46 protein-coding genes and 1 tRNA gene (2 of these 47 only partly in view) are annotated in these 57,671 nt (G+C 68.2%); 22 read left to right on the forward strand and 25 right to left on the reverse strand.

Annotated elements, in window-relative coordinates; genetic code table 11:
• A protein-coding gene (locus J7643_12265; protein ID MBO9541355.1) for a hypothetical protein crosses the window boundary here: on the reverse strand, positions 1 to 481 show its 5' portion. The gene continues 173 nt to the left of window position 1, outside the view; 481 of the gene's 654 nt are visible here — the first part of the coding sequence; its start codon is at positions 479 to 481; the stop codon falls past the left edge of the window.
• Positions 482 to 713: 232 nt separating this feature from the next.
• Here J7643_12265 and J7643_12270 point away from each other — a divergent pair, with 232 nt between their 5' ends.
• Positions 714 to 1,091, forward strand: a complete 378-nt coding sequence (locus J7643_12270; protein MBO9541356.1) for a PH domain-containing protein — start codon at positions 714 to 716, stop codon at positions 1,089 to 1,091.
• Between the two features lie 59 nt (positions 1,092 to 1,150).
• Here the strand turns inward: J7643_12270 and J7643_12275 are convergent, their stop codons facing one another.
• Positions 1,151 to 2,725 (reverse strand): peptide chain release factor 3, encoded by a 1,575-nt coding sequence (locus J7643_12275; GenBank protein ID MBO9541357.1) that lies wholly within the window; start codon positions 2,723 to 2,725, stop codon positions 1,151 to 1,153.
• Positions 2,726 to 2,911: 186 nt separating this feature from the next.
• Between J7643_12275 and J7643_12280 the strand changes: the two genes are divergently transcribed.
• Positions 2,912 to 4,990: a HAMP domain-containing protein gene (locus J7643_12280; GenBank protein ID MBO9541358.1), complete on the forward strand. Its 2,079-nt coding sequence runs from the start codon at positions 2,912 to 2,914 to the stop codon at positions 4,988 to 4,990.
• A gap of 60 nt (positions 4,991 to 5,050) precedes the next feature.
• Here the strand turns inward: J7643_12280 and J7643_12285 are convergent, their stop codons facing one another.
• Positions 5,051 to 6,538: a bifunctional diguanylate cyclase/phosphodiesterase gene (locus J7643_12285; protein ID MBO9541359.1), complete on the reverse strand. Its 1,488-nt coding sequence runs from the start codon at positions 6,536 to 6,538 to the stop codon at positions 5,051 to 5,053.
• A gap of 130 nt (positions 6,539 to 6,668) precedes the next feature.
• Positions 6,669 to 7,664, reverse strand: coding sequence for an asparaginase (locus J7643_12290; protein MBO9541360.1), 996 nt, complete (start codon positions 7,662 to 7,664; stop codon positions 6,669 to 6,671).
• Between the two features lie 187 nt (positions 7,665 to 7,851).
• On the opposite strand from J7643_12290, the gene J7643_12295 reads away from it, so the two are divergent.
• The gene (locus J7643_12295) at positions 7,852 to 8,214 is read left to right on the forward strand and encodes an FKBP-type peptidyl-prolyl cis-trans isomerase (protein ID MBO9541361.1); all 363 of its coding nucleotides are present in this window, start codon (positions 7,852 to 7,854) and stop codon (positions 8,212 to 8,214) included.
• Between the two features lie 58 nt (positions 8,215 to 8,272).
• Here the strand turns inward: J7643_12295 and J7643_12300 are convergent, their stop codons facing one another.
• The 3 genes from J7643_12300 to J7643_12310 form a co-directional block, all read right to left on the reverse strand.
• Entirely contained in the window at positions 8,273 to 9,583 is a 1,311-nt protein-coding gene (locus J7643_12300; GenBank protein MBO9541362.1) for an acetyl-CoA hydrolase/transferase family protein, read from the reverse strand.
• Positions 9,584 to 9,651: 68 nt separating this feature from the next.
• Positions 9,652 to 10,434 (reverse strand): amino acid ABC transporter ATP-binding protein, encoded by a 783-nt coding sequence (locus J7643_12305; protein ID MBO9541363.1) that lies wholly within the window; start codon positions 10,432 to 10,434, stop codon positions 9,652 to 9,654.
• A 16-nt stretch (positions 10,435 to 10,450) separates the two neighbouring features.
• The gene (locus J7643_12310; protein MBO9541364.1) at positions 10,451 to 11,899 is read right to left on the reverse strand and encodes an ABC transporter permease subunit; all 1,449 of its coding nucleotides are present in this window, start codon (positions 11,897 to 11,899) and stop codon (positions 10,451 to 10,453) included.
• A gap of 231 nt (positions 11,900 to 12,130) precedes the next feature.
• Here J7643_12310 and J7643_12315 point away from each other — a divergent pair, with 231 nt between their 5' ends.
• Together J7643_12315 and J7643_12320 are read left to right on the forward strand one after the other, a co-directional pair.
• Positions 12,131 to 12,466, forward strand: coding sequence for a hypothetical protein (locus tag J7643_12315; protein MBO9541365.1), 336 nt, complete (start codon positions 12,131 to 12,133; stop codon positions 12,464 to 12,466).
• A gap of 53 nt (positions 12,467 to 12,519) precedes the next feature.
• A complete protein-coding gene (locus J7643_12320; protein MBO9541366.1) occupies positions 12,520 to 13,740 on the forward strand; it encodes an MFS transporter in 1,221 nt (406 codons plus the stop codon).
• Between the two features lie 52 nt (positions 13,741 to 13,792).
• Here J7643_12320 and J7643_12325 read toward each other — a convergent pair whose 3' ends face one another.
• On the reverse strand, positions 13,793 to 14,128 hold the full coding sequence (locus tag J7643_12325; protein MBO9541367.1) for a hypothetical protein: 336 nt from the start codon (positions 14,126 to 14,128) through the stop codon (positions 13,793 to 13,795).
• 325 nt (positions 14,129 to 14,453) lie between these two features.
• Here J7643_12325 and J7643_12330 point away from each other — a divergent pair, with 325 nt between their 5' ends.
• From J7643_12330 to J7643_12345, 4 genes are read left to right on the forward strand one after another with little or no spacing between them, the layout of a single operon-like run.
• Positions 14,454 to 15,167, forward strand: coding sequence for a class I SAM-dependent methyltransferase (locus J7643_12330; GenBank protein MBO9541368.1), 714 nt, complete (start codon positions 14,454 to 14,456; stop codon positions 15,165 to 15,167).
• A complete protein-coding gene (locus J7643_12335; protein ID MBO9541369.1) occupies positions 15,148 to 17,004 on the forward strand; it encodes a polysaccharide biosynthesis protein in 1,857 nt (618 codons plus the stop codon). Before J7643_12330 ends, J7643_12335 begins: the two co-directional genes overlap by 20 nt.
• Positions 17,001 to 18,179 carry a DegT/DnrJ/EryC1/StrS family aminotransferase gene (locus tag J7643_12340; GenBank protein ID MBO9541370.1) on the forward strand — a complete coding sequence of 393 codons (1,179 nt, stop codon included), beginning with the start codon at positions 17,001 to 17,003 and terminating at the stop codon, positions 18,177 to 18,179. The genes J7643_12335 and J7643_12340 overlap by 4 nt, the downstream gene beginning before the upstream one ends.
• Before the next feature lie 3 nt (positions 18,180 to 18,182).
• On the forward strand, positions 18,183 to 18,752 hold the full coding sequence (locus J7643_12345; protein MBO9541371.1) for a sugar transferase: 570 nt from the start codon (positions 18,183 to 18,185) through the stop codon (positions 18,750 to 18,752).
• 6 nt (positions 18,753 to 18,758) lie between these two features.
• Here J7643_12345 and J7643_12350 read toward each other — a convergent pair whose 3' ends face one another.
• Genes J7643_12350 through J7643_12370 form a run of 5 tightly spaced genes read right to left on the reverse strand, consistent with a single transcriptional unit; the run spans position 18,759 to position 24,927 of the window.
• A complete protein-coding gene (locus J7643_12350) occupies positions 18,759 to 20,279 on the reverse strand; it encodes an oligosaccharide flippase family protein (GenBank protein MBO9541372.1) in 1,521 nt (506 codons plus the stop codon).
• Positions 20,263 to 20,877 (reverse strand): acyltransferase, encoded by a 615-nt coding sequence (locus J7643_12355; protein ID MBO9541373.1) that lies wholly within the window; start codon positions 20,875 to 20,877, stop codon positions 20,263 to 20,265. The genes J7643_12350 and J7643_12355 overlap by 17 nt, the downstream gene beginning before the upstream one ends.
• Entirely contained in the window at positions 20,874 to 22,091 is a 1,218-nt protein-coding gene (locus tag J7643_12360; GenBank protein MBO9541374.1) for a glycosyltransferase family 4 protein, read from the reverse strand. Before J7643_12360 ends, J7643_12355 begins: the two co-directional genes overlap by 4 nt.
• The gene (locus tag J7643_12365; GenBank protein ID MBO9541375.1) at positions 22,091 to 23,581 is read right to left on the reverse strand and encodes a radical SAM protein; all 1,491 of its coding nucleotides are present in this window, start codon (positions 23,579 to 23,581) and stop codon (positions 22,091 to 22,093) included. Before J7643_12365 ends, J7643_12360 begins: the two co-directional genes overlap by 1 nt.
• Before the next feature lie 29 nt (positions 23,582 to 23,610).
• Positions 23,611 to 24,927 (reverse strand): UDP-glucose/GDP-mannose dehydrogenase family protein, encoded by a 1,317-nt coding sequence (locus J7643_12370; protein MBO9541376.1) that lies wholly within the window; start codon positions 24,925 to 24,927, stop codon positions 23,611 to 23,613.
• A 120-nt stretch (positions 24,928 to 25,047) separates the two neighbouring features.
• On the opposite strand from J7643_12370, the gene J7643_12375 reads away from it, so the two are divergent.
• Both J7643_12375 and J7643_12380 read left to right on the forward strand, forming a co-directional pair.
• Entirely contained in the window at positions 25,048 to 25,962 is a 915-nt protein-coding gene (locus J7643_12375) for a homoserine kinase (GenBank protein MBO9541377.1), read from the forward strand.
• A 25-nt stretch (positions 25,963 to 25,987) separates the two neighbouring features.
• A complete protein-coding gene (locus J7643_12380; protein MBO9541378.1) occupies positions 25,988 to 27,238 on the forward strand; it encodes an aspartate kinase in 1,251 nt (416 codons plus the stop codon).
• A gap of 94 nt (positions 27,239 to 27,332) precedes the next feature.
• Here J7643_12380 and J7643_12385 read toward each other — a convergent pair.
• Positions 27,333 to 27,415, reverse strand: a tRNA-Leu gene (locus J7643_12385).
• 103 nt (positions 27,416 to 27,518) lie between these two features.
• Here J7643_12385 and J7643_12390 point away from each other — a divergent pair.
• Entirely contained in the window at positions 27,519 to 28,193 is a 675-nt protein-coding gene (locus J7643_12390) for a response regulator transcription factor (GenBank protein MBO9541379.1), read from the forward strand.
• A 2-nt stretch (positions 28,194 to 28,195) separates the two neighbouring features.
• On the opposite strand, the gene J7643_12395 is transcribed toward J7643_12390, so the two are convergent.
• Positions 28,196 to 29,287 carry a hypothetical protein gene (locus J7643_12395; protein MBO9541380.1) on the reverse strand — a complete coding sequence of 364 codons (1,092 nt, stop codon included), beginning with the start codon at positions 29,285 to 29,287 and terminating at the stop codon, positions 28,196 to 28,198.
• Positions 29,284 to 30,465 carry a hypothetical protein gene (locus J7643_12400; protein MBO9541381.1) on the reverse strand — a complete coding sequence of 394 codons (1,182 nt, stop codon included), beginning with the start codon at positions 30,463 to 30,465 and terminating at the stop codon, positions 29,284 to 29,286. The genes J7643_12395 and J7643_12400 overlap by 4 nt, the downstream gene beginning before the upstream one ends.
• 156 nt (positions 30,466 to 30,621) lie before the next feature.
• On the opposite strand from J7643_12400, the gene J7643_12405 reads away from it, so the two are divergent.
• From J7643_12405 to J7643_12420, 4 genes are read left to right on the forward strand one after another with little or no spacing between them, the layout of a single operon-like run.
• Complete coding sequence (locus J7643_12405; protein ID MBO9541382.1) at positions 30,622 to 31,224, forward strand: hypothetical protein; 603 nt, start codon at positions 30,622 to 30,624, stop codon at positions 31,222 to 31,224.
• A 37-nt stretch (positions 31,225 to 31,261) separates the two neighbouring features.
• Complete coding sequence (locus J7643_12410; protein ID MBO9541383.1) at positions 31,262 to 31,834, forward strand: hypothetical protein; 573 nt, start codon at positions 31,262 to 31,264, stop codon at positions 31,832 to 31,834.
• 18 nt (positions 31,835 to 31,852) lie between these two features.
• Positions 31,853 to 33,373, forward strand: a complete 1,521-nt coding sequence (locus tag J7643_12415) for a hypothetical protein (GenBank protein MBO9541384.1) — start codon at positions 31,853 to 31,855, stop codon at positions 33,371 to 33,373.
• Between the two features lie 30 nt (positions 33,374 to 33,403).
• The gene (locus J7643_12420; GenBank protein ID MBO9541385.1) at positions 33,404 to 35,278 is read left to right on the forward strand and encodes a hypothetical protein; all 1,875 of its coding nucleotides are present in this window, start codon (positions 33,404 to 33,406) and stop codon (positions 35,276 to 35,278) included.
• 259 nt (positions 35,279 to 35,537) lie between these two features.
• On the opposite strand, the gene J7643_12425 is transcribed toward J7643_12420, so the two are convergent.
• From J7643_12425 to J7643_12440, 4 genes are all read right to left on the reverse strand, one after another.
• Positions 35,538 to 36,386, reverse strand: a complete 849-nt coding sequence (locus tag J7643_12425; GenBank protein MBO9541386.1) for a prolipoprotein diacylglyceryl transferase — start codon at positions 36,384 to 36,386, stop codon at positions 35,538 to 35,540.
• Between the two features lie 7 nt (positions 36,387 to 36,393).
• Positions 36,394 to 38,529 (reverse strand): DUF1926 domain-containing protein, encoded by a 2,136-nt coding sequence (locus J7643_12430; protein MBO9541387.1) that lies wholly within the window; start codon positions 38,527 to 38,529, stop codon positions 36,394 to 36,396.
• A gap of 160 nt (positions 38,530 to 38,689) precedes the next feature.
• The gene (locus tag J7643_12435; protein MBO9541388.1) at positions 38,690 to 39,577 is read right to left on the reverse strand and encodes a M28 family peptidase; all 888 of its coding nucleotides are present in this window, start codon (positions 39,575 to 39,577) and stop codon (positions 38,690 to 38,692) included.
• 13 nt (positions 39,578 to 39,590) lie between these two features.
• The gene (locus J7643_12440) at positions 39,591 to 42,164 is read right to left on the reverse strand and encodes a hypothetical protein (protein MBO9541389.1); all 2,574 of its coding nucleotides are present in this window, start codon (positions 42,162 to 42,164) and stop codon (positions 39,591 to 39,593) included.
• A 315-nt stretch (positions 42,165 to 42,479) separates the two neighbouring features.
• Here J7643_12440 and J7643_12445 point away from each other — a divergent pair, with 315 nt between their 5' ends.
• Positions 42,480 to 42,881 (forward strand): hypothetical protein, encoded by a 402-nt coding sequence (locus tag J7643_12445; GenBank protein ID MBO9541390.1) that lies wholly within the window; start codon positions 42,480 to 42,482, stop codon positions 42,879 to 42,881.
• A gap of 6 nt (positions 42,882 to 42,887) precedes the next feature.
• On the opposite strand, the gene J7643_12450 is transcribed toward J7643_12445, so the two are convergent.
• The 3 genes from J7643_12450 to J7643_12460 form a co-directional block, all read right to left on the reverse strand.
• Positions 42,888 to 44,696 carry a long-chain fatty acid--CoA ligase gene (locus J7643_12450; GenBank protein ID MBO9541391.1) on the reverse strand — a complete coding sequence of 603 codons (1,809 nt, stop codon included), beginning with the start codon at positions 44,694 to 44,696 and terminating at the stop codon, positions 42,888 to 42,890.
• A 166-nt stretch (positions 44,697 to 44,862) separates the two neighbouring features.
• The gene (locus J7643_12455) at positions 44,863 to 45,357 is read right to left on the reverse strand and encodes a hypothetical protein (GenBank protein MBO9541392.1); all 495 of its coding nucleotides are present in this window, start codon (positions 45,355 to 45,357) and stop codon (positions 44,863 to 44,865) included.
• Positions 45,358 to 45,463: 106 nt separating this feature from the next.
• Positions 45,464 to 46,285, reverse strand: a complete 822-nt coding sequence (locus J7643_12460) for a carbohydrate ABC transporter permease (GenBank protein ID MBO9541393.1) — start codon at positions 46,283 to 46,285, stop codon at positions 45,464 to 45,466.
• A gap of 140 nt (positions 46,286 to 46,425) precedes the next feature.
• On the opposite strand from J7643_12460, the gene J7643_12465 reads away from it, so the two are divergent.
• Both J7643_12465 and J7643_12470 read left to right on the forward strand, forming a co-directional pair.
• Positions 46,426 to 46,611 carry a hypothetical protein gene (locus tag J7643_12465; protein ID MBO9541394.1) on the forward strand — a complete coding sequence of 62 codons (186 nt, stop codon included), beginning with the start codon at positions 46,426 to 46,428 and terminating at the stop codon, positions 46,609 to 46,611.
• Positions 46,612 to 46,777: 166 nt separating this feature from the next.
• On the forward strand, positions 46,778 to 48,688 hold the full coding sequence (locus J7643_12470) for an O-antigen ligase family protein (protein MBO9541395.1): 1,911 nt from the start codon (positions 46,778 to 46,780) through the stop codon (positions 48,686 to 48,688).
• Between the two features lie 134 nt (positions 48,689 to 48,822).
• Here J7643_12470 and J7643_12475 read toward each other — a convergent pair whose 3' ends face one another.
• A complete protein-coding gene (locus J7643_12475) occupies positions 48,823 to 49,431 on the reverse strand; it encodes an alpha/beta fold hydrolase (protein ID MBO9541396.1) in 609 nt (202 codons plus the stop codon).
• 36 nt (positions 49,432 to 49,467) lie between these two features.
• Positions 49,468 to 51,000 (reverse strand): YifB family Mg chelatase-like AAA ATPase, encoded by a 1,533-nt coding sequence (locus J7643_12480; protein MBO9541397.1) that lies wholly within the window; start codon positions 50,998 to 51,000, stop codon positions 49,468 to 49,470.
• A gap of 181 nt (positions 51,001 to 51,181) precedes the next feature.
• Between J7643_12480 and J7643_12485 the strand changes: the two genes are divergently transcribed.
• The 3 genes from J7643_12485 to J7643_12495 all read left to right on the forward strand — a co-directional run.
• Positions 51,182 to 54,103, forward strand: a complete 2,922-nt coding sequence (locus J7643_12485; GenBank protein ID MBO9541398.1) for an AAA family ATPase — start codon at positions 51,182 to 51,184, stop codon at positions 54,101 to 54,103.
• Between the two features lie 231 nt (positions 54,104 to 54,334).
• Positions 54,335 to 55,855, forward strand: a complete 1,521-nt coding sequence (locus J7643_12490; GenBank protein MBO9541399.1) for a GAF domain-containing sensor histidine kinase — start codon at positions 54,335 to 54,337, stop codon at positions 55,853 to 55,855.
• Positions 55,856 to 55,923: 68 nt separating this feature from the next.
• Positions 55,924 to 57,671 carry the 5' portion of a carboxypeptidase regulatory-like domain-containing protein gene (locus J7643_12495; GenBank protein ID MBO9541400.1) on the forward strand. The gene runs 514 nt beyond the window's last position, so the window shows 1,748 of its 2,262 coding nt (coding positions 1–1,748); the start codon lies at positions 55,924 to 55,926; its stop codon lies off the right edge, out of view.

Below are 57,671 nucleotides of genomic sequence, written 5' to 3' on the forward strand. Positions count from 1 at the left end.
CGGGCGGGGCGCTCCAGCCGTACTCCGGGAGCTCTTTGATCGAGCCGAACTCAACCGCGCCTTTATCGATAAAGCCAAGGTCGACTTTCTTGCTGGCGTACTGCCGCCCGTAAATGAAATTACCGTTGTCTTCTGAATTCGATCGCCCAGACCACGACATGAACTCAATTTGACCGTGATCGGTGCCAGAGCTATCCATCCCAGTCGCAAAGTCAAACTTATTGGACTTGTAGAGTGAAATCGTCGTGAAGGACGGATCCTGGATGAGGGGCAGGACGACATTCTCCTTGATGACGGAGGTCGATGAATACTGATTCGAGGGGGTTGGCGTGGGCGTTGGCGAAGGGCTTGCTTGGCCAGTACCGCCATTGAGGCTGTTACCACCCTTGAGGCCTGCAAGAAGGCTGGAATCACACCCCGCCATGAGCAAACCGCCAAGGGCCAAACTTGCGGCCAAACGGGCACGATGAGCGAATTTCACTACGACCTCCAACGGGAATTTTATCTGACAATACTTATTTTAAATATAAACCATGGCAAACCATATAGTAACATTGACAGAATAAAGTCCGATCTTCAGCCGCTACCTAACCAGCCCCCTTGGCCTTTTTCCCAAGGCAGGGATGCCCTTGCCTCCAAATCGAGACAAGGACATCTTTTCGTTAAACTGGTTGAATTGCCCGCTATTTCAGAACCTACAGGAGACGCACAGCATGGGAATTTTTGACGCCCTCCTCGGCAACGCATCCGAGATCACCGTGGACGAGGTCAAGAGCAAGTACGGCCATATCTTGGCCGAGGGCGAGCGCTACGAGCATGCCTACAAGCTGATCCGGGACATGTTCCTCTTCACCGATAAGCGCCTAATCTTGGTGGATGTGCAAGGCATCACCGGCAAGAAGATCGAATTCCACAGCATCCCCTACCGCAGCATCACCCACTTCGCCATCGAGACCGCGGGCACCATGGATCTCGACGCCGAGCTCAAGATCTGGCTCTCGGGGCGCGCGGAGCCCATCACCAAGCAGTTCAACAAGCAGCTCAACATCTACGCGCTGCAATCCCTGCTGGCGACCTACGCACTGCGCTAGACGCGACGCCTGGCGTGATAACAAGAATCCCCCTCGCGTGCGAGGGGGATTCTTGTTTGCTAGCTGATCTCGGTCAGGACCAGGTTGGGGTTGCGCTCCTGCACGAAGCGCATCATCCACTGGTCGCGGAAGAGAAGCACCGGCTGGTCGTCACGGTCCATGACGCAGACCGCGTCCTTGATCGTGCGGTAGTCGAAGTCCGGGTTCGTCACCCAGCGCGCCAGCTCGACCCCCATGCGATCGAGGATGATGTCGACGCCGTACTCGGCCTTGAGGCGGTGCTGCATGACCTCGAACTGGAGCACGCCCACCGCGCCGAGGATGGCTTCCTGGTCGCCCACCTGGGGGCGGTAGAAGACCTGGACCGCGCCCTCCTCGGAGAGCTGGTCGAGGCCCTTCTTGAGCTGCTTGCGCTTGGAGGGATCCTTGAGGCGGACCTGGGCGAAGTGCTCGGGCATGAAGCGGGGAATCCCCATGTACTCGAAGGCCTTGCCCTCGCACAGGGTGTCGCCGATCCGGAAGTTGCCCGAGTCGAACAGGGCCACGATGTCGCCGGGGTAGGCCTCCTCGACCACCGCGCGGTCCTGCGCCAGCAGCTGGTGGCTGTTGGCCAGGCGCATGTCGCGGTTGGTCCGCGCGTGCTTGATGGTCATCCCCCGGGTGAACTTGCCCGAGCAGACCCGCATGAAGGCCATGCAGTCGCGGTGGGCGGGGTTCATGTTCGCCTGGATCTTGAAGATGAAGCCGCTGAAGCGCTCCATATCGGGCGGCACCGGGCCGTCGCTGGTCTCGCGGGGCACGGGGGCCGGGGCGATCTTCACGAAGTCGTCCAGGAAGATCTGGACGCCGAAGTTGGTCATGGCCGAGCCGAAGAACAGGGGGCTCAGCTGGCCGGCGAGCACCCGCTCCAGATCGAAGGGATCGCCCGCGATCTCGAGCATCTCGATGTCCTCGAGGAGCTGAGCATAGAGGGCCTGGCCCAGGATCTCGGGCAGGGTCGGGTCGTCCAGGCCCATGACGTTGGCCGAGCCCTGGCGCTGGCCGTGGTCGGTGCCCTGGAAGAGGTGGATCTTGCGGGTGGCGCGCACGAAGACACCCTTGAAGTCCGAGCCCATGCCGATGGGCCAGTTCATGGGGCACGAGCGAATGCCCAGCACCTTCTCCAGCTCGTCCATCAGGTCGAGGGGATCCCGGCCGAAGCGGTCGAGCTTGTTGATGAAGGTGAAGATCGGGATCTCGCGCAGGCGGCAGACCTGGAACAGCTTCTTGGTCTGGGTCTCGACGCCCTTGGCCGCGTCGATCAGCATGACCGCCGAGTCCACGGCCGTCAGCGTGCGGTAGGTGTCCTCCGAGAAGTCCTCGTGGCCCGGGGTGTCGAGCAGGTTGACCTCGAGCCCCTCGTACGGGAACTGCATGACGCTCGAGGTAATCGAGATGCCGCGCTGCCGCTCGAGCTCCATCCAGTCCGAGGTGGCGTGACGCTGGGCCCGGCGCGCCTTGACCGAGCCGGCCATGTGGATGGCGCCTCCGTACAGCAGGAGCTTCTCGGTGAGGGTGGTCTTACCCGCGTCGGGGTGCGAGATGATGGCGAACGTCCGGCGACGCCGGACCTCTTCGGCGAGGGAGAGCGACAATCCATCCTCCTGGAGGCGATTCCGAGCCGTCTTGGACCCGGGGAATGCGAGTGCTAGTCGTTATTATAGCTCATCGCCCCACCGCAGGCTCCGTATTATCCACGGTCGATCGGTCCGGTCCCGCCGGGCCATGATGAAAGGGTCGTTCAAGCGATCGATTGCGATCGACGGCTATAAGGAACCCGCATGATACGTCACATCCAGACCAACCTGTCCCTCCGAATCGCCACCTTCCTGGTGCTCGGGCTGGGCCTGCTCATGAGCGCGCTTTGCGCGTTCTTCATCTCGACGGCCGCCCAGAAGATGGAGTACAACCTCCTGCTCAAGGGCAAGGGGATGGCCCGCCAAGGGGCCGCCGTGGTGGCCGAGCTGCTCTCGACGGGCATCCGAGACGGGAAGCTCAGCGCCGATGAGGCCTTCGACGAGAGCTACCAGGCGATCGCCGGCTCCGAGACCGCCAAGTACCGGACGCGATTCGTCGCTTTCACGGACCTGGCCCTCCCCCGGGTGCAGGACGTCTTCATGAAGGATCCGGACATCCTCTTCGCCGCCGCCGCCGATCGCAACGGCTACATCGGCACCCACAACAACCCCGAGCGCTCCAAGCGGCGCTTCGACGACCCTATCGGCCTCAAGGCCGCGCAGAACACCGAGGCCGCGGGCCTCGTCCAGCTCTACCACCGCGACACCGGCGAATGGGCCTGGGACATCTCGAGCCCCATCACGATCGAGGGGCGCCACTGGGGCGCGTTCCGGGTCGGCTTCTCGAAGGCCCGCCTCGACGGCCAGATCCGGGACTTCGTCCTGACCATGGCCTCCGCGTCGGTCGTGGTGATCGCCCTCTTGAGCGCCTTCGTCTTCTGGCTGCTGCGCCGCGCGCTGCGTCCGCTCGACCACATGGTGCGCGTCGTCGAGGCCGTCTCGCACGGGGACCTGCGCCACAACGTCGAGGTCCGCAGCGCTGACGAGATCGGCAAGATGGCCGCGAGCCTCCAGCGAATGATCGCAAGCCTGCGCCAGGTGGTCGGCACGGTCCGCGGCGCCGCCCACGTGGTCGAAGGGGGCGTCAGCGAGATCAGCGCGAGCGCCGAAGAGATGAGCCGCGCCTCCCAGAGTCAGGCGGCTGCGGCCGAAGAGACGTCGAGCTCCATGGACGAGATGGCCGCCGCGATCCAGCAGGTCGCGGGCAACGCCCAGACCCTCGCCCAGAGCGTCGACGACACCTCCAGCGCCATCGAGCAGATGATGGCGAGCATCCGCCACGTGGCCGGCAACTCCGACAACCTCAACTCCGCCGTCAGCGAGACCTCGGCCGCCATCGAGGAGATGGCCGCCTCCATCCAGCAGGTCGCCCGCAACATCGAAGAAACCCACCAGGTCGCCGGCCACGCCAGCGAGGCCGCCCGCGAAGGCCAGCAAGCCGTCGAGAAGACCGTCGCCGGCATGACCAACGTCAGCCAGGTGATGGGCGAAGTGATCCATGCCATCGAGGGGCTGGGCAAGCGCTCGGGCGAGATCGGCGCCATCGTCGAGGTGATCGACGACATCGCCGAGCAGACCAACCTCCTCGCCCTCAACGCCGCCATCGAGGCGGCAAGGGCCGGCGAGGCGGGCCGAGGCTTCGCGGTCGTCGCCGACGAGGTCCGCAAGCTCGCCGAGCGCTCCGCCAAGGCCACCAAGGAGATCGCCGAGCTCATCAAGGGCATCCAGCGCGAGACGCAGCATGCCATCGAGTCGAGCGATCGCGGCGAGCACGCCATCCGCGAAGGGGTCACCCTCGCGCAGGCTGCCGGCCAATCCCTGTCCGCCATCGTCGGCTCGGTCGAGCGCGCAGGCGTGCTGATGGGCCAGATCGCCCAGGCCTCGCAGGAACAGGCCAACGCCGCCGAGCAGATCACCGGGGCGGTGGCCAACATGAGCCACCTGACCCAGCAGGTCACCTCGGCCACCCGCGAGGAGGCGGTCGGCAGCGAGCAGATCGTCCGGGCCACCGACGTCATGAACCAGATGACCCACCAGGTCTCGGAGGCCACCTCCGAGCAGAAGAAGGGGGGCGAGCGCATCGTGCTCGCCGCCGAGAACGTCAGCCGTGCCGCCCAGGAAGCATCCGAAGCCACCCGGCTCATCGCCCAGGCCTCGGGCGGACTCCAGGCCCAGGCCACGACCCTGCTCGACGCCATCGCCTTCTTCAAGCTGGACGACGCGCACGAACGAACCCAGCGCGTCCCGGCCGCCGAGAAGTCGGTCCCCATGCTCAAGGCCTAACCCAACGTAAAGCGCCCGCCGGTGAGTTCACCGGCGGGCGCTTTCAATTTGGGATGGTGGCTACATGGCCCGGCGAAGATCCGGCCCCTGGCGCAGCAGCTGCGTGAGGGAGTCCACGGGCAAGGGGCGGCTGAGGTGGTAGCCCTGGACCTCGTCGCAGTTCAGCCCCTGTAGGAAGGCCAGCTGCTCGGCGGTCTCGACCCCTTCGGCGATGACGGACATGTTGAGGCTGTGGGCCAAGAGGACGATCGTCTGGACGATGGCGGCGCTGTCGGCGTCGCGGGGCACGTCCCGGACGAAGGACTGGTCGATCTTGAGCATGCCGATCGGGAAGCGCTTGAGGTAGCTCAGCGAGCTGTAGCCCGTGCCGAAGTCGTCGATGGAGACGCTCACCCCCATCTCGCGCAGGGCCTTGAGGGTCGCGAGCGTCGAGTCCAGATCCCCCATGAAGATGCTCTCGGTCAGCTCCAGGTCCAGGGTGCTCGCGGGCAAGTCGAGCTCGGCGAGCAGGGCCTGGATGCGCTCGGCGACGTTCGGCTGACGGAAGTACGAGCCCGAGATGTTCACCGCCACCCGCAGCGGCGGCAGACCCATCTCACGCCAGGCCTTGGCCTGCTCGCAGGCAGAGCGGATCGCCCAGTCGGTCATGGGCAGGATCAGGCCGGTCTCCTCGGCCAGGGGGATGAACTTGGCGGGCGAGACCAGGTCCAGCTCCGGATGGCGCCAGCGGATGAGGGCCTCCGCCCCCACCACGCGGCCCGTGCGCAGGTCCACCTGGGGCTGATAGTGCAAGAGGAACTCGTTGCGATCGAGGGCCTTGTGGAGCTGGCTTTCGAGCGACAGCCGCTCCAGAGCCGCCTCACCCATGGCGCTCTCGTAGCGCATGCAGAAGTTGCGGCGCTCCTTGGCGCGGTACATGGCCGTCTCGGCGTTGCGGCTGAGCGCCATCGCCTCCCCGCCGTCGGTGGGGAAGAGGGCGTAGCCGATGCTCGCGGTGACGAAGAGGTCGTGGCCGTCGAGGACGAGGGGCTCGGAGAGGGCCGCGAGCAGTTCGCCCGCGAAGCGCGAAGCGTCCTCGGAGGCCGTGAGGCCGGGCCGGATGATGGCGAAGGAATCGCCCCCGATCCGGGCGATGTGGTCCGAGGGCCCGAGGGCTCCCAAAAGGCGCTCGGCGATCTCGCGAATCAAGAGGTCGCCGCTGGCATCACCCAGGGTGTCGTTGATGACCTTGAAGCGATCCAGGTCGAGGAAGAGAAGGGCGGATTCCTGCCCGCTGCGCAGGGTGTCGGCCAGGACCTGGCGCAGGCGGTGCTGGAAGAGGTCCCGGTTCGGCAAGCCGGTCAGGGTGTCGGCGCTCGAGAGGCGCTGGATGGCCGCCTTGTTCTCCTCGCGCATCACGCGCTCCAGGCCGGCGACAATGGTCGCAAGCTCCTCGCGCAGCGTTTCGCGCAGGGCCGCCGGGGCGCTCGTGGCACCCAGGCGTTCAACCAGGCGCTCGACGTGCTCCTCGAGAGAATTCGGAGAGTTTGTTGCGGGTTGATACATCATCACGTCTCTTCACGAAGAAATGCACGGAAGCACCTTTAGTGACCCTAAAATAGCACAAGAATGAGTAATTCGTGAATAAAGTCGCGATAATTGACCTAAATTTACATAAAATCAAAATTAGCGCAATAAACTAAGCCGTTATTTCACCGGCGAGCGGGACCCCCAGGTTCTTGGCGGCGCGCTGCGCCGAGCCCAGCTGACCCAGCAGGAACATGAGTTTGACCGTGGCAGCCTCGACGGTCATATCGCCGCACGAGACGGCTCCGGCCTGCGCGGCCCGCGCGCCGCACTCGTAGAGGTCCAGATCCACCGCCCCGGACATGGCCTGGCTTGCGATCGCAACCACCTTGCCGCTCTTGGTCGCGGCCTCGATGAAGGGCAGGAGGCTCTTCTCGGCGATAGGGACATTCCCCGCGCCGAAGGCCTCGAGCACGATGGCCTCGGCCCGGCCCTCGGCCAGGGGCATCAAGAGGTCGGCGTCCATCCCGGGCGTCACGCGGATGGCGAGCACCTTGTCCGAGAAGGCCCGATGGACCCGAAAGAGGCCCGCCGGGCGCCGGATGGCCTCGGTCCGCAGGGCCACCTTGAGGCCCACATCGGCGAGGGTCGGAAAGTTGGGGGAGGCGAAGGCGTCGAACTCGTGGATACTCACCTTCTTGGCGCGGTTGCCGCGGTAGAGGGCATGGTTGAAGAAGATGCCGACCTCGGGCACGTCCATGGTGGCCAATTCGAGGGCCGAGATCAGGTTGTTGCGCGCATCGGTCCGCAGCTCCGAAATCGGGCGCTGGGCCCCGGTCAGGATCACCGGCTTGGGCAGGTTGGAGAGCATGTACGAGAGGGCCGAGGCCGTGTAGACCATGGTGTCGGTGCCGTGGACGATCACGAAACCGTCGTAGGCGTCCATCTCGGCCTCGATCACATCGGCCAAGAGCTGCCATTCGCGGATCCCCGAGTTGGAGCTGTCCAGGTTGTAGAGGGTGCGCGCCTCCACCTCGGCGATGGCCCGGGCCTCGGGAAGACCGGCCAGGAGCTCGGCCGCATCGTCCGGCGGGCACAAGGCCCCTTCGAGATCGCTCGGGCGCATGCCCAGGGTGCCGCCGGTGTGGAGCAAGAGCAAGCGTTTCACGAGCGGCCGAGATCCTTTCGAAAAGCGGGAAAAGGGCGAACACTCGCGCGAGCGAGGCTTCTCGATTATACTGAAGCGCCTCAGGCATGATCCAGGAAAGGAACCATTCGCCGTGAAATTCAAGGTAATCGTTGTCGCGACGATGCTGGCCGCCCTCGGCGTGGTCGGCTGTCGCGGAGGAGACAAGATGGAAAACCAACCTTCCGCCAAGGCCGTCGCCACCACCTCGGGCCTCAAGTACGACGATCTGGTCGTCGGTTCGGGCAAGGAAGCCAAGTCGGGCAACCTCGTGTCGGTGCACTACACCGGCTGGCTCGAGGACGGCACCAAGTTCGATAGCTCGCTCGACCGCAAGCAGCCCTTCGACTTCGTGCTCGGCCAGGGCATGGTCATCAAGGGCTGGGACGAGGGCGTGGCCGGCATGAAGGTCGGCGGCAAGCGCAAGCTCTACATCCCGCCCCAGCTGGGTTACGGCGATCGCGGCGCCGGCGGCGTGATCCCGCCCAAGGCCACGCTGATCTTCGAAGTCGAGCTCCTCGACGTCAAGTAAGCTCCTAAGGCTCATGCGAAAGGGGGGCGCCATCCGGCGCCCCCCCTTTTTTCGTTGCTTAGCGGCTCGCCGCCAGGTCGAAGAGCCGACGCTCCTTGAGGGTCGCGTAAAGCTCGGGCCTAAAGTCCGGGTGGGCGATGGAGACGAGGGCCTCGCCCCGCTCGCGCAGGCTCAGGCCGTGCAGGTTGACCATGCCGTACTCGGTGGCGACCCAGTGGACGTGACCACGGGTCGTCACCACACCCGCCCCCGGCTTGAGGGTCGCGGCGATGCGCGAGACGGTGCCCTTGCGGGCGGTGGAGGGCAGGGCGATGATGGGCATGCCGCCGCGCGAGAGGGCCGCCCCGCGGATGAAGTCCATCTGGCCGCCGATGCCGCTGTAGATCCGCGTCCCCATGGAGTCGGCGCAGACCTGACCCGTCAGGTCGATCTCGATGGCGCTGTTGATGGCGACCATCTTCTCGTGCCGGCGAATGAGGGCCGTGTCGTTGGTGTAGTCGCAGGGGTGGAACTCGACCGAGGGGTTGTCGTCCACGAAGTCGAAGAGGCGCTGGGTCCCGTTGACGAAGCTCGTGACGAGCCGGCCGGGATGCACGGCCTTGAAGCGGTTGGTGATCACCCCGGCCTCGACCAGATCCACCACCCCGTCCGAGAACATCTCGGTGTGGATGCCCAGCTCGTGCTTGTCCTTGAGGGCGGCCAGCACCGCGTCGGGGATGCCGCCGATGCCCAGCTGCAGGGTCGAGCCGTCCGTGATGGCCGCGGCGATCCGCTCGCCGATGGCGCGCTCCACCGGCCCGATGGCAGGCGGTTCGTGCGCGACCAGGGGACGATCGGTGAGGATGAAGGCGTCCACCTCGCTCAGGTGCACGAAGCTGTTGCCATGGGTTCGCGGCATGCGGCGGTTGATCTCGGCGACCACGATGCGGGCCGAGGCGACGGCCGCCTTGGCCGCATCCACCGAGGTGCCCAGCGTGCAATAGCCGTGGGCATCGGGGTACGAGAGCTGCACCACCGCCACGTCCAGGGGCACCTGGCGCGACTCGAAGAGCCAGGGAATGTCCGACAGGAAGATCGGCACGAAGTCCGCCCGCCCCTCGTCGATGGCCGTGCGAACGTTGGCCCCCGCGAAGAGCGAGTAGGAGCGGAAGCGATCCACGTGCGCGGGGTCGGCGAAGGGTGCCGGGCCGCCCTTATGCAGGTGGTAGAGCTTGACGTCCGAGAGATCGCGGCGCTCGCACAGGGCCTCCTCCAGCGGGAGGGGGCTCGCCGCTGCGCCGTGCAAGAAGACGTTCATCCCGCTGCGGACGTGGGCGATCGCCTCTTCGGGGGTGACGGCGCGTTGCTTCCAGTCGGCTTCGAGTGGCATGGCTTCTCCTTGAGAGGGGCGGGAACGATCCCATCATGCCGCGACCGGCGCGCCGCCTCAAGCGTAGTTTACACCGGCTCGGGCGAGAGGCTCAGCAAACCGGTTCCGCGCAGGCGCTCGGTCTGAGAGCGGGTCAGGTGGGCGATGAAGGCCTGGGCGCGGTCGGTCTCGGGCCGGGTGAAGAACGTCGTCGGGTCGGTGTCCTCCACGATCCGGCCCTGGTCCATGAACAGTACCCGGTCGGCCACCTTGCGGGCGAAGCCCATCTCGTGGGTCACCACCAGCATGGTCATCCCGCCCCGGGCGATGTCGTTGATGACCGTCAGCACCTCGTGCACCATCTCGGGGTCCAGCGCCGAGGTGGGCTCGTCGAAGAGCATGACCCGCGGGCGCATGGCCAGGGCCCGCGCGATGGCGACCCGCTGCTGCTGGCCGCCCGAGAGCTGGGCGGGATAGGCGCCGGCCTTGTGGCCCATCCCCACCCGGCCCAAAAGCTCGCGCGCCTGCGCCTGGGCCTCGGTGCGGCTCAGGCCGCGGACCTGCATGGGCGCAAGGCACACGTTCTCCATGACCGAGAGGTGCGGGAAGAGGTGGAAGCCCTGGAAGACCATCCCCACCTCTTGGCGAATCGCACGCACGTCGGCCTGCGACCCTTGCAGGTCGCGGCCCAAGACGCGGATGGCCCCGGAGTCGATCTCTTCGAGCCGGTTGATGCAGCGCAAGAGGGTGCTCTTGCCCGATCCGCTCGGCCCCAAGAGGACGATCTTCTCGCCCGGCGACACCCGCAGGTCGACCCCCTGGAGGATCCGGGTCGCGCCGAAAGCCTTGTGGACGTTCTCGATGACGATCATGCCTTCGCTCCTCTCGTCACGCGCGGCGCAGCCGGTTCTCGGTCCAGCGGGCGAAGAGCGCCGCCGGGTAGCTGATGACCAGGTAGATCAGGGCCGTGACCAGGCCCAGGCCGATGTAGTCGTAGGTCGCCGAGGCGAGCATGCCGTAGGCCTTGGTCAGTTCCACCAGGGTGATCACCGAGACGATCGACGAATCCTTGAACAGGGCGATGAAGTCGTTGGTCACGGGCGGGATCGCCACCCTGAGCGACTGGGGCAGCACCACGTGGCGCAGGAGCTGGAAGCGGCTGAGGCCCAAGGCGAGGCTCGCCTCGGACTGGCCCTTGGGCACCGCCTGGATGCCCGCGCGGTAGTTCTCGGCCTCGTTGGCCGCGTAGTTGAGGCCGAGGCCCAGCACCCCCGCGACGAAGGCGTCGAGCTGGATTCCGAGCGTCGGCAAGCCGTAGTACAAGAGGTAGAGCTGAATCAAGAGGGGCGTGCCCCGCACGATCTCCACGTAGGCCGTGGCGAAGAAGCGCAGCGGCGCCGGCCCGTAGATCCGCATGATCGCAAGCAGCATCCCCCACGCCATCGCGAGCAGCATCGCGAGCAGCGAGATCTTGACGGTCATGACCGCCCCCTCGATCAGCATGGGCAAGAAGCGCTTCCAGGAAGCCCCCCCATCCGGGGCGACGGGCTGGGTGTCGTGGAAGGCCGAAAGCTTCGCCTGGGCCGGGGTCCACATGTCCCAGCCGCGCAGGATCTTCTCCAGGGTGCCATCGGCGATCATGGCGTCGAGGGCCGCGTCCACCTGGCGCTTGAGGGCCTCGTCCCCCTTGCGCAGGGCGATCGCGTAGTAGCCCTCGCCCATCGGCGGCTCGACGAAGCGCAGCTTGGCGTTGCCCTTGGCATAGTAGGCCGCCATGGGCCGATCGGCGAAGACCGCGTCCAGCCGGCCGATGGCCAGGTCCTGGTACAGGGCGAACATGTCCGAGTAGAGCTTGGCGTCGACCCCGCCCAGCTTGTCGAGCATCCGGTGGGCGGCCGAGGCCGTCAGGGTGCCGACCCGCTTGCCCTTCAGGTCGTCGAAGACCTGGACGCGGCTATCGTCCGTGCGCACCACGATCTGCTGCTGGAAGACGTAGTAAGGCCGGCTGAAGAGGGCCCCGCGCTTGTGCTCGTCGGTCAGCTCGATGCCGTTGATGGCCAGCTCGAAGGTGCCGCGGTCGAGGGCCGGGATGAGGCTGTCCCAGTTGGTCTGGACGGGCTGCATCTCGCGCCCGAGGTGCGCGCCGAGGGCGTCCGCCAGCTCCTTCTCGTAGCCGATGATCCGGTCGGGATGTTTCGGATCGGCGAAGGTGTAGGGGGCTCCCCCCTCCAGGTCCATCCCCCAGCGCAGGGGGGTCGCCTGTGCGGCTCCCTCGCCGAGGACGGCGAAGACGGACAGAAAGACGGCGAGGACGCCGACCAAGAGCGCGTTTTTCAACTCCGGGGGGAACCTCCAGGGCATCGACAGGGGCAGGGCACGGAAGACCTTATACCCAAAAAGCGGACAAGCATGCGCCGGACGCCAGTCAAATCGCGAGTTTGGAACCAAGGCCCGGCTGCCGCTTGGATCGTTCGAGGCCCGCGGGTATCATCCGCGTCGGACCCACCGCGTCCTGCGACTGTTCCAGACGGCGCCTGCGGCTGTTTCAACAAAGAAAAGGGGAGTGCCATGGCGGACATCACCTTCAAGCTCAAGGAGCACCCTGCCCTTGATGCGGCAGAGCGTCTGGTCGAGCGCCTCGAGCAAGAGCGCGGGGTGACGTCGGCCATCCTCGACACCAGCCGCGCGCGGCTCTTCGTTACCTTCGACGCCATGCGCACCGGCGACATCGCCCTCCAAGCGGTGATCGAGCAAGAAGGCTTCCACGTCGAAGAGGAGAGCGAGACCCTGGGCTACGACACCGAGGAGCCCGGCTACACCGAGCTGGCAAGGGAGCGCCAAACCGAAGAGGCGCGCGCCGTCGACCTGACCCGCGACGCCGAGATCCCCTGGTATCACCAATAAGCGGGGGATCCGGCGCCTTGCCGCCCGCCCCAGGCGGGCCGTAAGATGAGAGGGTGATTGCGCAATTCCTCGGCCGCACAGCGGCCGCCCTGCCCCGCGGGCCCGAAGGCCTCGTCTGGTGGCTCGTCCTCGTCCAGTCGCTCGGCATCACGGCCGTGCTGCCGGTCCTGCCCCTCTACGCCAACGAGCAAGGCGCCGACCTCCACTTCGTCGGCCTGATGGTCGGCGCCTACATGGCGACCAACCTCGTCTGCCAGTACCCCGCCGGCTGGCTCTCGGACCGCTTCGGCCGCCGAGGCCTCATGTTCGCGGGGCTCGCCGCCTACGCGCTGGCCTCCTTGGGCTTCCTCTTCTTCCGCTCTCCCGAGGCCTTCGTGGCCCTGCGGGGGATCGAGGGGATCGCAGGCGCCTGCTTCACCCCGGCGGCCCTCGCCTACGTGGCCGATCGCGCTCCTGAGGGCGAGCGAGGCCAGCGTCTCGCCCACCTGACGGTGGCCCAGAACGGCGGGATGCTCATCGGGCCGGCCCTCGGCGGCGCCCTCGCCTCGGTCTTCGGGCTCGCTTCGCCCTTTCTCGCCCTCGCCGTCCTGTGCATGGTCGGCGCCCTCATGACGGCCAAGCTGCCCGGCGCCGGGCGCGCGGCGGCCCAGGCGCGGCACCTGGCGCAACCGACGGGCGGGAGGCTCTGGGCCGAGGTGCGCTGGCCGCTCTTCGTGGGGCTTGCCGCCCGTGCGCTCGCGGGTGGCTTTGCCATGGGCCTCTACGAATCGGTCTGGGCCCTCTACCTCAAGGACCTGGGGGCCACCACCTGGCTCATCAGCATGAGCTGGACCGCCTTCGCCCTGCCACCCATCCTGCTCGCGGGCATCGCCGGCCGCCTCATCGACTCGCAGGGGCCGTCGCGGCTGGTCGTGTGGGGGACCCTCTTCTCGTCCTTGCTCGTGGCCTCTTACGCGCTGACCGACCGGATCGAGATGGTGCTCTTCCTGAGCGTGATCGACGGCATCGGCTTCGCCTTCGCCTATCCCGCCCAGAACGCCCTCACGGTACTGGTCTCGCCCGAGGCGCTCCGTGGCCGGGTGATCGGGCTGATCGCGGCCATCTCGACCATGGGGGCCCTGGTCGGCGCGGTCGTGACCCCGCCTCTCTTGGGCAAGGGGCCCATCTGGTGCTTCGGGGCGGGCGGGATCGTCCTGTTCGTCTCGGGGGCGATCCTCGCCGGAGCCGTCGCGATCGAGCGCGGCAAGACGCAACTCGCCCCGAACTCCCCCTAAAAAATTACCCCCTGGAAGCGCTAGACTTCCAGGGGGCTTTTTTTGCGGACGCTTAGGGCGTCTTGGCTCCTTGCTTGAGGGCCTTGCGCAGCAGGGACTGCTGAGTGCGCAGGGCTTCCAGCTCCTTCTCGAGCTCCTCGGCCGAACGGCTCGCGAGCAGCTCGGAAACCTTGATCTTGTGCTCATGCTTGGATTCGAGGGCGTTGATACGCTGATCGAGCTTCGCGATGCGGGCGTCCATCGAGGCCTGAAGCGCATCGCGCTTCGCGCGCAGCTCCTGGACCAGCTCGTAAGGCGAACGACGCGAGCGCTTCGCAGCCGCGGCCTTGGCGGAGGAAGCGGCTGCCTTCTTGGGCTTGGTCGCAGTAGTGGACTTGGTACGAGGCATTAAGTTTTCCTCCATCACAGCGGATTAAGAAACGAATTGCAATATCGTTGCTGGAATTACTCTAACAAAGCGCGACCTCCCACGCAATATCTCGAAACTTGATTGACTCGCGATCTTTTGGAGGCTTTTTGCGCGAAGCAGGTGAATAACGTTTGATAATCTTGCGCGCCTGCAGGAAAACAAGCGTTCGATCGTCGCCAAGTCCCGCCTAGCAATCGATCGTGGTAGCATGGGCGAGAAGGAGCCCCGCTCCGCCTCTCGAAGGGCCCGTTTCAATCGCGAGGGCGAGGGGAAAATTGGAACCATGACGCAAGAGGACGCTTCCATGCCCCCATCCCAGGAGGTCGAGCGGATCGAGCGGGTCTACGCCGAGCGCGCGCGCCGGCTGCCCGCCGATTTCTACTCGATCATGAAGCCCGGCAATCTCTACCGCCTCCAGCGCCGCGAGCGCGACCTGCTCGCCCTGCTCCACCGGGAGGGGTTCGCCGACCTGGACGGGGTGACGGTGCTGGACGTGGGGTGCGGCACGGGCGACGACCTGCGGCAGATGCTGCGCTACGGCGCGCGCTCCGAGCACCTGGTCGGGGTGGACGTGCAGAGCGATCGCCTCTCGCGGGCCCGGGACCTGTCGCCTCATCTGCGCTTCGAGCTGATCGACGGCGGGGTACTGCCCTTTCCGACGGGCTCCTTCGACCTGGTGATGCAATCGACGGTCTTCTCCTCGATCCTTGATCATGGCGTGCAGGCGCGACTCGCCCAGGAGATGCTGCGGGTGCTTTCACCCGGCGGCGCCATCATCTGGTACGACATGCGCGTCACCAACCCGCGCAACTCCAACCTGACGCCCTTGACGCTCGATCGGATCGAAGCCCTCTTCCCCGATTGCGAGCTGCACCTCAAGCCCCACACCCTCATCCCCGCCCTGGGGCGCCGCCTGGCTCCCTTGAGCTGGACCCTCTGCCGGGCCCTCGAGGCCCTGCCGCCGCTGCGGGGACACCTGCTGGGAGCGATCCGACCCCATGGCACCGTTCGTTCGTAGCCTGCGCGGGCTCATCCCCGTCTTCGACCTGGCGGTGGCCGCGATCGCGTACCTGGGGGCGTTCTACCTGCGCTTCGACGGGGTGATCCCGGTCGCGCACATCTCCCAGTTCTGGATCTTCTTCGCGGCCCTGCCCCTCTTGCGGATGCTCGTGAACTTCCTCTTCGGCATGTACCGCCACGTCTGGCGCTACATCGGGGTGCGCGAGGCCATGGCGATCGCCCTGGCGGTGCTGACGGGCAGCGCCATCTTTTCCTTATTGCTCTACGTCTCGAACAACGCGAGCTTCCCACGCTCCATCGTCTTCATCGAGGCCCTCCTGAGCGTCATGATGCTGGGCGGGGTCCGCTTCGGCATGCGGTACTGGGCCGAGGTCACCCCCGGGCCCAAGCAATCGAATAGCGTCCGCACCCTCATCGTGGGGGCGGGGGACGCCGGCGAGATGCTCGCCCGCGACATCCTGCGCCACCCCGAGGGGGGCCTGGTGCCGGTGGGCTTCGTGGACGACCGCAAGGAGAAGCACGGCCTTAGGATCCACGGGGTTGCGGTGCACGGCGATCGCCATGCGATCGCAAGCCTGGTCGAGCGTCTCAAGGTCGACCTGATCGTAGTCGCCATGCCCTCGGCCCCCCAGCGGGTCCAGAAGGAGATCCTGCGCCTTTCGGCCGCCACCCCCGCCCGGGTCCAGACCATCCCCGCCCTGCAAGAGATCGTCCAGGGCACCGTCTCGATCAGCCACCTGCGCGACATCCAGATCGAGGACCTCCTGGGCCGCGACCCGGTGGTGGTGGACCAGCGGCTGCTGAGCTACCTGCCCGGACGCCGGGTGCTGGTCTCGGGGGCCGGCGGCTCCATCGGCTCCGAATTGTGCCGGCAGATCGCGGCCTTCGGCCCTTCCTCCTTGGTCCTCTTCGACCAGGCCGAGAACCCCATCTACCACATCGAGCAGGAGCTGCGCGAGCGCTTCCCCGACCTGCCGGTGGTGCCCGTGATCGCCGACATGCGCGATCGCCAGCGGGTCGAGGCGATCTTCGCCGCCGAGCGGCCCGAGGTCGTCCTGCACGCGGCGGCCCACAAGCACGTGCCCCTGATGGAGGCCAACCCGGTCGAGGCCGCCGCCAACAACGTGTTCGGCAGCCTCAACCTGGCCGAGGCCGCCCACGCCGCCGGGGTTTCGCATTTCGTCTTGATCTCGACCGACAAGGCGGTGCGGCCCACCAACGTCATGGGCAAGACCAAGCGGTGCGCCGAGCTCATCCTCCAGAACCTCGCCGGATCGAGCGCCACCCAGTTCGTCGCGGTGCGCTTCGGCAACGTGCTGGGCTCCAGCGGCAGCGTGGTGCCCCGTTTCCGGCGCCAGATCGCCCAGGGCGGGCCGATCACCGTCACCCACCCCGACATGACCCGGTACTTCATGACCATCCCCGAGGCCGTCACCCTGGTGCTCCAGGCGGCCACCCTCGGGCGCTCGGGCGAGGTCCTGATGCTCGACATGGGGGTGCCGGTCAAGATCCTCGATCTGGCCCGCAACCTGATCAAGCTCTCGGGGCTGCGCGAGGACGACGTGGAGATCGTCTTCAGCGGCATCCGCCCCGGCGAGAAGCTCTACGAAGAGCTGCTCATCACCTCGGAGGGCACCCGCCCCACCGAGCATCCCCAGGTCTTCGCCGCCAAGGCCCAGCACCCGCCCGATCCCCACTGGTGGGGCGGGGTCATGGCCCGGCTGCAGGAAGCCGTTCAGCTCCAGTCCGCCCACCAGGTCCGCGCCGTCCTCGACTCGGTCATCGCCCGGGACGGCTTCCCCGAACCCCTCGCCTCTCCAGGGAGTGACGCATGATCGACGCCGCCGTCTCGCAAATCCCCTTCTCGCCGGCCCTCATCGGGGACGACGAGATCGCCGCCGTCACCGAGGTGCTCAAGAGCGGCTGGATCACCATGGGGCCCAAGACCAAAGCCTTCGAGGCCGCGATCGCAGGCTACGTCCAGGCCCGCCACGGGATCGCCCTCAACTCCTGCACGGCGGCCCTGCACCTGGCCCACCTGGCGAGCGACATCGGGCCCGGGGACGAGGTCGTCACCACCCCGCTCACCTTCTGCGCGAGCCTCAACACCATCATGCACGCGGGCGCCAAGCCCGTGCTCGCCGACGTGGACCCCTTCAGCCTCAACCTCTCGGCCGAAGGCGTCGAGAAGGTCCTCACCCCCAGGACCAAGGGGGTCGTGCCCGTCCACTACGCCGGCAACCCGGTGGACATGGATCCGCTGATGGAGCTTGCGCGCGACAAGGGGCTCGTCGTCACCGACGACGCGGCCCATGCGCTCGGCACCTTCTACAAGGGCCGGCCGGTGGGGTCCTTGGCCGACTACACCGCCTTCTCGTTCTACGCCACCAAGAACCTCGCCACCGGCGAAGGGGGCATGCTCACCACCAACCACGACGAGGCCGCCGACCAGATCCGGGTGCTCGGCCTGCACGGCATGAGCCGCAACGCCTGGAAGCGCTACACCGGGGCGGGCTCCTGGTTCTACGAGGTCGAAGAGGCCGGCTTCAAGTACAACATGGCCGACCTGGCCGCCGCCCTGGGCCTTGCGCAGTTCGCCCGGTTCGAGGCCATGCAGGCGACCCGCAAGGCTTACGTCGCGCGCTACTTCGAGGCCTTCAAGGACCACCCGGCCCTCGAGCTGCCGCCGCTCGCCGACGAGGCGCGCGGTGACGTGCACGCCTGGCACCTCTTCGTGCTGCGCCTGCGGCCCGAGGCCCTCAAAATCGACCGCGACGCCTTCATCGAAGAGCTCAAGGCGGTGGGCGTCCAGACCTCGGTCCACTTCATCCCCGCCTCGTACCACCCCATCTACCAGCGCACGCTCGGGGTCAAGGTGGGCGACTTCCCGGTGGCCGAGGACAGCTACCGCCGCATGGTCTCGCTGCCGCTGTCGCCCGCGCTCAAGCCGGAGCAGATCGAGGCGGTCTGCGAGCGGGTGCTCGCCATCGCCGACCGGCACCGGAGGTAGGGCGTGTACCGCGTCTTCAAGCGCCTCGCCGACATCCTCGGCGCCCTGATCCTGCTCATCCTTGCGAGCCCGGTCCTGCTCTGGGCGGCGATCGCCATCCCCCTCGACTCGCCGGGCAGCCCGATCTTCACCCAGCAGCGGATGGGCAAGGGCGGCAAGCCCTTCACCATCTTCAAGTTCCGGACCATGCGCAAGGGCGGCGAAAGCGGCCCCGTGCTCACCCAGGTGGGCGACAGCCGGATCACCAAGCTCGGTGCCTTGCTGCGCCGCACCTCGATCGACGAGTTGCCACAGCTCTTCAATATCCTGAAGGGGGACATGAGCTTCATCGGGCCGCGGCCCGAGGTGCCGTCCATCGTCGAAGCCGAGTGGAGCGAGGACGACAAGGCCCGGGTCCTCTCGGTGCTGCCCGGCCTCTCGGGCTGGGCCCAGATCCACGGCCGCGACGACCTGGACATCCCGACCAAGCTCCTTTACGACCGCGAGTACGCCGCCCGCATCGGCCTCAAGCTGGACCTGTTGATCCTCGTCCGGACGCCCATCCTGCTCTTGACGGGCACAGGGATCAAGTAAGCCCTTTCAGGCTTCCGGCGCCGGACCGAAACGACCGCGCAGGCCGGGCACCTTGGAAGCGATCGCCCTGAGCGCCACGCGATCCGCCGGGGTGACGGCCCCGGTGAGCCACAGGATGAGCGCAAAGGCGAGCATGCCGAGCGCCGGCGCGACGAAGAGGGCCACCAGCGGCGGACAGACCCGCACCGCCGCGTACACCGGCACCCCCATCCCCACCGACGCCATCAAGAGGTGCAGCACGCTGCGGATCGGAGCGCCCGCTCCGGTCTGGGCGTGGGCCACCCGGATGCCCGGGTAGAGGCTCGCGAGCTGCGCGAGGCCGTTGGCCAAGACCGCCCCCCAGGCCCCGTACCGCGGGATGAGGAACCACGCCAAGAGCAGGTTGAAGGCCGAGACCCACAGGCCGATCCGGACCATGAGGCGCTGGGCGTCCGTGCTGTACAGCACGCTCGATGCGGGGAAACCGTAGACCATCACCAGGGCGTTGAAGCCGAGAAGCGCCCCCAAGAGGCCCGCGACCGGCTCGTAGCCGGGCCCGTACAGCACCGCCACCAGGGCAGGGGCGATCAAGGCCCCGCCCACCGCCACCGGCAGCGCGAGCATGGCCATGTAGCGGCAGCTCTCCTGGTAGATCCGCCCCACTCCCTCGCGATCGCCCTGACCCATGGAGCGCGACATGCTGGGGATCAAGAGGCCCACCAGGGTGCCGGGGATGAGCTTCATGGCCATGGTCGCGAGGCTGAAGGCCATGCCGTAGAAGGCCACCTGGCGCGCGGGCGAGAAAGCCCCCAGGAAGAAGACCTCGGAGCGCTGCCAGACCACCGCGTCCAGCACCAGCATGATGAAGACCGGCCCCTGGTAGGTCCGCATGGCCCGGCGCAATTCGCCGTCGAGGGGCGCGGCCCACCAGTTCGGCTGCCAGCGCCCAAGCAACACCAGGTAGACCAGCACCCCCAGCGCCGAGGCGAACCCCGTCGCCCCGACCAGGCCCGCGAGGCCACCCCCCTGCCACAGGGCGAGGACGGTGCCCGCGAGCGAAGCCAGGGCCGTGACCCCGGTGACGGCCGCCACCTGGTCGTAGCGCTGCAGGGCCTGGCAAGCCGCCGTGTAGAGGGCGAGCAAGGCCATGGGGATGACCGAGGCCCCGCCGACCGCAAGACCCATGGAGAGCTCGGGCCGCCCCCAGGTCGTCACGGCCCAGGGCCCGACCCCCGCCATCAGGAGCGAGACCGCAAAGCCGCAGAGCAGCACCTGGCGGCTGGAGAAGGCGAGCATCCCCGCCGCCTCCTTCGGGTCGTCGCGGCCCAGGGCCTCGGCCATGTACTTCATGGTGGCCGTCACGTAGCCCAGGTTGGCGAACAGGCCCGCGATCCCCACCCCCCAGACCAAAAGGGTGTAGGCCCCCATCCGGTCGGGCGCGAGCAGGCGCGCCACCAGCGCCGTGACCCCCACCCCCAGCATGGAGGTGATGGCGATGGTCAGGAAGTTGAAGGCGGTATGACGGGCAACCTTAGTCGGTGCTGACATGAGACTCCTCGATCGGTAGGCGCTTGATCACGCGGGCCGGGACGCCGGCGAGCACGCTGCCCGCCGGAAAGCTCGCGGTGACGACGGCGTTCGCCCCCACCACGCAGGAATCGCCGAGGCTCACCCCCTTGAGCACGGTCACGTTGCAGCCGAGCCACACGTTGCGCCCGAGGCGCACCGGGGCCACCTCGTAGCCCTGCTCGGCCACGCTCAGGCCGGCGGTGCCGAAGCGGTGGTCGTGGTCCCGGATGCTGACCCGCTCGGCCAACAGGCAGTCGTCGCCGATCTCGATCGCATCCAGCACCGAGAGGGTCGAAAAGGCGCCGATCAAGACCCGCTTCCCGATGCGCAGGCGGCCGTCCACCTTGAGCTCGGCCCCCATTCGCAGGCGGCTCCCCTCTCCGACGTCGACCTCGGCCGTCTCACCCAGCCGCCAGATGACGCCGGGCTCCACCTCGGCGTCGGGCGAAAGCAAGAGCCGACGCTGATGCTCGTGCTCGAGCAGCAGGCGCTGGGCCCGCGCTCGCCAGCTAGCGATCCGGCGATCCCAGTAGGCGACTGGGATCGCAAGGCGCAACAGGGGTAAGGGCAGGTTCATGCGTGCCTCCCTTTGGCGTGACGGGCCCGGGCCTCCAGGTAACAGGCGGCGGTCCGCGACGCGAGGGCCCGGTGATCGAAGGCCAGCGCCCGCGCGCGGGCCCGCTCCCCCATGGCCTGGCGGCGCTTGGGGTCCGTGGCGAGCAAGACGAGGGCCTCGGCCAGGGCCTTGGCGTTCGCAGGGGGAACGAGCACCCCCTGCATGCCGTCCTGGACGATCTCGGGGACCCCGCCCGCCGCGCAGCCGATGACCGGCTTCCCCGCCGCCATGGCCTCCAGGTAGACCAGGCCGAAGGGCTCGAGGCGGCTGGGGGCCACGAAGAAGTCGCAGCCCGCGTAGAGCTCGGGCAGCTCGCGGTGGTCCCGCGGCCCCAACCAGTGCAAGCGGCGAGCGTAGCCCGTCGCCATCAGGCGCGAGGCCAGGTGCTCGCGCAGGCTGGTGCCGTCGGGGGCGGTCATGGTGTCGCCGCCCGCCACCGCCAGGTGCAGGCCGCTCACCTTCGCAGCGGCCGCTGCGAAGGCCTCGACCAGGGTATCGGCTCCCTTGCGGCGCTCGATGCGCCCGACGAAGAGCGCGAGCGTCTCCGTGGGCTCGAGGCCGAGCGAACGCTTGAGGGCCGGGGCCTCCTGCACCGAGAAGCGCTCGACGTCCACCCCCAGGTGCAATACGTCGATGGCCTTGCGGGGAATCCGGTAGTCGATGGAGACGGCGTCCGCAAGGGCCGCGCTGTTGGCGAGCACCATCGAGGCGTGACGCAGGGCCCTGGCCTCGAGGCTCGAGGCCAGGCGCGCATCCAGGGTCATGGGCAGGTCGTTGAGCCGGCGCACCAGGGCCAGGTGGGTGTGAAGACGCACCACCAGCGCGGGCAGGGTCCGGCCGGGCTTCAAGAAGAGCCCCCCCGCCATCCACTCCGGCACCTCGATCACGTCGAAGGGGTGCTCGGCGTGCAGGGCCCGCACCGCCTCGGCCGCATGCCGGGCCCACGGCAAGAGAGCAGTCGAGAGGCCCCATGCCCGGTTGAAGGCAGGCAGTCGATAGCGACTGGGGAAGGCGAGGCCGTGGTAGCACGGCCCCTTCTCCTCGGGGACGGGGGCCACCGGCAAGAGGACCCGCACGTCATGGCCCTCGTCCGCCAGGGCCCGCGCCAGGGTGCCGGTATAGGTCCCGATCCCCCCGGCGCCGACCGGCTCGGGACAGAGCAGGCCGATCCGCATCAGCCCACGCCCGCCAGGTTCTGGTTGGCGCTCTCGCGCTTGCGCGCCGCCTCGCGCTCCAGGCCGAAGTGCCAGTTGGTCGGCGCATGCCAGACGGCATGCTTTGCCAGGCGAAGGGCCGCGAAGGGCTTGACGAGAGGCGAGGCCTCCCGGAGGGCCCGCTGCCGTCGGGTCCACTCCAGCTCGCCCTGGGCCCAGCGGTAGGCGAGCTTCACCTTGGCCTTGTCCAGGTGCCGGGTCCGCACCACGCAGGCCGTCCCGCCCAGCTCGTGGTAGTTGCCCGTCTCCGTGACGTGGCCGAGCTCCTCGGCCTCCTTGCGGTAGACGGTGCCCAGGTACGGGGTCATCAGGGAGACCGAGTAGTTCATGGGCAGGGCCTGGGCCATGCGGACGGTGGCGACCACGCTCTCGAAGGACTCCGAGGTCGAGCCGACCACCATGAACCCGGTCAGCTCGATGCCCAGCTCCTTGCAGCGCGCGATGTTCTTGAGGGTCAGCTTGAGGGCGTCCGGGTGCTGGCGGATCTCGCGCAGGATCGCAGGATCCGCCGACTCGATCCCCGTCATGAGCCGGGTGAGGCCGCCTTTGGCGAGCACGTCGAGGGTCTCGGGGTCCAGGCTCTCGAGGTCGGTCTCGATCACCCACTTGAAGCCGTAGGCCCCCTGGGTCATGGCCTCGGCGATCGCCCTCAAGCGCTTCTTGACCAGCCCGATGTTGGGATCGCGCGCCTGCAAGAAGCGCGCCCCCAGGGCCTTGAGGTGGTCGAGCTCGGCCTTCACGCTCTCCAAGGAGCGCGCGCGCCACGGGCCGCCCTGGTGGACGTAGTAGGGGCACATGGAGCAGGCCTTGGGGCAGCCGCGGCTGGTCAGGACGTAGTAGGTGGCGCCCGCGGCCGTGCCGTCCGGGCTGTAGCGGCGCATGTCGAGCAGGTGCCAGGCCGGGAAGGGCAGGGCGTCGAGCTGGGCGACGTCCTGCAAGAGCCAGCCGCCCGGCGCGAAGGGGACCTTGGGGGTCCACACCTGGGCGTGGTGCTTGCCCGCGAGGAAGTCGGCCACCAGGGCCTCGGGCTCCCCGAAGAGGGCCCCGTCCAGGCCGCAGGCGTCGAGCCAGCGGGTGTGAGTCGTCTGGATCACGTTGCCGAAGACGAAGACCTTCACGCGGGGCAGGACGGTCTTGATCACCTTCGCGATCGAAAGGTCCTCCTTGAGGGTCGGCAGGCTCAGCCGGACCCCCACCGCATCGGGGGCCTCCTTCTCGAGGGCGATGAGCAGGTCCGTGCGCTTGAGGCGCTCGGCACAGGCGTCGATCACGCGGACCTCGTGCCCCTCGCGCTCGGCGACCGCCGCCGCGTACATCATGTCGAGGGGTGGGGTGAAGGCGCGGTAGCGATAGCGGCGGTTGATGGGGAACATGGTGCCGAGACCGCCCGCCTTGTCCCGATCGCTGATATAGCCCGGAAGCTCCGGCGGGTTGATCAGGTGCACGCGCATGGGACCTCCTTGGAGTGTCGAGGGCACTCTTACGTAGAGCGGCCGATACCGGCGTAGGCGAACCCGGCGGCTCGGACCTCGCCGGGCGAGAGCGCATTGCGCGCATCGAGCAAAAAGGGTGTCCGCACCTGCCGGCGCAGGCGCGAAAGGTCGAGCTCCGTCCAGGCCGCACGCGCGTCGAAGATGAGCGCGTCGGCCCCTCGGGCCGCCTCGTAGGGGCAGGCGGCGACGACGAGCGCCGGGCAGCGGGCAGCGGCGTCGCGCCCCCCCTCGGGGTCGTAAGCCCGGACCTTGACCCCGATCGAAAGCAGGTGCTCGGCCAAATCGAGCGGGAGAGAGGCGTTCCCGTCGTCGGGCGCCGCATCCAGGCCCATGAGGACCACGGTGCGGCCCTTGAGGACCTTGAGATGACGCTGGAGCTTGGTCACGGTAAAGGCCCGCCGCTTCGAGAGGGTCGCCTGCGCTGCGCGCAGCACCCCGGGCGTCTCGCCGTACTCCTCGGCCAGGCGATTCAAGGCCGCAAGCTCCCCGGTCGCGGCCCGCTCGCCCCAGGCCCAGCCGCCCGCGCCCGCCAGGCGAGGATCGAGCCCCAGCCCCAGGGCGAGATCGGCCTGAGAAGCGCCGAAGCGCTCGCAGAGCTGCGTGAGCTCGTCGGAGAAGGCCGCCCGGGTCGCCAGGAAGGCACTGGCGGCGAAGGGGACGAGCTCGGCGGTCGCCGGGTCGGTCGCGACCAGGGGGATCCGCTCACTTCCGCGCCACGGCGCGTAGAGGGCCCGCACCGCCTCGAGCGCTCGGGGGGCGGTGGCCCCTACCAAGAGGCAAGGGGGCTCGAAGGCGTCGCGCAGGGCGCTACCCGCGCGCAGGGGGCCCGGCAGGGTGACCACCTCGAAGGCCGGCGCGCGGGCCGGCGCCCCGGCGCGGACCGACACCCCCGCCGCCTCGGCGAGCCACATGCCGACCCAGGCCGCGCAGCCGATGGGGATCATCCCCTTGAGGGCGATCAGGGTCTCGCCCTCAAGGGCCGCGCCCACCTGCTGGGCCGCACGGCGCAAGGCCGTCAGATCGGGCTCGCCGGAGCTCGAAGGGGGTGTCTCGATGGCCATCAGGACCACGTCCGCCTCGGCGACGCTGGGCGCAAGGGCGGTCGAGAAGGAAAGGTTTCCCGCCATGTGGTGAAAGGCGAGGAGCCGCCCGAGACCGGGCTCGCGAACGCTCAGCTCGCCGCGCTCCAGCCGAGAACGGCGCTCGGGATCGTCGGCGATACACCGCACCCGGTGACCGATCTCGGCGAAGAAGGCGGCCATGACCAAACCCTGCCGGCCACAGCCGACGACGCATACCCGCATTCGAGCCCTCCCGCATCCCATGGTCGGATCGGCTCAGATGGTACAATCGATCCCCGCTCGCGACGAAGGGCGCGCGCGCCCAAAAATCCGGTGCGCGTCGCCACAGGAAGGCTCGGTAGGATGCCAGATTTCGAGGTCGTCGTCCCCGCCACCTCCGCCAACATGGGCCCCGGCTTCGATTGCTTGGGCCTCGCGCTGCCCGTCTACAACCGCTTCCGCATCGACGTAGCCCCGGCTGGGGCCCCTAGCTACCGATTGATGGGCGAAGGAGCGGCCGAGCCGCTCGAAGCCGGGCGCAACCTGTTTCTCGTTGCTGCCGAGCGGCTTGCAGCCGAGGTCGGCACCTCGCTACCCCCGCTCTCGGTCGTCTGCGAGGCGGCCATCCCGCTCGGGCGCGGCCTCGGCTCCAGCGCAAGCGCCGTGGTCGGCGGGCTCATGGCCGCCAACCACGTGCTGGGCGAGCCTCTCGCCCAGGCCGACCTCTTGCGCCTCGCCACGGCCCTCGAAGGCCACCCGGACAACGTGGCACCCGCCCTGCTGGGGGGCGTCTGCCTCGCCCTGGAGGGCGAGGGGGGGCTAATCGTCGAGCGCCTCATGGTGGCCGAGGAGCCGGGGCTCGTGGTCGCCGTTCCCGCCTTCGAGCTCGCCACCGCGATCGCCCGCGCGGCCTTGCCTTCGCTTGTTCCCCATGCCGATGCGGTCTATAATGTGGGGCGCGCGGCCCTGCTGGTTTCCGCCCTCTTTTCGGGGCGATACGAGCGCTTGGCCGAGGCCCTCGCCGACAGGCTCCACCAACCCTATCGCGCCCCATTGGTCCCCGGCATGGCCGAGGTGACGCGCGCGGCGCGCGAGGCTGGAGCCTGGGGAACGACCCTCTCGGGGGCCGGGCCCACCTTGCTCGCCTGGTGCCCCGTCGAGGGGCGCGACGCCGTCGCCCGCGCGATGGCCGAGGCCTGGGCGGAGGCAGGGATCGTCGCTAGGGCCTTTCCGAGTGCGATCGCCGCGCAGGGCGCCACCATCCATCCGGCCGCATAACGGGCCGTCTCGAAGAGGATCACCCATGGCCTTGATCGTTCAGAAGTTCGGCGGCTCGTCCGTCGCGGACGTGGAGCGGATCCGGCACGTCGCGCGCCGGGTCGCCCAGACCCGCCGCGAGGGCCACGACGTCGTGGTCGCGGTCTCGGCCATGGGCAAGACCACCGACGGCCTCGTCGGCCTCATGAACCAGATCTCGAGCGCCCCCTCCCCCCGCGAGGTGGACATGCTGCTCTCCACCGGCGAGCAGGTCTCCATCGCGCTGCTCGCCCAGGCCCTCATCGAAGAGGGCGTGAGCGCCGTCAGCCTCACGGGCTGGCAGGCGGGGATCACCACCGAGCCCGTCCACCGCAACGCCCCCATCAAGACCATCGACACCCGCCGGGTGAAGGGGCTCCTGACCGAAGGGTACGTGGTCGTGGTCGCGGGCTTCCAGGGCGTCACCGAGGCGGGATCCATCACCACCCTCGGCCGCGGCGGCTCGGACACGACCGCCGTCGCGCTCGCCGCGGCCCTCTCGGCCGACTTCTGCGACATTTTCACCGACGTGGACGGGGTCTACACCGCCGACCCGCGCGTGGTGAAGGATGCTCGGATGCACGCCGAGATCTCCTACGACGAGATGCTCGAGCTGGCGAGCCTGGGCGCCAAGGTGCTGCACCCGCGCTCGGTCGAGTACGCCAAGCACGCCAAGCTGGTCCTGCGCGTTCGGTCGAGCTTTAACGAGGGGACCGGGACGGTCGTCAAGGGGGTGGATCAGTTGGAACAGTTGAACCCGGTCACCGGCGTCACCGCCGACCTCAAGCAGGCCAAGCTCGCCGTCCTCCAGGTGCCCGATCAGCCCGGGGTGGCCGCCCAGCTCTTCAACGCGCTCGCCAAGCAGCACATCGACGTGGACATGATCATCCAGACCGAGCACACGACGGGCGGCTCGGACCGTACCGACATCGCCTTCACCGTCAGTGAGGGGGACCTCTCGAGTGCTCGGCGCGTCGTCAACGAGGTGGCCGAAAGCCTCGGCGCCTCGGGGGTCATCGCCGCGGGCGACGTGGCCAAGGTCTCCATCGTGGGCGCCGGCATGATCAATCACCCGGGCACGGCGGCGGCCATGTTCTCGGCGCTCGCCGACGAGGGGATCAACATCCAGATGATCTCGACCTCCGAGATCAAGGTCTCGTGCGTGATCGCGCGAGACCAGGCCGAGGCCGCCGTCCGCGCCCTGCACCGCCGCTTTGCGCTCGGCGCGGTCGAAGCCCCGCTCTCGCCCCAGCCGTAACCCTTCTCTCTCGACGGACCGCCTTGGCGGTCCGTTTTCTATTGCGGGGCCGGGCGCAAAAAAAACCGCCCGGGCCTGAGCCCGGGCGGTTGAGTGCGGAAGAGAGGACTTGAACCTCCAAGGGGTTGCCCCCACATGCTCCTGAGGCATGCGCGTCTGCCATTTCGCCACTTCCGCGAACCTCTTTAATATAACACACGACCTTGGTCAGGTAAAGCCCTTTTTAAGCAATCACGCGATTTTTTTGAGCAAGCGGGCTGGATAAGCTAGAATGGCGGGCATGAACGCCGATTCGCACACCTCGAACCGCCCCATTCGCCTTGCGATCGTCGAGGATGACGACCTGTTCCGGGACCTGCTGCGCATGGCGCTCGCCTCCATCCCGGGCATCTCGGTCATCGCCGACTTTGGCGACGCCGACAAAGCCGAGGCCGAGCTCCCTCGGCTCAAGCCAGACGTCCTGCTGCTGGACATCAACCTGGGCAAGGGCCGCAACGGCGTGCAACTCGGCCTGTCGCTCAGGCGCGTCCTGCCCGAGGTGGGGATCCTGCTCTTCTCCAATCACCGCGAGCCCGACTTCCTGCTTTCGGTTCCCACCGAGCAGGCGGGCGGCTGGTCTTACCTGCTCAAGACCTCGGTGCGGGACGTCGCCACCCTGGAGCGGGCCATTCGCGGCTCGGCTGCAGGCCTCGTCGTCCTCGACCCACGCCTGGCCGCCGGCTTCCGGAGCCCCGTCGACGGGCCGGCCCTCAGCGAGCGGCAGATCTCCTTGATCCAGCTCATCGCCCAGGGATTCAGCAACAAGGGCATCGCCGCGCGCCTGGGCCTCTCGGAGAAGACCGTCGAGAACCAACTCGGGATCCTCTACCGCGAGCTCGGCCTGGACACCTCCGACTCCGAGACCCACGCCAGGGTCCGGGCCGCCCTGCTCTATCTGCGCGGCATCGCCGTCTGAGGCTAGGCGACGGGCAGCGGGAAGCGCAGGCGCAAGCCGACGCGCTCCGGATGCTCGCTCTGCTCGGCCCACTCCCCGGACAGGAGCGCCACGCGGGCGTCTAGCAGCGCGAGGCCGGCGCCTTGGCGTAGGGGTTCGAGCGCCACTCCCTCGCCCCGGAAATCGACGTCGAGCATCAAGGCGCCCGGGCGATCGCCCTCCGCTCCCAGCCGGATGCGCCCGGCCGCGTGGCGCGGCACCATGTCGAGGAGCTGCTCCACGACCCGGTAGAGCTGCAAGCGCAGCGCAGGGGTGAAGCTCTCCAGCAGGACGGACTCGACTTCCAGCTCGAAAGCGCCCTGCCGGCTGCGGACCAGGGCCCGCAGCGCCGGGGCGAGGCCCACCTCGATGATCGAGGGATGGAGCAGGTGGCTGAGGTTCCGGATCTCCGCGTCCCGCAAGTGGTCGAGCCGCGCGAGCAACGTCTCGAGGAGCTCGCCGTGTCCTTGGCGCAAGCGGGTCACGCCCTCGTGGATGGCTTGCAGCTCGGGCTCGACCTGTCGCTCCAGCACCGCCACGACCTCGTGACGACGCAGGTCGCGCGCCTTGAAGAAGGCCTCGCGCGACTCGAAGAGGAAGCGCACCGCGCGGCGGCTCGCTTCTTGCTTGCGCGCGGCCTCGCGGAGGAACACGGTCTGGTTCTCGAGCGAGAAGGCCACCAGCAGCATCGCGTACAGGCACATGGCGACCTCGAACAGGTACCGTCCCGGCGCGAAGGCCACCCCGAAGGCCGCCTGCAGCGCGGTCGCGCGCGCGCAGCCGATCCCCAGCCCGACCAGGGTCCAGAGGCCGTAGTACCCGACCCAGTTGCGCCAGAGGGGAGCATCGAAGCTCCAGCCCGCCGCCTCCACGCGCTTCAACAGCTCGAGCGCCCCCATGACCAGGGCGAAGGAGCCGCATCCCACCAGGATGGCCACCTCGATCCCGAAGGGATGGTGGGCGGCGTCGGCCTTGTCGGCCCACGCGAGGAGGGTCAGGGTCATGGGCGCCAGGACGATGAAGCCGGTCCAGGCGAAAAAGCGCCGAGACGGCAGGACGATGCCCCGCCGGATCATGCGATTACCCCCTGCACGGTCGCATTCAGCGGCAGGCGCAGCACGAGCCGGGTCCCGCGACCCGGCCGGGAGTCGAGTTCAAGGCGCCCGCCCTTCTCTTTTAGATCCGCTCCTAGCCCCGACAGGCCCAGCCCCTTCGGCGACGCGCCCGGCGCAAAGCCCACCCCGTCGTCCTCCACCACCAGGACCAGCTCCATCGGCGAGGGGCGCTCGTAGCGGACCACGACCCGCTCGGCGCGGGCATGGCGAAAAGCGTTCAGCAAGCCCTCTTCCACGAGGCAGGCGGCCGCCCGGTGGAGTTCGGGGCCAAGTTGCGCCTCGATCGCCGGGACCTCGGGGGCCATTGCGAGCGTCACGGGCATCACGGCCCGGAAGCGCTCGACCAATTCCGCGACGATCGCCGAGAGGGGGCGCTGCGCCTCGGCGACCCCGAGCAGCTCGCGCGCCTGGCGCAAGCCCAGCCACTGGAGCCGATCCAGCTGGTCCTGGGCCCGGTCGAGCAAGCCGGTCGCCTGGGCGCCATTGACGTCCCGCAGCTGATCCAGGAGGGCCCAGGCCATCAGCAGGCGAGACTGCACCTCTCCATGGAGATGCTCGGCGGCCTCTCGGCGCAGGCGATCGTCGGCCTCGACCAGCTCGGATCGCGATCGCGCTAGGTCTTGTTCCAGGCGCTCGTTGGCGGCCAGCCAGGCCTCGCGGGAACGACGGCGCGCGAGGAAGATCTCGCATGCGAAGAGCGTGGAGAGGTGCGAGAAGGCCAGCAAGAAGGTCAATTGCCAGAAGGTTTGCGGCAGAAGCCGGGCGCCGAGGGCCCAGGGCGCCAAAAACGATCGGAGCCAGCCCCCCGTGAAGGCGGCCGTCGCGAAGACCCCGTAGTAGATCACCCAGCTCACGAGCCGGGGCTGGTGCCAGTCCAGGCCCCAGGCCCGCAGGCGCGAAAGCACCGGCAGGCAGGCGACCAACGGGAGACTCACCAGGCACGAGAGCAACCCCCACCGCAGGGCCATGGCCGGGGTCACCTCCCAGGCCAGGCCCAGGCTCCCGGTCACCAGGTTATAGGCGGGCGCCAAGCCGTAGTGGAGCGCGATCCCGAGCATGCCCCACGCGGGCAGGGCGTGGGGGGCGCGGCGGATGAAGGCGCGCGCGACGTCGGTCTCAGCAGAGAAGCGAGGGCTCATCTCGGGCGTTATACCCGGAGCTTTAGGGGGCTAACCCCCCGAGATCAAAGGGAATCCCCTCTATCCCATGGCCCCATCGATTTCATACAGTCGTGACGGGGGGCCGGGTCCCTGCGTTCCCTTCGCCCGTCCCGTCGCATCTCATCAGGAGGCCCCATGGTATCCAGGCTTTTGGCTTCAACGCTCGTGGGCACGCTCTTGCTCGCAGGCTGCATGACCCTGCCGCTCGGCTCGCTCCTCGGACAGGCGAACGGTACCGTGGCAGACGGCCGCGCCGAGCTGCACCTGCAGCCGCAGATCCAGGCGGGCGGGCTGACGGTCCAGGCGACCGTCTCCCCGTACGTGGTAGCCGACGTGGATCACCTGGTCGTCAAGGTCTTTACGCTCGACGGCAACGACGAGCGCCCCGTGACCAACAAGAACGGCGTCGCGCTCAAGGCCGTCGTCCCGAAAGAAAATCTGAGCGCTCCGATCGCCTTCGGCAACCTCCACGCCGCGACCACCTACCGGATCCGCTCCTACGCCTACAACGCCGCAGCCGAGAGCAGCGCCTCGCTCATCAGCACCGACGACAGCCGCTCTTACCTGGATGTGGCCCTCGCCTACGACGATCGCCCCACCATGGCGAACCTCAAGGTCAAGCTGATCGGGCGGCTCTTCAACGGCCAGGCCACCGCCTCGGGAGTGGTCTTGGAAGAGGGCGAGCTCACCACCGACGGACCCGAGGGCATGGCCACCGCCTCGCCCGATCCCGTCTAGAACACACCATCCGTCTGGTCAAACAGGAGCCGAGAACATGTTTCGCTCGACATCCCACCGCGCAGCCGCCGTCCTGGCGGGCATCCTGCTCTCGGGCTGCTCCCCTGCGGCCCTCGGGCCCGCCCCTGTGGGCGGCGAGGTGAGCCTGCGGGTGTCCCCTCGCTTCCAGGCGGAAGGCTATGCTGCCCAGGCCGTCATCGCCCCCTACACCGTCGACGACGTGGCGCACGTCGTCCTCTCGCTCTACAAGCTCGACGGCAACACCGAGCTCCCGGTCAAGAACAGCCAGGACGTGGCCATCACCCTCGACGTCCCCAGGGCGGAGCTCGGTCACGACGTCGTCTTCACCAAGCTCAAGGCCAACACCACCTACCGCATCAAGGCCCAGGCCTACAAGGCCGCGGGCACCTCGGTCGCGGACCTCATCAGCACCGCCGACAGCGCTTCCTACGTCGACGTCGCCATCGGCGAGAACGACCGCCCCGCCGTCGCCCTGACCGTCAAGCTCAAGGACCAGGTCTTCAGCGGCACCGTCACCCTCCCGGAGATCACCTTGACCAACGGCGGCTACACGGCGAGTGACAGCGTCAGCGTCACCATCGTCCCCTGAGCGCGAGGAGCCTGAAGGATGCAGAAATCTCACGTCGCCCTCGCCCTGGGCATCACCTTGCTCGCCGGCTGCGCGAGCCTCCCGCCCCTCTTCCAGGGGGCCGGCCTTGCCGTCGCCGACGGTCGCGCCGAGCTGCGCGTCCGGGCAGATGTAACCCAGGCCGCCTATGCCCCCCAGGGCCTGGCCCCCTCCTACACCGCCAACGACGTCGACCACGTCGCACTCTCGCTCTACAAGCTCGACGGCAACACCGAGATCCCGGTCACGGGCGCCGGTGGTAGCGCGCTGATCCTTCATATCCCCAAGGCGAACCTGAGTCATCCCATCTCCTTCTCCCGGCTCAAGCCCGGCACCACCTACCGGGTCAAGGCCGAGGCCTACAACGCCACCGGAACGCTCATCAGCGCCACGGGCACCTACGTGGATGTGGTCGTGACCAGCGACGACCGACCCACCATGGCCACCCTCAAGGTCAAGCTGCTAGGCACCCGTCCCTTCGACGGCCAGGCCACCGCCTCGGGCATCATCGTCACCCCCGGCGGCGTCGTCTCCAGCGGGTCCTTCGATGTCGCCTTCCTGGAGGAGCCCGTCACCACCTTCGTGGGCGGATACCACAACGGGAGTTTCGCGGACGGGGCCACCTCGAGCGCGAGGTTCTACAACCCGAGCGGGCTCCTCTTCGATGCATCGGGCAATCTCTTGGTCTCGGATACCGACAACAACGCCATCCGCAAGGTCACCCCCGATGGCGTCGTCACCACCTGGTCCTCGCTGAGCGGCTACCTCGACAAACCCATGGGGATGACCTTCGACAACGCGGGCAACCTCATCATCGCGAACAACCGAAGCACCATCATCAGGGTCTCCTCCGACGGCACCGTCACCCAGATCTCGGATGGCGGCGCCGGTCCTGGGGCGGCGAGCCCGACGGCGACCAGCATCGGCTTCCCCAAGGGAGTCGCCGTCGATGCCGCGGGCAACCTCTACGCCACCGAAACCTTCAACACCATCCGCAAGGTCACCCCCGGCGGCGCCATCAGCACCTTCGCAGGGTATCGGGATGGCATGTACGGCGGCTTCGTCGACGGGGCCACGTCGAGCGCGAAGTTCGAGAACCCTCAAGGCCTCGCCAGCGACGCCTCTGGCAACCTCTACGTGGCGGACTCCGGCAACAGCGCCATCCGCAAGGTCACCCCCACGGGCATCGTCACCACCGTCGCGGGCTCCTACCCCACCAAGGCCTCGGGCTTCGTCGACGGGGCCACTTCGAGCGCGCGCTTCTCGAGCCCTCAGGGCCTCGCCTTCGACAAGGCAGGCAACCTCTTCATCGCGGACACCGGCAACAACGCCATCCGCAAGCTCGACCTCCAGACCGGCTTCGTCACCACCGTCGCGGGCGGCTACTTCGCCGGGAGCCTCACCGACGGATCCACCTCGAGCGCGCGGTTCTCGAGCCCCACCGGGCTCGCCTTCGACAGCGCGGGCTACCTCTACGTGGCAGACAAAAGCAACCACGCCATCCGCAAAATCGTCCCCTAGGCTCGAGGCCTCGACAGGAGTACGCACCCCATGCGCACCTTCCCCTTCCGCTTGCTCCCTCTCTCTCTGGCCCTGAGCCTCGGGCTGTGGGGCTGTGCCTCCCTGCCGCCCGCCGTGGACCGGACCGCTACCGTTCAGCGGGAAAGCGCGAGCCTCACCCTGGTGCCGCACCTCGCGGAAGAGCGCTCGACCCAGGCGAACGTGCCCATCTACACCCTCGCGAGCATCGCCCGCCTCGAGGTGGTCCCCTACGTGGAAACGGATCCGGGCGTCTACCGGCCGCTCTCGCGCATCACCGGGCAACCTACCGACGAGCAGGACGTCGACCTCATGAAGTCCAGCCAGACGTCCCCGATTCGCCTGCAGAGACCGATCCGGCTGACGGGCCTCTCCCCCGGCAAGGCGTACCGGGTCTACGCCCGGGCCTACGACGCCCAGGGCGCGCTCATCTCCGTGGATGCGAGCTCGTACGTGGCGGTCGACCTCGCCACCGACGCCACCACCAAGATTCCCCTGCGCCTGGCCGACAAGTACTTCGCGGCCAGCACCCAGGTCACGCTCTCCAACGGCCAAAGGCCCGCGTACGCCACCGTGGAAACGAGCGTCTGGCGGGCCCAAGGCGGCGGCAGGATCCTGGTGGACGGCACCACCCAGACCCTCCCCAAGCCTCAGCCCTCCACGAAACTCCAGCTGGCGGGCCTCAAGGCCAACACCACCTACTACCTTCATGCCTCCATGCGCGATGCCCAAGGCATCGAGGTGGCCACCGCCTCGTCGACGGCGATCAGCGTTTTTAGCAACGACGCGGTCTCGAACTCCTTCCTTTCCCTCAACGTCCCCCCGACTCCCGTCTTCACGCTCGCGGGCTTGACCAATTCCCCCGGCTTCGTGAACGGCCAAGGAGCCGACGGCGACAACCTCGCGCGGCTCAGCAGCCCCGGCGGGATCGTCCTGGACTACAACACCCTCTACGTGGCGGACACCGGCAACCACGTCATCCGCAGCTTCAACCTCTCCAACCAATCGATCAGCGCCAGCAGCGCACTCAGCACCATCGCGGGCAACGGCCAATCAGGCTTCGCCGACGACGGCTTCAGCGGGCTGAACGCACGCTTCGACAGCCCCGGCGGGATCGCCGTCGACAACAGCGGCACCCTCTACGTGGCCGACACCGGCAACCATCGCATCCGCATGCTCACGAAGAGCGGGGCGGACTGGACGGTCAGCACCATCGCCGGCAACGGCTTCCCCGATTGGGCGGATGGCACGGGGACGTCCGCATGCTTCAACAGCCCCAAGGGGATCGCCGTCGACAACAGCGGCAACCTCTACGTGGCCGACACTGGCAACCATGCCATCCGCAAGCTCACGAAGATCGGAGCGAACTGGCTCGTCAACACCATCGCCGGCAACAGCATGCCAGGCTTCGTCAATGCAACGGGCCCCAGCGCGAAGTTCAACAGCCCCAGCGGCGTCGTCTTCTACAGCGGCAACCTCTACGTCGCGGACACGAACAACCACGCCATTCGCAGGGTCTCGGCCGCGAACGGGGCAGTCGACACCATCGCGGGGGCCGCTCCCGGCATCGCCTTCCCCCCCGCCCAGGAGTTCATCAACGCCATCGGCAACGACGCAAGGTTCAACAGTCCCAGCGGCATTGCCCAAGACGGCAACGGCAACCTCTTCGTGACGGACAGCGGGAACCATGCCATCCGGAAGATCCCGATCAGTAACTTGAACGTCTCGACCCTCACGGGCGCCTTCCTCCAGCCGGGCGCAGGCTTCCAGGACGGCAGCCTCGTGCAGGCCAGGTTCAACAATCCCCTCGGCATCTCCAACTACTACGGGATGAAGCTCTTCGTGGTGGACAGCGGCAACCACGCCATCCGAATGATCACCCCCTGAAATTGCGTCTTCAAGATCCTGTCGGAGAGGCCCTCACGCCCACATCCATCGTTCAATCGCTCATCGTGGCACTGGCATTGAGCCTGGGGCTCAGGCCTACTCCGACGCCCAAGCCACCCAGCTCATCAGAACCTCGAACACCAAGTCCCCGACGGACATCGCCATCCACCAAGCGGAGCGCTCCCCGCCTGGTCACCCATCTCGCCAACGACAAGCGGCCCCACCCTTCTCGGGTGGGGCCGCTGTTGATACAAAACGTCTACGCTTCGGCGCCCGAGGCGGCAGGGGCGCTCGAAGCCCCCTCCTTGCGGCGCAGGACCCAGGCGATGAGCCCGGCGCCCACCAGGACCATCGGCACGCTCAGGAGCTGGCCCATGGACAGGTTGCCGATCACGAAGCCCAGCTGCGGGTCGGGGTTGCGCAAAAACTCGATGCCGAAGCGGATGACGCCGTAGCCGATCAGGAAGGTGCCTAGCAGCACGCCGGGCTTGGGGCGGCGCGTGCTCATGAAGAACAGCAGCAGGAAGAGCACGATGCCTTCCAAGCCGAACTCGTAGAGCTGCGACGGGTGACGTGGCAGGCCATCGCCAGCGGTGGGGAAGACCATGCCCCACGGCAGATCGGTGGGCCGGCCCCACAGCTCCCCGTTGATGAAGTTGCCGAGGCGACCGAGGCCGAGGCCCAAGGGCACCGCGACCATCACGATGTCGGCCATCTCGAGGAACTTGAGCTTGTGCTTGCGGCAGTAGTACCAGCCCGCCACGATGGTGCCGATGAGGCCCCCGTGGAAGGACATGCCCCCGTGCCACACCGCGAGGATCTCGAGCGGGTGCGCCAGGTAGTCCTTGAGGTTGTAGAAGAGGATGTAGCCGAGGCGCCCGCCGAGGATCACGCCCATGATGAGGGTCATGATGAAGTCGGCCACGTCGCCTTCGGGCATAACGATGCCGCGGCGCTTCACCTGGGCCTTGACGATGAAGTAGGTGAGCAAGAAGCCCAGGCCGTACATCACGCCGTACCAGTGGACCCGCAGGGGCCCCAGGGTGTGGCCGGCCACGTCGAGGGGGCCGAGCTGGAGGGCAACCGGGTTGAGCGGTGGAAATTGCAGCATGGCTTCAGTCTACCACGTCGGAAAGGCGCTGTTCGAAGTTGAGCGAGAAGGTTCCCTTGGCGGGCATTTCCAGGCGCCAGTGGGGCATCATGCACGAGCTCTGGTAGACTCGCTCGAAGCCTCCCTCCGACATGGAGATGGTCTCGACGGGGAAGCGCCAGACCGTCGCCGGCCGATCCCAGCTCAGGCGGTAGTCGATGCCGGTGAAGACGTCCTTGATGCCGATGGCCTTGAGATCCGCAAGCTCCCCCTTCGAGCCCAGGCGCGGGTCGGGGATGATGGTGCCGGGGCTGTAGTAGTAGCGGTCCGGAGCGTTCCCCGCCAGGAAGTTGGCGTTGAACTCGACGCCGAACCAGAGGCTCACCGGGCGCTCCAGGCCGTTCTCGAGGGTGTAGGCCACTTTCGCCACGGCCTCGCCCGCCTTGGGAATGACGAAGCGCTTTTTCACGGTGATCGGCCAGAACTCGGAGCCGACCCACACGTGCCCGTCACGCTTGAAGGTGAGGGCCACCTCGTCGGGGCCGTCCTCGCGCGTCAGGACGTAGGCCTGGTTCACGAAATCCCCCTGCTCGCCGTAGCTCATGTCGTAGAACGAGTCGAGGCGCGAATCCGGGTGCAGGAAGTGATCGAGGAAGGAGAGCCGGCGGTACCAATCATGGAAGAGGAAGCGCTCGAGACCCGCCTCCTTGGTGAGCACCACGTCGTAGATGGCGCGCAGGCCGCCCTCGCGCCTGAAGGCCTCGAGGGTGGTGGCGCGGGCGATCTTGCTGTGGTAGGCCTCGGTGCGACGCGCGAGGGTGTCCAGCACGTTGAAGGCGCAGGGCTTGTAGTCGAGCTCGAAGAGCGCGCCCCCCTCCAGGTTGAAGTAGAGGTTCTGCTGCTTGGTCGAGATCAGGACCTCGGGCTTGCCGTCGCAGTCGAAATCTCGCTCCGCCACCTCCAGGAACTCCGCCCCCTGGTGGATCAGGTCGTCCGAGAGGGTCTCAGCCTTGAGCAGGGCCCGGTAGTTGGCCGAGCGCAGGTGCGAAAGGTAGAGGCCTCCGAACACCCCGTGCCAGTAGGGATCGCTGGACTGCCCCTGCCAGAGGGCCTCTTGGGCCTCGGGGGGACGGCCTGCGGCCTCGACCTTCTCGGCGACCAGGAGCATCTTCTTGTGGAGGTTGTTGCTCTCGGGGTAGCGCACCAGGAAGTTGCGCCACATGCCCCCGCGCAGGAAGTTGCCGTGGCGCTCGTTGAGCTGCGCGCGGGCCTCGGCGTAGAGCTTGGCCTCTTCGGGGGGCAGGGCCCACTCCTGCATCTGCACGTAGGTCGCGCTGGGCAGGTAGATCCGGCCGAAGGGACGGCGATCCGCCCGGTAGTCCCGAACGGTGGTGCAGTTGATCCAGTCGGAGTGGTCCTCGAGCAGCCGGAAGAAGCGATCGAGCCAGCCGTTCTCGTAGACCGCCTTGTGGGTGTTGGGCCAGACGCCGAACTTCTCACCGTCGTCGAGGCACAGGGCGATGCGGTTGCCGTCCGGCGAGGCGTTGGCGCGCAGGTACTCGAGGACGCGCTCGGGGGCCTCGAACGGGATGAGCCGCATCAGCTCGGAGTTGATCGGGAAGAGCTCGAGCATGCGGCCCTGCTCCTCGGTCTGGTAGTAGCCGAAGAGCTGAGGGCCTCTCAGGCCCGCCGCCTTGAAGATGGTGTCGTCGAGGGCCGTCCAGGCGCACCCCGCCTCGGCGATCGGCTTGACCAGGTGGGGCTCCCAGACCCGCTCGGCGAGCCACATCCCCTCGGGGGTCGTGCCGAACTGGGCCTCGATCAGCGCGGTCAGGCGCTCGATTTGCTGGATCTTGTCCCGATCAGGGATGACGGCGAGCACCGGCGCATGGAAGCCGCCGGTGATGAGCTCGACTTGCTTGCGATCGCTCAGGACCTTGAGTTTGGCGATGAACTCGGGGTGGTGCTCCAGGAGCCATTCGAGCAAGGCCCCGGAGTAATGCAACGTGACGCGGACGCCGGGATGGCGCGCGAGGACCTCGAGAAACGGCAAGTAGGCGCTGGCGTAGGCCTCCTCGATGACCCAGTCCCAGTTCCCGAAGGGCTGGTGGTTGTGCACCCCCAAGGTGAAGTTGATGGTCGGCTGATCGGAGAGGAGCATGGAGAGTACCTGTGGAGTAGGTCGGCCGGATATGGAGCACCCGATGAAACCAGGCATAGTAGCCGATATCAGCCGCTAAGGCGGCTAAAAAGGAACAGTTTCGTCAGGCGCTCAATGCTACCAAGGACACCATACCATCCGGAAAGGCTGGCAGCCAGAGCTAGCGCGGCGCCATGACGAGGCGCAGGGCCACGTTCCCGACCGCCTCCAAGCTCGAAGGGGCACACTGGGCGGGCAGGTCGTGGATCGTGTGCCAGTGAGGGTAATCGAAGTCGATCACATCGACGAAGGGCACCCCCGCATCGAGGAAAGGCAGGTGATCGTCCTCGATGGCGGGCCCGACGCGATCCGGGAAGCTCGCCCCGTAGCCCAGGGTGCGGGCCGTCTTGACGACCCGGTCACTGAGCGAGCGAGCCCGCGCGTCGGAGTTGGCCTCGCGCAGGACCTCGAGATCCCGGTCCCCCACCATGTCGAGCAAGAGGCCCCAGGCGGGCAGATCGCCCCGGTGGCGCCGGACGTACTCGCGCGAGCCGTAGAACATGGTCTCGGCGGTGTCCCCCCAGTCCTCGCCGTCGAAGAGCACCAGGCGCACCTCGCGCGGCGGCGGGCTCGAACGCAGGGCGCGGGCGAGTTCGAGCACCACCGCCGCCCCCGAGGCCCCGTCGTTGGCGCCCGGGGTCGGCTGCCGCCGGTGCTCGGGGTGCGGATCCTGCTCGGATCGCGGGCGCGAGTCCCAGTGAGCGGCGACCATGGCGGGATCCCCCTTGCCAGGGGCGAAGACCGCAACCACGTTGGTCAAGGACAGGGTGCGCCCCCCGTCCTTGACCGAGAAGCGCTCGAGCTTCACCTGCGGCGCGTAGCGCCGAAGCTCGGCCTCGAAGTAAGCAATCGCCTTGGTATGCGCGTCAGAGCCAGGCACCCTCGGCCCGAGGGCTACCTGGGCCTCCAGGTGGCGAAAGGCCGCCGTCCCCGAGACGCTCGCGGGGGGCGCCGCCTGAGCGACGCTCGCCGCGAGCAGCAGCGAGAGACTGAGCCAGCCCGACGCCATCAGGCGGGCTCGGCTACCCCATGACCAGCAGCGTAACGATCTCACCGGGCGCTACCTCCAGTCGAATCGAACCGGCGCCCAGCTCACGGCCGGGAGCCTCCGTCAGGTCGGAAGTTGCAAGAGCGCGGTGCGGCAGCGCAACGCCGAGATCGGTCTCGACGCGCTCCGCGGTCGGGTTGTAGAGCCTGATCGCCAGGTGCTCGGAGCCCTCGGCGCGCTTGACGGTGCTGACCACCAGGCGCGGATCCCCGATGGAGAGCCACTCATGGAGGGGCTTACCCCCCGAGAGCGAAGCCTGATCGCCGCCGAAGCCCCGAACGAGGAAGGGCGCGCCGAAGGCATGAGCCTCGAGCTGGGGTTCGCTCCAGTCGCCCCGGTAGGGCAAGAGGGCGTAGGCGAAGCGCTGGGGGCCGAGGCACTGGGCCTCGGGGGTCTCGAGCTTGGGGCCCGCGCCGCCGCCCCGGGTGCGCAGGTCGTCGCGAGAGAGCCAACCGACGCAGCGCAGGAGGGTGACGTAGACCGCCCAGGCCCCCTCGGGACCGGGGGCCACCTCGGCCTCGGGCAGGCCGACATTGGCGACCATCAGGGAGTTCTCGCCCTCGACCGCGCTCCAGCCCTGCTGGGGGAAGGTGGTGGGGTCGGCCTCCCGGTGGCGGGCCACCGGCAGCTCGGGCAGGCGAGTGGTCGGCTTGCGCTCGGTGACCGCGAACTGATTCTCGCTCAGCACCCGGACATCGCCTTTCAGGCCCGTGCCGAGGCGAACGCGCAGGCGGTGGTCCTTGACCCGGTTGTCCAATTCCGTCACGACCTCGACGGCTCGCGAGCCCGCGCGCAGGGTGAAGCGGCTCAGCACGATCGTGGCCACGTTGCGCTTGCTGCGGCCCGTCCGGTCCGGGGTGAGGGCCTCGGGCAGCTCCAGCCGATAGACCACCCTCAGGACCGCCTCGACCGGCGTGACCTTCTCGACGATCCAGTGCTCGAGCTGGCTGTGGACCAGGCGATCGCGCTCGGGGGGCGAGTAGTTGTACTCGTCACCCGCATCCGCCCCGTCCTCGAAGGCATGCACGTCCGGGTACACCACCCCGGACTCCAGGTCCTCCAGGTGCAGGGCCCCATCCTTCACGAAGAGGCGCAAGAACTCGTTGGAGATGCTGTAGGGGCCGGAGGCCGTCACGGGCTCCAGCGGCTGCGGGGCGCCGGACGCCGCGTAGAGGGCGGTGACGCCCATGGCCGGGACCTCCTCGAGCCAGGCGCTGAAGGTGAAGCGCTTGACCGGCCGCCAGTCCGGGAAGAGGTCGATGTCCGAGTAGAAAGCCTCGGTGTCCTCGACCTTGTCCAGCACGCAGGGCACGGGGTTGCCGGCCGCATCGACCAGGTGCGCCTCGTCGGGCGCCCCCTCGCGGGGCCACTCGATCGCAACCTGACACAGGCCGCTGCGCGGCTGGCTCAAGGGGTTGTAGACCAGCGCACCCGGGCGATCGCCCTTGGGCGCCATCGCGAGCATGGCCCGGTCCAGCAAGACCTGCCCCAGCTCGCGGGCCTCGGAGAAGCGCGACATCATCTCCTGGTGGACCGCGTCGATCGAGCAGCCGCAGATGGAGTCGTGGGGCTGGTTCAAGAGGATGTTGCGCCAGCCTTCCTGGAGGTAGCCCTCGGGCACTTCGACGCCGAGCTTGGTCACCAGGGCGCTCAGGGGATCCACGTAGCGCTCGAAGAGGGTCTGCACCTCGGCGTTGGCCTGCTTGAGGTACATACGCGCCGACAGGACGTCGGGCAAGAGGTAGGCGAGGCCCACCCCGAAGGAGCGCAGCTCGCCCTTGACCACCGGCGCGCCGTCGGGCGCGGCGAAGAAGGCATCCTCCAGGCGGCCGAGGCGGATCGTTCCCTCACCCCAGCGCTGCTGGATCGCCTGGACGATCGAAGGCAGCTCGGGGTTGGGGGCCAGGTGGTCGCAGCCCGAGAGCAAGAGCATCCGGTCGTGCTTGTGCAGTTCGAGGAACTCGTCGAAGCGCGCCATGCGCACCTCGAGGGGCAAATCGCCCCACAACAGGACGTTGCAGTAGCCGCTCGGCAACAGGGTCGTCGCGATCCGCTCGCCGCTGGGCGCCTCCCACCAGAACTGCTCGTCGTCGAGGCGCACCCCGCGCCAGATGACCGCCCGGTCCATGCCGAAGCCGCGCAGGATGGCGGGAATCTGGGAAACGTGCCCGAACATATCGGGCAAGTAGCCGACCGAGCGCGTCTCGCCGAACTGACGCATCAGGCGCCGGCCGAACTGCAGGTTGCGGATCAGGCTCTCGCCGCTGACGAGGAACTCGTCGGGCAGGATGTACCAGGGGCCGATGGCGAGCTTGCCCGCAGCGACCAGCGCAGCGAGCCGCTCGCGGTTCTCGGGCTTGATGGCCAGGTAGTCCTCCAGCATCACCGTCTGGCCGTCCAAGAGGAAGTGCGGCAGGGTCCCTTGCTCGAGCAGGTCCAGGACCCGATCGACCACCTCCACCAGGCGCAGGCGGTAGGACTGGAAGGTGCGGTACCACTCGCGATCCCAGTGGGTGTGAGGAACGACGACGACTTCTTTGGTCTGCAAGCGGCAAACTCCTAATGTCTTTCCTTCGGGTCAGCGAGAGATGAGCTCTCGATCATCTTGCCTGCGCTGCCCCCATCTCTCGCAGCCCTACGGAAAAGCCGCAGGCGCTGATGGTTGATGGCCGAGCCGATTCCAGACAGGGTAGCCGAGTTTCGATGGATTGAAAAGGCGCCCCCAGCGCCGTGAAATCTTCGTTTCGATCACGTTAAACGGCCGGATCCGGGGAAGAGATCCAGAACGCCCGGGAACCGAAAGCGCCCTTCCCGGGTCTTAAGCTCTAACCGCGATCGCGCCCCTCGACCACAGGAGCACGCCATGAGCAACCTCGTCGGCCCCGGGAACTCCCCGCATCGCCCCCAGTGGGCGCACTCGGCTCCCCGCCCCCACGAGCGCTCCAAGCGCCCCGATCCCCAAGGTTCCAGGCCCCAGCGACACCCGGACGGGCTTTCGCTGAGTGCCACGGCCAGCGCCCTCTCGTCGGGCGAGGCCACCCAGGCGCTCGCCTTGCTCAAGCGCCTGACGGAGCGCCCCGGCGGGATCCTCAAGGACGCCGACGGCCACACGCTCACGCCCGATCAAGCCCTCGAGCACCTCGCCAACGGCCAGGAAGTGGTCGCGCGGGTCTCGCCCGAAGGGGGCAAGACCCGCAGCGCCAGCGCCCTGCTTTTTGCGATCGAGGACATTCGCCCGATGGCCATGCGCCTCGCGCAGGCCTGATTCGCGCTACCGCGTCTTGGCCAGGACCTTGTCGCGGTAGAGGGTCTCGATCTCCTCGCGATACTTGTCCGCCACCACTCGGCGCTTCAGCTTGAAGGTCGGGGTCAGCTCGCCGCCCTCGAAGGTGAAGGCGTGGGCGAGCGCCTGAAAGCGCTGGATCCGCTCGCGAGCGGACAGGGCAGCGTTCACCGCCTCGACGACTTCGTGCAGCGCCTCGCGCACGGGTGAGAGCGACACGAGCTCCACGTCGTTCTTCCAGTCATGGCCGGCCTCGGCCGCGATACGCGCCGCCTCGCCCAGCTCCGGCACCAGGAGGACGGTCATGTGCCGGCGGCCTTCGCCGAGCAGCATGGCCTGAGCGACGAGGGGATGGGCGAGGAGGCGGCGCTCGATGGGCTGCGGCGCCACCTTGAGGCCGTCAGCGAGTGCCAGCAGCTCCTGCTTGCGATCGACCAGGGTCAGATAGCCCTCGTCGTCCAGCTCTCCGAGATCCCCGGTGCGCAGCCAGCCCTCGGCGTCGAGGACCTCGCGGGTGGCCGTCTCGTCGTTCCAGTAGCCCTTCATGACGTTGGGGCCCCGCACGATGATCTCGCCGTCCGCCGACAGGCGGATGGTCACCCCGGGAAGGGCGCGGCCGACCGTCCCCAGCTTGATGGCCTCGGGCGGGTTGAGGGTCAGGACCGGCGCGCACTCGGTCAGGCCGTAGCCCTCCGCCACCGGCACGCCCACGGCCTGGAAGAAGCAGCCCAGCTCGTGCGAGAGGGGGGCCCCGCCCGAGACGATGAAGCGCAGGCGGCCGCCGAGGGCCTCGCGCACCTGCCTGAAGACCAGCCGGTCGGCGGCGTGGTACAGGGCGTTGGTCGGGAAGGTCACCCGGCCGTCCTCTTGCATGACCTTGTGGAAGAACTCGCCGATCTCGAGGGCGGCCCAGAACAGCTCGCGCTTGAGGGGAGCCTCGGCCTCGAGCTGGGCGATGGTGCGACGGTAGAAGGTCTCGAGGATGCGCGGCACCGCGCAGAAGAAGGTCGGCCGAACCTCCGCGAGGTTCTGGGCGAGGGTCTCCAGGCGCTCGGCATAGGCGACCGAGGCCCCGACCGCCAGCGAGGCGTAGCAGGCGCTACGCTCCAGGACGTGCGACAGCGGCAAGAAGGAGAGGGCCACGTCATCGGGGGTCAGGCCCAGGGCCGAGACCGAGGCGTGGGCGTTGGAGGTGAGGTTGCCGTGGGTGAGCATGGCCCCCCGGGGCGCGCCGGTGGTGCCCGAGGTGTAGACGATCGAGGCCAGGTCGTCCGGACGCAGCATCTCGCGGCGGCTGCGGAGCTCGCCGGCGTGGCGCGACAGCAGGGCCTCGCCCCGGACCAGGGCCTCGTGGTAGGTCACCAGGCCGTCGACCGGCTCGAGGGGCTCGTCGAAGACCAGCGTCAAGCGCAGGGAAGGGACCTTGGAAGCGATCTGCCGCAGCTTGGCGAGCTGGGCGGGGGTGGAGGCGATGACCGCGCAGGCGCCGCAATCGTTGAGCGCCCGGGCGATCGCCTCGGCGTCGAGGGTGGGGTAGAGGGGCACGTCCACGGCCCCGATCCCGAGGACCGCCTGATCGGCGATGGCCCACTCGGGGCGGTTTTCGCTCAACAGGGCCACGCGCTCGCCGACCCCGACGCCGCTCTCGAGCAGGTAGGCGCCGAGCGCATCCACCTTGCGGGCCACCTCGCTGTAGGAGGTGGGCCGGTAGCGTCCCCCTTCCTTGGCCAAGAGCGCGGGGCGCTCGGCAAAGCGGGTGATCGTCGCCTGGAACATCGCGGGAACGGTGGTGACCATGTGTCTTGCTACCCCCTCTGAAAAAGACGCACGAAGCCGAATCGGTCCTCAAGAACCGTCGCCCGACATTGTAAAAGAAGTTTACAATTCGTGCAAATCCTTCATAAAGCAAAAACACCCGCACGGCGTGCGGGTGTCGCGATCGAGGCGAAGGGGGCGAAAACCCTTACTTGAAGAGGCCTCCGATGAGGTTGACCAGGCCGGCCACTCCCTGGATCCCCTGGTTGACCTGAGCGGCCCACTCGGGCTGGGGCTGGCTCTGGGCCTGGGTGGGCACGTAGGTCGGGGTCGCGTAGGCCGGTTGCTGAGGAACCTGCTGGGGGGCCTTCGGCTGGTCGACCTGGCCCTTGATCAAACCCACCAGGCCGAGCACCAGGGGCAAAGCCTGGTCGATCGCGGGGGCCTTCTTCTGGACGAACTCGTCGTAGCCCTTGTCCTTGACCAGGCCGCGCAGCGACTCGAGGGTCGCCGAGATGGGGCCCGGCGCTCCGCCCGCTACCGGCCGGTTGGCTGCAGGCTGGTAGGTCGAGGCGTAGGGGTTCACCGTCTGGGCCTGCTGCGCCGACGGCTGCTGCGGGGGGGTCAGCTGCCCGAGAGGCGCCGCCGTGGCCGCCTTGTAGCGGGCAAAGGCACTCGTGAAGTTGGCGACGGCGTTCGGCATGGGAACCTCCTACGGGAAGCGTTGAATCGTGCTCAAGGAGGTTATGGCGTCCGCGGACCCGGATTCGGTAAAGTCGAAAAAAAGCAAAGGGTAAGCTTTGGTAAAACTACCCCTTGACCGCCCCCGAGGTCTGGCCCTCGACGAAGAAGCGCTGCAGGAAGAGGAAGACCGCGAGGATCGGCGCGATCGCAAGCACCGCCCCCGCCGCGATCAGGCGCCAGTTGGCGGAGAAGGTGCCCGCCAGGTAGGCGATGCCCACCGGCAGGGTGTAGCGATCGGGGTTCTTGAGGACCAACAGGGGCCACAGGAAATCGCCCCAGGCCGCCACGAAGTCGAAGATCGCGAGCGTCGCGAGCGACGGGGTCACCAGCGGCAGCAGCACCCGCCAGAAGATCTGCCAGTGGCTCGCCCCGTCGATGATCGCGGCCTCGTCGAGCTCGCGAGGGATGGCGAGGAAGGCGTTGCGCATCAGGAAGATGCCGAAGGCGTTGACCGCGGTGGGCAGGATGACGCCCGCGTAGCTGTCCATGAGGCCCATCCGGTTGATGAGCAGGAACAGCGGGATCATGAGAACGGGCAGGGGCACCATCATGGTGGCGAGCAGGCCCGCCTCGATCCCGCGGGCGCCCTTGAAGCGCATCCGCGCGAGGGGATAGGCCGCAAGGCTCGCGAGCGCCACGTTGAGCACCACCGAGACCACGCTGACCCCCACGCTGTTGCCGAAGTAGCGGGCGAACGGCACCGCGTCGAGCACCAGGCGGAAGTTGTCGAGGGTCGGCGCGCTCGGCCACAGGCTGGGCGGGTAGGCGAAGATGTTTTCGCCGGGGCCCTTGAGGGCGGTCACGAGCAGCCAAGCGAAAGGGCCGACCGTCAACAGGGTCAGCGCCAGGAGGACGAGGCCCAAAAGCCAGGCACGGAGCTTCTTCATAGGAGCATTCTAGACTTGGATCCAGCGATCGGCAAATAGGTAGATCGTAAGCATCCGAGGGTATAAGGGCCGTAGGCAACCGAGCGCGCGGACCTCGGTCCGGTCCTCGCGCAATCCATTGATTGAAGGAGCAGGAGACCATGGCAAAGCTGTCGGTCGAGGCCATCGAAGCCAACTACGGAATCACCTCTCGCGAGATCCGCAACGCCATCTCGGACGGCCACCTCGAGGCCGAGCGCAATCACGGCTCCTGGCTCGTCAGCGAGAAGAGCCTCGAAGCGGCCATCAACCAGGGGCTCCTCAAGAACCGCAAGCAGGCCGTATAAGCGCCGCTCCAAGCCACCATCGCGCCCCGGCTTAGGCCGGGGCGCTCGTCGTTGGCGCGTCCTGACAAGAAAAGGGATTCCAGTATAATAGGGGGCGGTCCCAGTTGCCCCGCGCGCGAGCCTTCGTTCACCGACCGACCTTGCGCGATCGCCAAAGGAGCCCCCGTTGTCGCATCCCCAGACGCCATCTCCGGCCGTGCGCACGCTCGATCGGATCTTCGAGGGGGCCGCATGGCTCATCCTCGGCCTCACCCCGATCCTCATCAACGTCTATAACGTGGACGCCTACCGCACGGTCCAGGCCACCTTCGCCTCGATCCTCGTGGCCCTCGCGGTCTGCCTGTGGGCGATCGCCCGGTGCCTCAGCCGGACCTGGTCCGAGGTGGGCAAGGTGCCCCTGCTCTACCCCATCGGCTTTTTGGTCCTCTGGACCCTCTTGACCGTGCCGCGCTCGCCGGCTCCTCCCCTGGGCCTTGCGAGCTGGTGGAACATGGTCGCGTACCTGGGCTTCTGGATCGCCCTCAGCGACGTCACGGCCCGCACCCCCAAGCTGCGCTGGCGCCTCTTGATCCCGGTCCTGTTCGGCTTCATCGCCAACAGCGTGGTCGGCCTGATGCAGTACCAGCACGTGGACTTCATGGCCATGAGCCGGAGCCTGCCCCAGGTGCCGTGGCTCCTCAACTACTTCGCGGGCCTGGACGCGCCCGCCAAGCTGGGCTCGGCCGCGGGTATGCTCGGCAACCAGAACGTGCTCGGCGGTTACCTGGTCGGCGCCATCCCCTTGCTCTTGCTCGCCGGCTCGGCCCTCTTGGCCAAGCGCGAGCAGCCCAAGCTCGCGATCGCGCTGGTCGCCTCGGGCCTCGTCGGTAGCGCGAGCCTGGTGGCAACCCAGACCCGCGGCGCCTGGGTCGGTCTCTTCCTGGGCCTCGCCTGGGCCGCGATCGCCCTGGTGGCCAACTACGGCACGGCCCTGCGCCGCCTGAGCGCCAAGACCTGGATCGCCGTGGCCCTGGGCCTCGCGGTGGTCGGCGGCGGGCTCGCCATCAAGGGCGAGGCCATCGGCCTGAACCGCGCGATCGCCAAGCTCCAGACCGCCGGCACCGACAACACCTCGCAGCAGCGCATCAACGCCTGGCACGTGGCCAAGACCATGGCCGATGAGCGGCCGGTGGTGGGCCACGGCCTCGGAACCTACAAGATCCTCTACTTCAAGTACCTGGTGAAGACCTTCAACGGCCAGGCCATCCCCCCCTCCATGCACCACCGCTACGTCCAGGCGCACAACGACTTCATCCAGCTGGCGGGCGAGACCGGCTACCTGGGCCTGGTGCTGGGCCTCATCGTCCTCCTCGGCTTCGCCGGCGGCGGCACCTGGTGGATGCTCAAGCAGCCCGCGATCGCGCTGAGCGAGCGCATGCTGGTGCTCGGCGGCATCACCGGGGTGGTCGCCATGGCGGGCTCGGCCATCTTCGGCTTCCCCTTCCACATCGCCTCGTCGTCCGCGCTCGCCGTGGGCGTGGCGGGCCTGGCGGGCGGCGTCTGGACCCAGCAGCGGCGCGCTTCGAGCCCCGAGGCTCAAACGCCCGACTACAGCCCCGCGCAGCTCGCCGTCTACACCTACGCCCTGCCGGTCGCCGTCGCCTTCGTCACCTTCGCCGTCTGCTGGAGCGTCTGGAACCCCTACCAGGCAGACAAGCTCACCAAGCAGGGCCAGGAGCTCTACAAGGCGGGCCGCGTTCCCGAGGCCCAGGTGGCCCTCGACCAGGCCATCCGCCTGGACCCCGAGCGCGGCGACGCGCGCCTGCTGATGGGGCTGATCTATGCGGTCTACGGCCGCTTCGACGAGAGCGAGAAGGAGCTGCTCGCCGCCCAGCGCAGCTACGACGACGTGACCCTGCACTACTACCTGGGCCGGGTCTACGAGAGCGTGAACCGCCTCGACGACGCCCGCGCCGAGTACCAGAACGCCCTCCACTACTTCCCGGCGGGGCTGGACATCTCGAAGGCCGTCAGCGAGCGCCTCGCGATCCTGGACCAGGCCACCAAGGGCACCCCCGTCCAGGCCGGCAGCAAGTAAGCGAGCGAAAGCACGATCACGCTCCGGGCGTGACGGGCCTCAGCGCGCCGAACGACCGGATCCCGGATACTGGGACCCATCGGAAGAACCCTTCACCCGCCCCCGCCGGCCGCACACCGGCGGGGGTCTTCTTTTCAATCTTGGAGGGCTTCGAGCACCAGCGCGTGACAGCGGTTGTCGACGAGCATCAAGGGATGCAGAAGGACCGGCACCGTGAGGTTACGCGCCCCCGCAAGCTCCGAGCTGTTGGAAGGCACGATCATGAGATCGAGCGGCGTCCAGATGCTCGTCACCCGTACCTGCTCAGCCGTTTTCGACCAGTCGCGGTTGAGATCCGCCAAGAAGACGCTGCCCGGGCGCAGCTCGGTCGCACCCCGGTTCCAGCGGGCGTAGCCCGTGTAGGTACCCGCGTGCGGACTCGAGACGGTGACGAAGCGCCGGACCTGATGGGTGCCCCCGAGCCGCTGGAGGTAGTAGCGACTGACGATGCCGCCCAGGCTGAAGGCGACCAGATCCACCCGCGAGGCCCCCGTCGTCTGGCGCATGCGCGAGACCTTGTCGCGCACTTGCTCGGCGAGCACCGCCAGGCTCTCGTCGCCGTTGTTCGGGCGCATGTCGATCGTCTCGACGTGCCAGCCCGCCGCCTTGAGCTTGGGGGCGAGGGCGTCGAAGACGCGGCCCGTGTCATCGATGCCGTGCACCAGGAGCACCGGGTTGTGGGGCGGGGGGAGGTCTGGGACCATGGCGTCCTCCTTCGTCGCCCCATCCTACCACTCGCCTCAGGCCCGGCCTCGATCGAGGGTGCGGTACTGGATGGCCTCGGCCACGTGCGGCGAGAGGACCCCGTCGCTTGCAGCCAGGTCCGCGATGGTGCGCGCCACCTTGAGGATCCGGTCGAAGGAGCGCGCAGAGAGGCCCAGGCGCGCGATCGCCTGCTTCAACAGCTCGCCCCCCGCTGCATCCAGCGCGCAGAACTGCCTCACCTGGCGCGAGGTCATCTGGGCGTTGCAGTGCACCCCCGCAAGCCCCTCGAAGCGCCGGCGCTGACGGTCGCGGGCCGCCAGTACCCGCGAACGGATGGAGGCCGACGACTCGCTCAGGCTCCCGTCCATCAAGTCCCCCTGCGAGAGGCGAGGCACCTGGATCTGAAGGTCGATGCGATCGAGCAAGGGGCCCGACAGGCGGGTCCAGTACCGCTCGGCCTGATGAGCCGAGCAGGTACAGGGGTGGGCAGGATCCCCCCGATAGCCGCAAGGACAGGGGTTCAGCGCGGCCGCCAGGGTGAAGCGCGCCGGGTAACTAAGCGTCATCTGCGCCCTCGCGATCGTTACCACCCCATCCTCGAGCGGCTGGCGCATCACTTCAAGAACATCTCTCCTGAACTCGGGCAATTCGTCCAAAAAAAGAACGCCATGGTGTGCCAGGCTGATCTCACCGGGACGAGGGACCGAGCTACCGCCCACCAGGCCCGCCGGAGAGATGGAGTGGTGGGGTGAGCGAAAGGGCCGCGCGGTGATGAGCGGGATGGTGGGCGGCAACAGGCCCGCAACGCTGTATAGCTTGCTCACCTCCAAGCTCTCCGCCAGATCGAGCGGGGGCAAGATGCTCGGCAAGCGCTTCGCGAGCATGGTCTTGCCCGAGCCCGGCGGCCCGACGAGCATGACGTTGTGACCGCCCGCCGCCGCAACCTCCAGCGCCCGCTTCGCGAACACCTGCCCCTTTACCTCCTCGAAATCGGGTAGCTCAGCGTCACTCTGGGAGAAGAGCGCGTCGCGGTCCAGCTGGGTCGGTTCCAGGGGAGTCGCGCCGTTGAGCCAGCCAGCGACCTGCGAGATCGAGGCGGCGCCGTACACCGCGATCCCCTCGACCAGCGCCGCCTCACCGGCGTTGGCCGCAGGGACGACGAGCGCCCGGTAACCCGCGCGCGCCGCCGCCAGCGCGATGGGAAGGATGCCGCTGACCGGTCGCAGCAAGCCATCCAGGGAGAGTTCGCCCACCAGCAGCAGGCCTTCGAGACGTTCGGCCGGCACCTGGTCGGAGGCGGCGAGGATGGCCACGGCGATGGGCAAGTCGAAACTGGGGCCCGCCTTCTTGACATCAGCGGGGGCCAGGTTTGCCGTCAAGCGCAGTCCTGGAAAGGCGAAGCCCGAGTTGCGGATCGCGCTCTTGACCCGCTCGCGGCTCTCCTGGACCCCGGTGTCCCCGAGCCCCACTACCGAGAAGCCGGGCAAGCCAGTGGCGATGTCCACCTCGACCTCCACCACGTAGGCGTCCACCCCGAGCACCGCCCCGCTGTGAACCTTCGCTAGCATCTCGCTTCCTCGCCTACATGATGTGCAAACAAGTTAACATTTTATCATCAATAAACTTAAATTTAGTCAACTTCTCCTTCAGGCGCGTTAATCTTTCTCTTGCTCGGGTGATAGAATAAAAAGGCTTGCTTCATTGCTCGCATTCAGGGTGGTTTCTGGCTTTGCGCCAAAAGGGGGCCCCGTGACCACGTCCGAGCTCGCGAACGTATCGACGGATCCGCTGACGGCTCCGTGCGCACTGGCCTGGATCGTCTCGCACGACCCACGCCCGCTCGTTCCCGCCGTGGCCTCAGAAGCACCGCTCGCGCGCGCAGCCTCGCGCTTCGACGCGCAGGTGCTCGAACAGTCGGGCACCGTGACGCTGCTCGCCTTCTTGCCCGCGCCCGAGCCCGCCTTGCAACGGGCGATCAAGCTCGCCGAAGCCCTCATGGCAAGTCCCGTGGGCGGCCCCTACAGCGCCGCGCTCCACGTCCAGCCGTATCTGACCGGCAACAGCACGCGCGATCGCGCCCTGCTCTCGGCGCTCGTCGAGCAGGCCTTCCCCGGCGAGATCGTCGCGACCGAAGCCTTCCAGCGTCTCGCCCACCCCTACCGATGGTTCGAACCCATCCCTGAAGCCGGCGGCTTTCGGCTTTGCGCGACGGGCAGCCCGCAGGCGCCGCTCGTCGGGCGCACCAACGAGCTCGCTCAGCTACGCGCCTGCTGGCAAACGGCACGCAAGGGCAGCCCCCTGCTGGTGAGCCTCCAGGGCGAGGCCGGGATCGGCAAGAGCCGCCTGCTCCGAGAGTTCCTCGCCATGGCCGGCGAGGCGGATGCGATCGCCGCCGCTCACTGCCAGCCGGACGGCAGCGCCCGCCCCTACGGATTGCTCGCGTCGCTCGCGGGGGGCTGGCTCGCCTCCGACCCGACCCTCTTCGACCAGCTGGGCGAGGCCGGGCAAGACCTGGCGTACCTACTGGGCCTGCGCGAGACGGGCTCCACCCTCCAGCCCAAGCACCTCCAGTTCCGGGCCTTCACGACCCTCAACCACTGGCTCCTCGCGCAGGCGCGAACCAAGCCGCTCGTGCTGGCCCTCGAAGACCTGCACTGGAGCGACGAGGCTTCCCTGCAGTGGCTGGACAGCCTCATCGCCGAGATCGCCTTCGGCGGCAAGCGCGCGCCGCTCCTGATCCTCGGCACCGAGCGCACCGGCGACATCCACCAGCGCTACGGGGGCATGGGCATCGGGGAGGTCGCGATCTCCTTGCGGCCACTCGGCTCCGAAGAGGCCCTCTCGCTGATGACCGCCCTCTGCCCCGAGACCGATGCCGAGGCCCGCGCGACCCTGTGCCGGCGTGGCGGGGGCAATCCCCTCTACCTGCATGCCTTCGCCGAGGCGAGCGCGCACGGCGCCGTCGCCCCTCGGGATCTGCCCGATCCGCTGCGCTGGCACCTCGCGCAGCGTCTTGCCCCCCTGAGCGCCATCGAGCGGCGGGTGCTCGAGACCCTGGCGACCCTCGGGCCCGTGGTCGAGCACGACCAGCTGGCCCAGGCCCTGCCGCCCCTCGAGCTCAAGTACGGCCTCGGCGGCCTCAAGCAGGCCCGGATCCTCGAGGTCCCGCCGCAATCCCCCAGCTCGGTCGGCTTCTGCCACCACCTGCTGTACGAGGCCGCCTACGACGTCATCCCCCCCGAGCGGCGCCGAGCCCTGCACGCCCAGCATGCCGAGCGTCTCGAGCGCGGGGGCGCCCCCCTCACCGAGATCGCCTCGCACCTGCTGCGCAGCGACCAACCGGCCTTGGCCCGGCCCCTGCTGCGCCGCGCCGCCGAGCAGGCCCGCAAGCGCCACGCGCTCGCCGAAGCCCGCCAGCTGCTCAAACAGGCCCTCTTGCTCTCGAACGACGAGGCCGACGCCCACCCCCTGCGCCTCTCGCTCGCCGAGGTCCTGGTCGCGAGCGGCGAGCTGCAAGAAGCATGCGATCACCTGCGCGCCCTCCAGGGCCTGCTCGTGGGCGAGGCGCGGCTCCAGCACGCCCTGCTTGCGAGTACCGCCTTCGCCAACCAAGGCGAGTACGGCCTCGCGGCCTCCTACCTGCATGAGGGGCAGGCCGCGCTCTCGCCGGTCGATCGGCGAAGCCACGCCAGCCTCGTGCTGGCCGAGGCCCAGCTCGCCCTGCGCCAGGGCGCTTTCGGGCAATGCCGCGCGCTCGCGCAGGCCGCCCTCGACCACCTGCCGGAGCCTGCGAGCCTCGATCGCGCCCTCGCCTACAGCCTGTGGGGCATCGCCACCTATCGCCTCGAAGGACCGGCCGCCGCCCTGATCCTCTACCAGGAGTCGCTCGCCATGCGCGAACGCCTCGGGGCCGAGGCCGCCGTCGCCGGCAGCCTGAGCAACCTGGGGAGCGCCTACTACGAGCTGGGGCGCTGGGACGAGGCGCTCGCGGCCTTCGAGGGAGCGATCGGCACCTTCGAGCGCCTCGGCGAGCGCCTGCACGAGACCATCGCCCTCAACAACTCCGCCCACGTGCTGCTCAACCGGGGCGAGCTCGACGAGGCCGAGCGCCGCTACCGCCGCGCGCTCGCCCTCAAGCAGCAGATGAACGAACAGCCGGGCATCGCCGCCGCCCTGTGCAACCTGGGCAACACCCTCTCGCGCCGGGGTGACCACTCCGGGGCTCGCGCCTGCCTCGACGAGGCGATTTCGCGCCTTGAGCGGGTCGGCGAAGGCGAGATCCTCGCCGAGGTCTACCAGATCGCGGGAATGGCCGCGATCGCTGCCGGCGACGATCGGCGCGCACGGCAGCTCCTCACCCGGGTCCGCGACCTGAGCCACCGGCTTTCGCGCGAGGCCCCGCTCGCCGTCGCCCTGAGGGGCTACGCCATCCTCGCCCAGCGCGCGGGCCACCACGACGAAGCCCTCGCCCTCGCCTGGGAGTCGGTCGAGCTCAACGACCGACTCGGCAACCCACTGGAGCTCGGACGCAGCCTGATGGCCTGGGGCGAGACCCTCACGGCCAAGGGCGAGCGCGCACAGGCGCACGACGCCTTCATTCGCGCCCGCGCCCTGCTCGCATCGCTCGGCGCCCGACCGGACCTGTGTGCCCTGGAGGCGCTGCTGGGTTGATCCGGCAGGTCGTGAGTGATATATTTATCGCAAATTAGTTGACATTCTTCTGGGCCTAAATCATTCGTCATTAAAACTTGAAACAGGAGCCCTCCTATTCGCCAGCGTCTACGCGTCCAACTTGAGCGCCTGTCGCCCTTCGCGCTGTGGGGCGGCGTTGCGCTGGGCGCCTGGCTGCTGGGCTGGAGCGACCAGCGTCACCCGGCGCTGGTCACGACCGCCGCGGGGTTGTTGGGACTCGGACTCGTCGGCTGGGGGACGGGAAGTCCTGGCGATCAGCAGCCGTCGCCCACGGTGGACCCGGATGCCAGCGAGCTGAACGAGCTGTTCGAAGCCCTTGCGAACGAGCTTTCCGCGAGCGGGGCGCTCTACGCCTACTTCGACGAAGAGCAGGCCCTCAAGGCCGTCATCACGCCGCCGGATTCGAGCGACTTCGCGCCGGTGCTGCGCGTCGCGACGGCCCCGCTCACCCGCGTGCTCCTCGACGGCAAGCCTCAGGCCTTCACCCTGTACCAGGACGCCGAAGCCCTCGACCAGCAGACCCTGAAGGGCCGCTCGACACTCGCCTATCCTCTCTTCTTGCGCGGGCTCCCGGTTGGCCTCGCGCTCTTCGTTTCTGAGCAGGTCGAGCTCGGTGAGCGCGACTTCGAGCGTCTTGCCGCCAAGGCTCCTGCCCTGAGCCGCAACCTCGAGAACGTCATCCTCTCGGCGCGCCTGGCGGCAAGCCGCCGCGAGAACGAGGCCCTGCTCGCCATCTCTCGCCTCGCCCAGTCCCCCGCTGGCGGCACGGGCCTCTTCGTGGACGCCGTCACCCACCTGCGCCACCTCACCGGCGCCCAGCACGCGGCGATCGCCCTGCGGGGGGATGGCGGCTTCGCCCTCGAAGCGCTCGCCACCGAGGGCGACCCCGACCTGCGCAAAGCTTTCGAGCAGGGGGCCTGGGATCCGCGCGAATGGCCCCACCTGCTCTCGGCGATCGCCCTTCCCTCTCGCGCGACCCTGCTCACGGTGGGCGAGCTGCCTCTCACGCCGGCCGAAGCAGGCTGGCTCGAAGCCCTCGCCCCGGTGTCCCACGTGCTCGGGGTCGCCTTCGGGGACGAGGCCGCCCCCGAGGGGGTCCTGATGCTCTTTTGGCCGAACGATGAGCCCCTGCGCTTCTACGAGACCCGGCTCGCCCTCGCGCTCGCGGATCAGCTGGCCCTGATCGCCGCCAACCATCGCCTGGCAGAAGCGCAGCGAGCCCAGCTCGCCGCTGCGGACGCGGCCCAGGTGCGACCCAGGGGCCTTGCCGTCAAAACCTCGGCCTCCGCGCCGCTCGGCGAGGCACTCGAAGCCCTCCTGCGCCAAGAGGCCCCCAGGTTCCGGGCGGCCGGCCTCACCCTGCGCGCGGAGTCCCACGCCAAGGACCACGTCGCGCTGGATGCAACCCACCTCTCGGAAGTGCTCGCCACCTTGCTCGACAACGCCCGGCGCTTCTCGCGCCCCGGCGGGCGGGTTCGGCTCTGGCTCGCGCAGGACGAAGGCTGGGCCACGATCTACGTGGCGGACAACGGCTGCGGCATCTCTCAGGCATACCAGGCGCGCATCGGCGAAGAAGGCTTCCAGGCGGACCCCGGCAGGGGCGGCTCGGGTGCGAGCCTCGCTGCCGCCAAACGCCTGGTGGCAGCTGCCGGCGGCACCCTGGCCTTCACCTCGCGCGAAGGGGTGGGCAGCACGTTCTACGTGACGCTCCCGATCGTTCAGCCAGATTGAGCTCGAATTTGCTCCCGGCAGGCGGTTCGGCTAAAGTAAAGGCGAACGAGCGAGCCTTCAGAGGTCCGATGAACGATATGCCCCGCTCTCGAATCCAAGCGCTCCTGCTCGCCGGTGCGGTGGCGATGGCGGGTTGCGAGCTCAAGCAAGGCACGAACGGCCTGAAGCTTCCCGGCGCCCCCGACGGCGTCTCTCAGACGATCCCGCTCATCGAGGGCGAGGTGGTCGATGCGAGCGGCCGCCCGGTCGCCGGAGCCGCTGTGCGCGCCTACGCCTCCCGTTACCGCGTCGAAGGGATCGTCAACGAAGACGCCCCGCCCGTAGCCGTGACGACCGACACGCAAGGCCACTTCGTTATCAAGAACTCGCCCCTCGGCAGCGTCGCGGTCGAGGCCGCTTCCCAGGCGGGCCTCAAGGCCCTCAAGGTGGGCGTGAGCGTCGCCAAGGGGGCGCCGGGGGCGAAGGTGTTGCTCGGTACCCTGACCGTGAAGCCCACCGGCCGGATCCGGGGCACAGTCTCGGCCACGAGCACCGGCAGCTTGCTCGGCACCGACGTGTTCATCCCCGGCACCGACCGGGTGGCCAAGACCGATACCAACGGCTCCTACGCCCTCGAAGACGTGCCCGAAGGCCGCTACGCGCTTGCAGCCATGCGCCCCTCGTACGCCCCCGCCGTGGTCGAGGGAGTCGTGGTGCGCCCCAACGAGACGACCCGCGCCGACCTGCAGCTCGCGCTCGATGCGCCCAAGCTCGTCTCGCTCAGCGCCACCAACGGCGCGTCGGGGGCCGAGATCACGCTCAACGGCGAGAACTTCGGCGTCAGCAAGCACAAGGTCCTGCAGGTCTATTTCGGCAACACCCTGGCCGTCAAGCTCGATCCCCTGAGCGACACGACGATCAAGGTGACCGTCCCCGACGGGGCCACGAGCGGCGGGGTGGTGCTGGTCTCGGACGGGGTCCGGAGCAACCCGCTCCCCTTCACGGTCATCAGCAGCATCGCCGTCACGCCACGGCTGGTCGGCCTCTACCCCGGCGACGTGCAGCAGTTCACCGCCGTGGCCCAGGACGACCGGGGCCACGTCGTCGCCTCGCCGGCCCTCGAATGGAGCACCAGCTACGCGGGCGCCGGCACCTTGAACCCCGGTGCCGTCTTCACCGCGACCGGCGAGGGCTTCACCCGCATCCAGGCGACGAGTGGCAAGCTCTTCGACAGGGCTGCCGTCACCAGCACGCCCTACCGCCTCGAAACGATCGCCGGCAATGGCACCTTGAGCAGCTTCGGCGACGGGGGGAGCGCTCTGACCGGCAGCTTTGCTCTGCCCTTAGGCCTCGCCGCCTCTCCCGACGGCCAGACTCTCTACGTCAGTGAGGTGGCAGGCAAGCGAACCGTCCGCGCCATCTCATCGGACAACCTGCTTTCGACCTTCGCAGGAGGCGGCACAGAGTTCGGCGATGACGCTCCCCCGACCTCAGCCCAGCTCACAGACCCCCGAGGCCTCGCGGTCGACGCCGACGGTGGACTCGCCATCTCGGACGCAGTCCAGCACCGTATCCGCTACGTTCCCACCCGCGACCAGATCCGCTTCGGCCTCGCGATGAAGGCCAATCGAATCTACACCATCGCAGGCACCGGGGTGAGCGGCTCGCCCCGCGAGGGCGAGCCCGGCACGAAAAGCAACCTGACCGCACCCTTGGGGCTCGCCTTCGGCCGCAACGGCAACCTTTACTTCACCTCCAGCGTGCTGAACCAGGTCTACCGCCTGGATCCGAGTGGCAGGCTCTATCTCGTCGCGGGCAGCGGCGGTACCGGGGGAAA

This window comes from bacterium, assembly GCA_017744355.1.
GTDB lineage: Bacteria > Cyanobacteriota > Sericytochromatia > S15B-MN24 > UBA4093 > JAGIBK01.

Excerpts from the sequence above, each read along its gene's own strand:
- J7643_12395 (MBO9541380.1), bottom strand. The coding sequence starts at position 29,287 with ATGATCCGGCGGGGCATCGTCCTGCCGTCTCGGCGCTTTTTCGCCTGG.
- J7643_12340 (MBO9541370.1), top strand. The coding sequence starts at position 17,001 with ATGATCGACGCCGCCGTCTCGCAAATCCCCTTCTCGCCGGCCCTCATC.
- J7643_12380 (MBO9541378.1), top strand. The coding sequence starts at position 25,988 with ATGGCCTTGATCGTTCAGAAGTTCGGCGGCTCGTCCGTCGCGGACGTG.
- J7643_12315 (MBO9541365.1), top strand. The coding sequence starts at position 12,131 with ATGGCGGACATCACCTTCAAGCTCAAGGAGCACCCTGCCCTTGATGCG.
- J7643_12300 (MBO9541362.1), bottom strand. The coding sequence starts at position 9,583 with ATGCCACTCGAAGCCGACTGGAAGCAACGCGCCGTCACCCCCGAAGAG.
- J7643_12305 (MBO9541363.1), bottom strand. The coding sequence starts at position 10,434 with ATGATCGTCATCGAGAACGTCCACAAGGCTTTCGGCGCGACCCGGATC.
- J7643_12330 (MBO9541368.1), top strand. The coding sequence starts at position 14,454 with ATGCCCCCATCCCAGGAGGTCGAGCGGATCGAGCGGGTCTACGCCGAG.
- J7643_12460 (MBO9541393.1), bottom strand. The coding sequence starts at position 46,285 with ATGAAGAAGCTCCGTGCCTGGCTTTTGGGCCTCGTCCTCCTGGCGCTG.
- J7643_12295 (MBO9541361.1), top strand. The coding sequence starts at position 7,852 with ATGGAAAACCAACCTTCCGCCAAGGCCGTCGCCACCACCTCGGGCCTC.
- J7643_12410 (MBO9541383.1), top strand. The coding sequence starts at position 31,262 with ATGTTTCGCTCGACATCCCACCGCGCAGCCGCCGTCCTGGCGGGCATC.
- J7643_12400 (MBO9541381.1), bottom strand. The coding sequence starts at position 30,465 with ATGAGCCCTCGCTTCTCTGCTGAGACCGACGTCGCGCGCGCCTTCATC.
- J7643_12370 (MBO9541376.1), bottom strand. The coding sequence starts at position 24,927 with ATGCGGGTATGCGTCGTCGGCTGTGGCCGGCAGGGTTTGGTCATGGCC.
- J7643_12475 (MBO9541396.1), bottom strand. The coding sequence starts at position 49,431 with ATGGTCCCAGACCTCCCCCCGCCCCACAACCCGGTGCTCCTGGTGCAC.
- J7643_12480 (MBO9541397.1), bottom strand. The coding sequence starts at position 51,000 with ATGCTAGCGAAGGTTCACAGCGGGGCGGTGCTCGGGGTGGACGCCTAC.
- J7643_12435 (MBO9541388.1), bottom strand. The coding sequence starts at position 39,577 with ATGGCGTCGGGCTGGCTCAGTCTCTCGCTGCTGCTCGCGGCGAGCGTC.
- J7643_12390 (MBO9541379.1), top strand. The coding sequence starts at position 27,519 with ATGAACGCCGATTCGCACACCTCGAACCGCCCCATTCGCCTTGCGATC.
- J7643_12450 (MBO9541391.1), bottom strand. The coding sequence starts at position 44,696 with ATGGTCACCACCGTTCCCGCGATGTTCCAGGCGACGATCACCCGCTTT.
- J7643_12405 (MBO9541382.1), top strand. The coding sequence starts at position 30,622 with ATGGTATCCAGGCTTTTGGCTTCAACGCTCGTGGGCACGCTCTTGCTC.
- J7643_12375 (MBO9541377.1), top strand. The coding sequence starts at position 25,048 with ATGCCAGATTTCGAGGTCGTCGTCCCCGCCACCTCCGCCAACATGGGC.
- J7643_12360 (MBO9541374.1), bottom strand. The coding sequence starts at position 22,091 with ATGCGGATCGGCCTGCTCTGTCCCGAGCCGGTCGGCGCCGGGGGGATC.
- J7643_12285 (MBO9541359.1), bottom strand. The coding sequence starts at position 6,538 with ATGATGTATCAACCCGCAACAAACTCTCCGAATTCTCTCGAGGAGCAC.
- J7643_12445 (MBO9541390.1), top strand. The coding sequence starts at position 42,480 with ATGAGCAACCTCGTCGGCCCCGGGAACTCCCCGCATCGCCCCCAGTGG.
- J7643_12325 (MBO9541367.1), bottom strand. The coding sequence starts at position 14,128 with ATGCCTCGTACCAAGTCCACTACTGCGACCAAGCCCAAGAAGGCAGCC.
- J7643_12415 (MBO9541384.1), top strand. The coding sequence starts at position 31,853 with ATGCAGAAATCTCACGTCGCCCTCGCCCTGGGCATCACCTTGCTCGCC.
- J7643_12455 (MBO9541392.1), bottom strand. The coding sequence starts at position 45,357 with ATGCCGAACGCCGTCGCCAACTTCACGAGTGCCTTTGCCCGCTACAAG.
- J7643_12280 (MBO9541358.1), top strand. The coding sequence starts at position 2,912 with ATGATACGTCACATCCAGACCAACCTGTCCCTCCGAATCGCCACCTTC.
- J7643_12365 (MBO9541375.1), bottom strand. The coding sequence starts at position 23,581 with ATGCGCGTGCACCTGATCAACCCGCCGGAGCTTCCGGGCTATATCAGC.
- J7643_12350 (MBO9541372.1), bottom strand. The coding sequence starts at position 20,279 with ATGTCAGCACCGACTAAGGTTGCCCGTCATACCGCCTTCAACTTCCTG.
- J7643_12465 (MBO9541394.1), top strand. The coding sequence starts at position 46,426 with ATGGCAAAGCTGTCGGTCGAGGCCATCGAAGCCAACTACGGAATCACC.
- J7643_12335 (MBO9541369.1), top strand. The coding sequence starts at position 15,148 with ATGGCACCGTTCGTTCGTAGCCTGCGCGGGCTCATCCCCGTCTTCGAC.
- J7643_12420 (MBO9541385.1), top strand. The coding sequence starts at position 33,404 with ATGCGCACCTTCCCCTTCCGCTTGCTCCCTCTCTCTCTGGCCCTGAGC.
- J7643_12430 (MBO9541387.1), bottom strand. The coding sequence starts at position 38,529 with ATGCTCCTCTCCGATCAGCCGACCATCAACTTCACCTTGGGGGTGCAC.
- J7643_12355 (MBO9541373.1), bottom strand. The coding sequence starts at position 20,877 with ATGAACCTGCCCTTACCCCTGTTGCGCCTTGCGATCCCAGTCGCCTAC.
- J7643_12270 (MBO9541356.1), top strand. The coding sequence starts at position 714 with ATGGGAATTTTTGACGCCCTCCTCGGCAACGCATCCGAGATCACCGTG.